The sequence below is a fragment of the Sphingopyxis sp. UBA6723 genome, assembly GCF_002454115.1.
Classification (GTDB): domain Bacteria; phylum Pseudomonadota; class Alphaproteobacteria; order Sphingomonadales; family Sphingomonadaceae; genus Sphingopyxis.
Window position 1 is genome coordinate 181,172 of sequence record NZ_DKIH01000010.1, and the last position, 54,590, is coordinate 235,761.

At 64.5% G+C, this 54,590-nt stretch carries 63 protein-coding genes (1 of these 63 cut by a window edge); 14 read left to right on the forward strand and 49 right to left on the reverse strand.

All coding sequences use genetic code 11. The features are described from left to right. Positions 1-119: 119 nt before the first annotated feature. Positions 120-557 carry a hypothetical protein gene (locus B4F07_RS09410; RefSeq protein WP_293701313.1) on the reverse strand — a complete coding sequence of 146 codons (438 nt, stop codon included), beginning with the start codon at positions 555-557 and terminating at the stop codon, positions 120-122. Between the two features lie 166 nt (positions 558-723). Here B4F07_RS09410 and B4F07_RS09415 point away from each other — a divergent pair, with 166 nt between their 5' ends. Beyond that, complete coding sequence (locus B4F07_RS09415) at positions 724-1,422, forward strand: NRDE family protein (protein WP_293701312.1); 699 nt, start codon at positions 724-726, stop codon at positions 1,420-1,422. Between the two features lie 11 nt (positions 1,423-1,433). On the opposite strand, the gene infC is transcribed toward B4F07_RS09415, so the two are convergent. Next, the gene (gene infC, locus B4F07_RS09420; protein WP_293701310.1) at positions 1,434-1,955 is read right to left on the reverse strand and encodes a translation initiation factor IF-3; all 522 of its coding nucleotides are present in this window, start codon (positions 1,953-1,955) and stop codon (positions 1,434-1,436) included. 179 nt (positions 1,956-2,134) lie between these two features. Further along, complete coding sequence (locus tag B4F07_RS09425) at positions 2,135-3,322, reverse strand: penicillin-binding protein activator (protein ID WP_293701309.1); 1,188 nt, start codon at positions 3,320-3,322, stop codon at positions 2,135-2,137. A 10-nt stretch (positions 3,323-3,332) separates the two neighbouring features. On the opposite strand from B4F07_RS09425, the gene rsmI reads away from it, so the two are divergent. Genes rsmI through B4F07_RS09445 form a run of 4 tightly spaced genes read left to right on the forward strand, consistent with a single transcriptional unit; the run spans position 3,333 to position 6,131 of the window. Beyond that, entirely contained in the window at positions 3,333-4,193 is an 861-nt protein-coding gene (gene rsmI, locus B4F07_RS09430) for a 16S rRNA (cytidine(1402)-2'-O)-methyltransferase (protein WP_293701307.1), read from the forward strand. Then, entirely contained in the window at positions 4,190-4,540 is a 351-nt protein-coding gene (locus B4F07_RS09435; RefSeq protein WP_137870044.1) for a YraN family protein, read from the forward strand. Before rsmI ends, B4F07_RS09435 begins: the two co-directional genes overlap by 4 nt. Positions 4,541-4,550: 10 nt before the next feature. After that, positions 4,551-5,501, forward strand: a complete 951-nt coding sequence (gene gshB / locus B4F07_RS09440) for a glutathione synthase (RefSeq protein ID WP_293701305.1) — start codon at positions 4,551-4,553, stop codon at positions 5,499-5,501. A 24-nt stretch (positions 5,502-5,525) separates the two neighbouring features. Then, positions 5,526-6,131, forward strand: coding sequence for a DedA family protein (locus tag B4F07_RS09445; RefSeq protein ID WP_293701304.1), 606 nt, complete (start codon positions 5,526-5,528; stop codon positions 6,129-6,131). A gap of 105 nt (positions 6,132-6,236) precedes the next feature. Here the strand turns inward: B4F07_RS09445 and B4F07_RS09450 are convergent, their stop codons facing one another. The 5 genes from B4F07_RS09450 to rph all read right to left on the reverse strand — a co-directional run bounded on the left by B4F07_RS09450 (position 6,237) and on the right by rph (position 10,312). Continuing rightward, on the reverse strand, positions 6,237-7,127 hold the full coding sequence (locus B4F07_RS09450) for a tyrosine recombinase XerC (protein ID WP_293701302.1): 891 nt from the start codon (positions 7,125-7,127) through the stop codon (positions 6,237-6,239). 100 nt (positions 7,128-7,227) lie between these two features. Further along, positions 7,228-8,373 carry a radical SAM family heme chaperone HemW gene (gene hemW, locus B4F07_RS09455; RefSeq protein WP_293701301.1) on the reverse strand — a complete coding sequence of 382 codons (1,146 nt, stop codon included), beginning with the start codon at positions 8,371-8,373 and terminating at the stop codon, positions 7,228-7,230. Positions 8,374-8,501: 128 nt separating this feature from the next. Next, a complete protein-coding gene (gene rdgB / locus B4F07_RS09460; protein WP_293701299.1) occupies positions 8,502-9,125 on the reverse strand; it encodes an RdgB/HAM1 family non-canonical purine NTP pyrophosphatase in 624 nt (207 codons plus the stop codon). Then, positions 9,122-9,523 carry an endonuclease domain-containing protein gene (locus B4F07_RS09465; RefSeq protein ID WP_293704735.1) on the reverse strand — a complete coding sequence of 134 codons (402 nt, stop codon included), beginning with the start codon at positions 9,521-9,523 and terminating at the stop codon, positions 9,122-9,124. The genes rdgB and B4F07_RS09465 overlap by 4 nt, the downstream gene beginning before the upstream one ends. A gap of 69 nt (positions 9,524-9,592) precedes the next feature. Next, positions 9,593-10,312: a ribonuclease PH gene (rph, locus tag B4F07_RS09470; RefSeq protein WP_293701298.1), complete on the reverse strand. Its 720-nt coding sequence runs from the start codon at positions 10,310-10,312 to the stop codon at positions 9,593-9,595. Positions 10,313-10,575: 263 nt separating this feature from the next. Between rph and hrcA the strand changes: the two genes are divergently transcribed. After that, positions 10,576-11,619, forward strand: coding sequence for a heat-inducible transcriptional repressor HrcA (gene hrcA / locus B4F07_RS09475; protein WP_293701296.1), 1,044 nt, complete (start codon positions 10,576-10,578; stop codon positions 11,617-11,619). Positions 11,620-11,623: 4 nt separating this feature from the next. Continuing rightward, a complete protein-coding gene (gene grpE / locus B4F07_RS09480; RefSeq protein ID WP_293701294.1) occupies positions 11,624-12,169 on the forward strand; it encodes a nucleotide exchange factor GrpE in 546 nt (181 codons plus the stop codon). Between the two features lie 206 nt (positions 12,170-12,375). Here grpE and def read toward each other — a convergent pair whose 3' ends face one another. Genes def through recR form a run of 3 tightly spaced genes read right to left on the reverse strand, consistent with a single transcriptional unit; the run spans position 12,376 to position 13,850 of the window. Continuing rightward, positions 12,376-12,909 carry a peptide deformylase gene (gene def / locus B4F07_RS09485; RefSeq protein WP_293701292.1) on the reverse strand — a complete coding sequence of 178 codons (534 nt, stop codon included), beginning with the start codon at positions 12,907-12,909 and terminating at the stop codon, positions 12,376-12,378. A 57-nt stretch (positions 12,910-12,966) separates the two neighbouring features. Beyond that, positions 12,967-13,257 carry a hypothetical protein gene (locus B4F07_RS09490; protein WP_293701290.1) on the reverse strand — a complete coding sequence of 97 codons (291 nt, stop codon included), beginning with the start codon at positions 13,255-13,257 and terminating at the stop codon, positions 12,967-12,969. Next, a complete protein-coding gene (gene recR, locus B4F07_RS09495) occupies positions 13,254-13,850 on the reverse strand; it encodes a recombination mediator RecR (RefSeq protein ID WP_039579914.1) in 597 nt (198 codons plus the stop codon). Before recR ends, B4F07_RS09490 begins: the two co-directional genes overlap by 4 nt. 228 nt (positions 13,851-14,078) lie before the next feature. Here recR and fmt point away from each other — a divergent pair, with 228 nt between their 5' ends. Both fmt and truA read left to right on the forward strand, forming a co-directional pair. Beyond that, positions 14,079-14,999 (forward strand): methionyl-tRNA formyltransferase, encoded by a 921-nt coding sequence (gene fmt, locus B4F07_RS09500; protein ID WP_293701286.1) that lies wholly within the window; start codon positions 14,079-14,081, stop codon positions 14,997-14,999. Between the two features lie 112 nt (positions 15,000-15,111). Further along, the gene (gene truA / locus B4F07_RS09505) at positions 15,112-15,852 is read left to right on the forward strand and encodes a tRNA pseudouridine(38-40) synthase TruA (RefSeq protein ID WP_293701285.1); all 741 of its coding nucleotides are present in this window, start codon (positions 15,112-15,114) and stop codon (positions 15,850-15,852) included. 100 nt (positions 15,853-15,952) lie between these two features. Here truA and B4F07_RS09510 read toward each other — a convergent pair whose 3' ends face one another. The 6 genes from B4F07_RS09510 to mutS all read right to left on the reverse strand — a co-directional run bounded on the left by B4F07_RS09510 (position 15,953) and on the right by mutS (position 28,279). Next, entirely contained in the window at positions 15,953-16,837 is an 885-nt protein-coding gene (locus tag B4F07_RS09510) for an isoaspartyl peptidase/L-asparaginase family protein (RefSeq protein ID WP_293701283.1), read from the reverse strand. Further along, positions 16,834-18,054: a cyanophycinase gene (locus B4F07_RS09515; protein WP_293701281.1), complete on the reverse strand. Its 1,221-nt coding sequence runs from the start codon at positions 18,052-18,054 to the stop codon at positions 16,834-16,836. Before B4F07_RS09515 ends, B4F07_RS09510 begins: the two co-directional genes overlap by 4 nt. Before the next feature lie 20 nt (positions 18,055-18,074). Further along, entirely contained in the window at positions 18,075-19,553 is a 1,479-nt protein-coding gene (yfcC, locus tag B4F07_RS09520; RefSeq protein ID WP_293701279.1) for a putative basic amino acid antiporter YfcC, read from the reverse strand. A 56-nt stretch (positions 19,554-19,609) separates the two neighbouring features. Further along, positions 19,610-22,432, reverse strand: a complete 2,823-nt coding sequence (locus B4F07_RS09525) for a TonB-dependent receptor plug domain-containing protein (RefSeq protein ID WP_293701277.1) — start codon at positions 22,430-22,432, stop codon at positions 19,610-19,612. Positions 22,433-22,919: 487 nt separating this feature from the next. Then, complete coding sequence (locus B4F07_RS09530) at positions 22,920-25,679, reverse strand: [protein-PII] uridylyltransferase (protein ID WP_293701275.1); 2,760 nt, start codon at positions 25,677-25,679, stop codon at positions 22,920-22,922. Continuing rightward, on the reverse strand, positions 25,676-28,279 hold the full coding sequence (mutS, locus tag B4F07_RS09535) for a DNA mismatch repair protein MutS (protein ID WP_293704772.1): 2,604 nt from the start codon (positions 28,277-28,279) through the stop codon (positions 25,676-25,678). Before mutS ends, B4F07_RS09530 begins: the two co-directional genes overlap by 4 nt. A gap of 159 nt (positions 28,280-28,438) precedes the next feature. Between mutS and B4F07_RS09540 the strand changes: the two genes are divergently transcribed. Next, the gene (locus B4F07_RS09540; protein WP_293704737.1) at positions 28,439-28,729 is read left to right on the forward strand and encodes a hypothetical protein; all 291 of its coding nucleotides are present in this window, start codon (positions 28,439-28,441) and stop codon (positions 28,727-28,729) included. A gap of 258 nt (positions 28,730-28,987) precedes the next feature. Beyond that, positions 28,988-31,252, forward strand: a complete 2,265-nt coding sequence (locus B4F07_RS09545; protein ID WP_293701804.1) for an NADP-dependent malic enzyme — start codon at positions 28,988-28,990, stop codon at positions 31,250-31,252. A 154-nt stretch (positions 31,253-31,406) separates the two neighbouring features. On the opposite strand, the gene B4F07_RS09550 is transcribed toward B4F07_RS09545, so the two are convergent. Continuing rightward, positions 31,407-31,892, reverse strand: coding sequence for an outer membrane protein assembly factor BamE (locus B4F07_RS09550; RefSeq protein ID WP_293701269.1), 486 nt, complete (start codon positions 31,890-31,892; stop codon positions 31,407-31,409). Positions 31,893-32,075: 183 nt separating this feature from the next. On the opposite strand from B4F07_RS09550, the gene B4F07_RS09555 reads away from it, so the two are divergent. Together B4F07_RS09555 and B4F07_RS09560 are read left to right on the forward strand one after the other, a co-directional pair. Next, positions 32,076-32,606, forward strand: coding sequence for a ubiquinol-cytochrome C chaperone family protein (locus tag B4F07_RS09555; protein WP_293701268.1), 531 nt, complete (start codon positions 32,076-32,078; stop codon positions 32,604-32,606). After that, on the forward strand, positions 32,603-33,133 hold the full coding sequence (locus B4F07_RS09560; RefSeq protein ID WP_293701266.1) for a YceD family protein: 531 nt from the start codon (positions 32,603-32,605) through the stop codon (positions 33,131-33,133). The genes B4F07_RS09555 and B4F07_RS09560 overlap by 4 nt, the downstream gene beginning before the upstream one ends. A gap of 108 nt (positions 33,134-33,241) precedes the next feature. On the opposite strand, the gene B4F07_RS09565 is transcribed toward B4F07_RS09560, so the two are convergent. From B4F07_RS09565 to rpsL, 29 genes are all read right to left on the reverse strand, one after another. Further along, positions 33,242-33,937 carry a hypothetical protein gene (locus tag B4F07_RS09565; protein ID WP_293704739.1) on the reverse strand — a complete coding sequence of 232 codons (696 nt, stop codon included), beginning with the start codon at positions 33,935-33,937 and terminating at the stop codon, positions 33,242-33,244. A 122-nt stretch (positions 33,938-34,059) separates the two neighbouring features. After that, positions 34,060-34,719 (reverse strand): adenylate kinase, encoded by a 660-nt coding sequence (locus B4F07_RS09570; RefSeq protein ID WP_293701264.1) that lies wholly within the window; start codon positions 34,717-34,719, stop codon positions 34,060-34,062. A gap of 48 nt (positions 34,720-34,767) precedes the next feature. Further along, a complete protein-coding gene (gene secY / locus B4F07_RS09575; RefSeq protein ID WP_293701262.1) occupies positions 34,768-36,141 on the reverse strand; it encodes a preprotein translocase subunit SecY in 1,374 nt (457 codons plus the stop codon). Positions 36,142-36,416: 275 nt separating this feature from the next. Continuing rightward, a complete protein-coding gene (gene rplO, locus B4F07_RS09580; RefSeq protein ID WP_293701260.1) occupies positions 36,417-36,938 on the reverse strand; it encodes a 50S ribosomal protein L15 in 522 nt (173 codons plus the stop codon). Positions 36,939-36,997: 59 nt separating this feature from the next. Continuing rightward, the gene (locus B4F07_RS09585; RefSeq protein WP_293701258.1) at positions 36,998-37,204 is read right to left on the reverse strand and encodes a DUF1737 domain-containing protein; all 207 of its coding nucleotides are present in this window, start codon (positions 37,202-37,204) and stop codon (positions 36,998-37,000) included. 6 nt (positions 37,205-37,210) lie between these two features. Beyond that, positions 37,211-37,396, reverse strand: coding sequence for a 50S ribosomal protein L30 (gene rpmD / locus B4F07_RS09590; RefSeq protein ID WP_293701256.1), 186 nt, complete (start codon positions 37,394-37,396; stop codon positions 37,211-37,213). Between the two features lie 4 nt (positions 37,397-37,400). Next, a complete protein-coding gene (gene rpsE, locus B4F07_RS09595) occupies positions 37,401-38,114 on the reverse strand; it encodes a 30S ribosomal protein S5 (RefSeq protein ID WP_293701254.1) in 714 nt (237 codons plus the stop codon). A gap of 1 nt (position 38,115) precedes the next feature. After that, positions 38,116-38,469, reverse strand: a complete 354-nt coding sequence (gene rplR / locus B4F07_RS09600; protein ID WP_088439820.1) for a 50S ribosomal protein L18 — start codon at positions 38,467-38,469, stop codon at positions 38,116-38,118. Positions 38,470-38,472: 3 nt separating this feature from the next. After that, entirely contained in the window at positions 38,473-39,006 is a 534-nt protein-coding gene (gene rplF, locus B4F07_RS09605) for a 50S ribosomal protein L6 (protein ID WP_293701252.1), read from the reverse strand. Continuing rightward, positions 39,006-39,410 (reverse strand): 30S ribosomal protein S8, encoded by a 405-nt coding sequence (gene rpsH / locus B4F07_RS09610; protein ID WP_137751521.1) that lies wholly within the window; start codon positions 39,408-39,410, stop codon positions 39,006-39,008. Before rpsH ends, rplF begins: the two co-directional genes overlap by 1 nt. A gap of 12 nt (positions 39,411-39,422) precedes the next feature. Continuing rightward, the gene (rpsN, locus tag B4F07_RS09615) at positions 39,423-39,728 is read right to left on the reverse strand and encodes a 30S ribosomal protein S14 (RefSeq protein WP_293701250.1); all 306 of its coding nucleotides are present in this window, start codon (positions 39,726-39,728) and stop codon (positions 39,423-39,425) included. A 50-nt stretch (positions 39,729-39,778) separates the two neighbouring features. Continuing rightward, positions 39,779-40,357 carry a 50S ribosomal protein L5 gene (rplE, locus tag B4F07_RS09620; RefSeq protein ID WP_293701249.1) on the reverse strand — a complete coding sequence of 193 codons (579 nt, stop codon included), beginning with the start codon at positions 40,355-40,357 and terminating at the stop codon, positions 39,779-39,781. Then, positions 40,350-40,670, reverse strand: a complete 321-nt coding sequence (rplX, locus tag B4F07_RS09625; protein ID WP_088439827.1) for a 50S ribosomal protein L24 — start codon at positions 40,668-40,670, stop codon at positions 40,350-40,352. Before rplX ends, rplE begins: the two co-directional genes overlap by 8 nt. 2 nt (positions 40,671-40,672) lie before the next feature. Continuing rightward, complete coding sequence (rplN, locus tag B4F07_RS09630; RefSeq protein ID WP_088439828.1) at positions 40,673-41,041, reverse strand: 50S ribosomal protein L14; 369 nt, start codon at positions 41,039-41,041, stop codon at positions 40,673-40,675. Between the two features lie 59 nt (positions 41,042-41,100). Next, on the reverse strand, positions 41,101-41,382 hold the full coding sequence (gene rpsQ, locus B4F07_RS09635) for a 30S ribosomal protein S17 (protein ID WP_088439830.1): 282 nt from the start codon (positions 41,380-41,382) through the stop codon (positions 41,101-41,103). An 11-nt stretch (positions 41,383-41,393) separates the two neighbouring features. Beyond that, positions 41,394-41,597, reverse strand: coding sequence for a 50S ribosomal protein L29 (rpmC, locus tag B4F07_RS09640; RefSeq protein WP_088439832.1), 204 nt, complete (start codon positions 41,595-41,597; stop codon positions 41,394-41,396). 5 nt (positions 41,598-41,602) lie between these two features. Beyond that, positions 41,603-42,034 carry a 50S ribosomal protein L16 gene (gene rplP, locus B4F07_RS09645; RefSeq protein ID WP_088439834.1) on the reverse strand — a complete coding sequence of 144 codons (432 nt, stop codon included), beginning with the start codon at positions 42,032-42,034 and terminating at the stop codon, positions 41,603-41,605. Positions 42,035-42,045: 11 nt separating this feature from the next. Beyond that, a complete protein-coding gene (gene rpsC, locus B4F07_RS09650; RefSeq protein ID WP_088439836.1) occupies positions 42,046-42,753 on the reverse strand; it encodes a 30S ribosomal protein S3 in 708 nt (235 codons plus the stop codon). A 1-nt stretch (position 42,754) separates the two neighbouring features. After that, positions 42,755-43,135: a 50S ribosomal protein L22 gene (gene rplV, locus B4F07_RS09655; protein ID WP_088439838.1), complete on the reverse strand. Its 381-nt coding sequence runs from the start codon at positions 43,133-43,135 to the stop codon at positions 42,755-42,757. Next, the gene (gene rpsS, locus B4F07_RS09660; RefSeq protein ID WP_039578279.1) at positions 43,135-43,410 is read right to left on the reverse strand and encodes a 30S ribosomal protein S19; all 276 of its coding nucleotides are present in this window, start codon (positions 43,408-43,410) and stop codon (positions 43,135-43,137) included. The genes rplV and rpsS overlap by 1 nt, the downstream gene beginning before the upstream one ends. A gap of 3 nt (positions 43,411-43,413) precedes the next feature. Then, positions 43,414-44,265 (reverse strand): 50S ribosomal protein L2, encoded by an 852-nt coding sequence (gene rplB / locus B4F07_RS09665; protein WP_293701248.1) that lies wholly within the window; start codon positions 44,263-44,265, stop codon positions 43,414-43,416. A gap of 21 nt (positions 44,266-44,286) precedes the next feature. Next, positions 44,287-44,595, reverse strand: coding sequence for a 50S ribosomal protein L23 (locus B4F07_RS09670; protein ID WP_293701247.1), 309 nt, complete (start codon positions 44,593-44,595; stop codon positions 44,287-44,289). Further along, positions 44,588-45,214, reverse strand: a complete 627-nt coding sequence (gene rplD / locus B4F07_RS09675; RefSeq protein WP_088439844.1) for a 50S ribosomal protein L4 — start codon at positions 45,212-45,214, stop codon at positions 44,588-44,590. Before rplD ends, B4F07_RS09670 begins: the two co-directional genes overlap by 8 nt. 2 nt (positions 45,215-45,216) lie before the next feature. After that, positions 45,217-45,993 (reverse strand): 50S ribosomal protein L3, encoded by a 777-nt coding sequence (gene rplC, locus B4F07_RS09680; protein ID WP_293701246.1) that lies wholly within the window; start codon positions 45,991-45,993, stop codon positions 45,217-45,219. A 298-nt stretch (positions 45,994-46,291) separates the two neighbouring features. Beyond that, positions 46,292-46,603, reverse strand: coding sequence for a 30S ribosomal protein S10 (rpsJ, locus tag B4F07_RS09685; RefSeq protein ID WP_011543089.1), 312 nt, complete (start codon positions 46,601-46,603; stop codon positions 46,292-46,294). A gap of 148 nt (positions 46,604-46,751) precedes the next feature. After that, entirely contained in the window at positions 46,752-47,942 is a 1,191-nt protein-coding gene (tuf, locus tag B4F07_RS09690; protein WP_088439845.1) for an elongation factor Tu, read from the reverse strand. Positions 47,943-48,104: 162 nt separating this feature from the next. After that, entirely contained in the window at positions 48,105-50,198 is a 2,094-nt protein-coding gene (fusA, locus tag B4F07_RS09695) for an elongation factor G (protein WP_293701245.1), read from the reverse strand. A gap of 105 nt (positions 50,199-50,303) precedes the next feature. After that, entirely contained in the window at positions 50,304-50,774 is a 471-nt protein-coding gene (rpsG, locus tag B4F07_RS09700; protein WP_293701244.1) for a 30S ribosomal protein S7, read from the reverse strand. Between the two features lie 77 nt (positions 50,775-50,851). After that, a complete protein-coding gene (gene rpsL / locus B4F07_RS09705; RefSeq protein WP_037515637.1) occupies positions 50,852-51,223 on the reverse strand; it encodes a 30S ribosomal protein S12 in 372 nt (123 codons plus the stop codon). 306 nt (positions 51,224-51,529) lie between these two features. On the opposite strand from rpsL, the gene B4F07_RS09710 reads away from it, so the two are divergent. Continuing rightward, a complete protein-coding gene (locus tag B4F07_RS09710) occupies positions 51,530-52,030 on the forward strand; it encodes a DNA-deoxyinosine glycosylase (RefSeq protein ID WP_293701243.1) in 501 nt (166 codons plus the stop codon). Between the two features lie 111 nt (positions 52,031-52,141). Here the strand turns inward: B4F07_RS09710 and B4F07_RS09715 are convergent, their stop codons facing one another. Both B4F07_RS09715 and B4F07_RS09720 read right to left on the reverse strand, forming a co-directional pair. Then, a complete protein-coding gene (locus B4F07_RS09715; RefSeq protein WP_293701242.1) occupies positions 52,142-53,443 on the reverse strand; it encodes a metal-dependent hydrolase family protein in 1,302 nt (433 codons plus the stop codon). Between the two features lie 42 nt (positions 53,444-53,485). Further along, a protein-coding gene (locus B4F07_RS09720) for a S8 family peptidase (protein ID WP_293704741.1) crosses the window boundary here: on the reverse strand, positions 53,486-54,590 show its 3' end. The gene runs 1,256 nt beyond the window's last position; only the last 1,105 of its 2,361 coding nucleotides appear in the window; its start codon lies off the right edge, out of view; the stop codon is at positions 53,486-53,488.

The following is a 54,590-nucleotide window of genomic DNA, read 5'->3' on the forward strand; positions in this document are numbered from 1 at the left end:
CCCATGGCTTCGCCACAGGGAGGAGTTTCATTCATCGTCATCCCGGACTTGATCCGGGATCCATAGCCGCACCGTCGTTCTGGATTCCGGATCAAGTCCGGGATGACGACGCTGGGCAGTCAGCGCAGCACGCCCTTTGCCGCCTGCGCCCGCGCATATAGGAACAGCGCGATCAGGATCACCCATATCACCGCGGTGAAGACCATCGGAAACGTCCCGAACATGCGTTCCAGATCGCCATAATGCATGCCGAACTGATAGACGCTGCTGATCGCGAGGCCGACAAGCGATAGCAGGAAGGCAGTCACCGCATGGCGGCTGCGCGCGAGCAGCAGGACGGAACCCAGCACCGATCCCCAAACGCCTAGCGCCCAGCCGACATTGGCCCACAACGGAAAGCTGTAGAAATAGGCCTGCTGTTCAGCGGTGAAGGCCGCCATGTAGTCAGGATTTTTAAGCTTGGTCATCGTGTAGTCGAACGCGCCGAACGCGTTCCAGAGCAGCGACACGATGCCGACCACCCATAGGTGCCACGGCGTTTTTCCAGTTTCGGTCATAATGATCTCCCTCCCCAGAAAGATGGCGCGAGCCTAACAGCTTTTGCCACAACCGCAATCGCGGTGCCATAATCATATAACACACCTGCGGCGCTAACGAAACAAAGATGCGCCGATGATTGCCAAAGCGCTTGGCAAGCCGGGTGGGGAACGCGATAGGCGCAGCATGTGCGTTGTCGCCCTTGCCTGGCAGGTTCATGCCGACTGGCCGCTGATCCTGATCGGCAATCGCGACGAGTTTCATGCTCGGCCCGCTGCGCCGCTAGGCGCCTGGGACGATGGCAGCGGCATCGTCGCGGGGCGCGATCTGTTGGCGGGTGGCACATGGCTCGGCGCGCATCCGGCGAGCGGACGGATCATTGTCGTGACCAACGTGCGCGGCGCACTGCCCGATCCGGCCAAGGAATCGCGCGGGGCGCTGGTCGTCGATTTGCTGCGCGGTGACGGGCGCTTCGCCGATCCGGTTGTGGCCGACCTCGACTGTTTTAACGCGTTCAACCTGTTGGCGATCGGTGATGGCAAGGTGCGGCTGTTGAGCAATCGGCCTCAGCCGCAGATCCTTTCCCTCCGTCCCGGCGTCCATGCGCTGGCCAACGAGCCGATCGACAGCCCCTGCCCGCGCGCCGAACGGTTGCGCGCCGCGCTGGCGGCGGTGGTCGATTCCCAAAGGGATCCCGATAGTCTGCTCGACATGCTGAGCGCCGAGGATGACCCGGCGCTGTTTCTGCGCGGCGATATTTATGGCACCCGCGCCTCGACGCTGGTTGCGGTCGCGGCGGACGGCAGCGCGAGGATGATCGAGCGCCGGTATGAAGCGGGCGGCCGTCCCGTTGGAACGACCGCCCTGCAATTTCGTATCGGTTAGACCGAACCGGCTTATTTCGGCGCAATCACCATCAGCATTTGGCGGCCTTCGGTGCGCGGATGCGCCTCGACCTTCGCGATTTCCGACGTCAGCTCGGCGACGCGCTGGAGAACGTTGAGGCCAAGCTGGGTGTGGCTCATTTCGCGGCCGCGGAAACGCATGGTCATCTTGACCTTGTCGCCTTCCTCGAGGAAGTCGAACACCTTGCGCATCTTCACGTCGAAATCATGATCGTCGATATTCGGACGCATCTTGATCTCTTTGATTTCCTGCGTCTTCTGGCTCTTTCGCGCCAGGTTCGCCTTTTTCTGAGCTTCGTATTTAAACTTGCCCACATCGAGGAATTTGCACACCGGCGGATCGGCGTTCGGGGATACTTCGACCAGGTCGAGGCCCACAGAAGCCGCCTGTTCAATCGCTTCAGCGGTCAGCATCACGCCCAGATTTTCGCCTTCGTCGTCGATCACGCGGACCTTCGGAGAGGCGATGAATTCATTGTATCGCGGGCCATTCTTGGGCGGCGTGCGCTCCATCGGGCGGCGGGTCGTGGGCGGTGGTATAGCTGTATCTCCTGGTCGTGGACGGGTGGCGTGCGGAATCAGCGCGATATACGCACGCTATGCTCATATAGTGAACGCGCGCGCGGCGTAAAGGCCGCGCGTGGCATGAAGGCGACGCTTTTCGACCGACTGTGGCGGTCAGGCCACGCCGATCACCATTTTGTCGGTGCGGGATCGACGACGCGGAAACCGCCCGCGCCGATCTCGCTGACCTCCAACGCGCGCTGGGCGATGCCGCGATTGTTGAAGCGGAAGATACCATCGATGCCGCCGAAACCATCCGCCGCAAGCAGCTTGTTCACCGGAAAGCTCGTTCCAGGTTTCCAGTCGCGCGAAATGCGGACGGTCAGCAGCACCGAGTCATAGCCCAAACTGGAAAGCCGATAGGGCGCCCGCCCGAACCGGGTGCGATATTTGGTCGCAAGCTGGCCATACAGTCCGTCCGATACGCTGGCGAACCACGATCCGCGCATCACCGCGCTGGTGCCGAGCGACGCATCGGTGTTCCACAATTCGGTGCCGAGGATCTGGGTTTGACCGCTACCTTTGATCACGGGTACGGCACGGATCGCATTGCCGCCGCTGTCGGCGATCAGCACCGCGTCGATCGCCCCCGCATTGGCGATCCGCCGCGCCGCGCCGGTCAGCGCCGTCGCGCTGCGGTCATAGCTTTCGACCGCGACCAGCGTTCCGCCCGCCGCTGCCACCGCGCTGCGGAAGGCGGCGACCGAGCGGTCGCCATAGATATTCTTCGGCACCAGCGCGCCGAAACGCTGATGCCCCTTGCCGCGCGCGAAGGCGACGACGCGCTCGACCGACTGGCCGGGGACAAAGCCCATGATGAAGACGCCGTTGCCCGCAACGCTGCTGTCGTTCGAGAAGCTGAGCACCGGCACCTTTGCGTCGCGCGCGATCGGCGCGACTGCCGCGACATCTTCGCTGAGCAGCGGGCCAAGAATCAGCCGGTTGCCGTCGGCGACCGCCTGCCGCGCCGCCGCCGCCGCGCCGAGCGCGGTGTCATAGGTGGTGATGCGGACCCGCTCGGTGCGCGAATCGAGCAAGGCCAGCGTCGTGGCATTGGCGATCGCGGTTCCCACGTCCGCGTTCGGGCCGGTCTGTGGCACCAGCAGTGCGACGCGGTGGCGATCGGTGTCGGTCGGCAGGCCGGGACCGACATTGTCGGTCGGGGTCTCAGGGGGCGCCGTAACGGCCGGACCAGCGGTCTTGGGTACGACCTGACACGCGGCGAGCAGCCCCGCCATCGCGACCACACCGAGCCCGCGCAGCATTTGCCGCCGCGGCGACGCATATGCTTGGCGCTCGACAGCAGTTTCTGCCATTTTCGGCGACATGCCAGATTCGACCATCTCAAATTCTCCCTTGCCCGGTCTCTATATCGTCGCGACCCCCATCGGCAACCTCGGCGACATCACCGCGCGCGCCGGGGCGATGCTGGCGCGCGCCGATGTGATTGCCGCGGAGGATACCCGCGTCACGGCGAAACTGCTTTCCCATCTTGGATTACGCGTGCCGATGATCCCCTATCACGACCACAGCGACGAGCGCACCCGCGCGGCGCTGGTTTCCAGGATGGCAGACGAAGTTGTCATTCTGGTGTCCGATGCCGGCACCCCGCTGATTTCGGATCCGGGGTACAAGCTGGTCCGCGATGCGCGCGCGGCAGGGCGGAATGTCAGCACCCTGCCCGGCCCCTGCGCCGCCATCGCCGCGATCACGCTGTCGGGATTGCCCAGCGACCGATTCCTGTTTGCCGGGTTCCTGCCGTCGAAGGCCAAGGCGCGCGCCGACACGCTGGCCGAATTGGCGGGATTGCGCGCGACGCTGGTGTTTTACGAAAGCGGGCCGCGCCTCGCCTCGGCGCTCGCCGCAATGGCCGAGGGACTGGGTAATCGCGAAGCGGCAGTGGCGCGCGAAATCAGCAAGTTGTTCGAGGAATGCGTTACCGGCACCTTGACCGAACTAGCCGCCCGCTATGCCGAAGCGCCGCCCAAGGGCGAAATCGTCGTCGTCGTCGGCCCGCCGGGCGAAGCAGTGCCCGAGCAAGCCGATGATGCGACACTCGACACCGCGCTGCGCGAGGCGATGGCCGACAAGCCCGTCGCCCAAGCCGCCAAGGCAGTCGCCAAACGCTTCGGGCTCGATCGCCACGACATCTATTCCCGCGCGCTGACGCTCAAGGACGCCGGTTGAAGCGCGCCGCCGCCGAGGCACGCGGGCGCAAGGCCGAGCGCCGCGCCGCCTGGTGGCTGCGCCTCCACGGCTGGCGCATCCTGGGCGAGCGCCTGCGCGTCGCGGCGGGCGAAGTCGATTTGGTGGCGCGGCGCGGGCGCATCGTCGCGTTCATCGAGGTGAAGTGGCGCGAGCGTCCCGAAGACCTCGACCTTGCGATCGACCAATATCGTCTGCGCCGCGTCGCGGCAGCGGCGGAAATGCTCAGCCCCCGCTTTGCCCGACCGCAGGACGACATCCGCATCGACGTGATGCTCCTTGCACCGGGGCGCCTGCCACGCCATCTGGTCCACGTCTGGCAACCCTGAGGAATATCGAATGACCCTGCGCGCAGCCGTGCAAATGGACCCGATGGACGGAATCAACATCGGGGGCGACAGCAGTTTCCACCTGATGCTGAAGGCGCTCGAACGCGGCTACACCCTCTATCATTATGACGTGCGCGGGCTGACGTGGGAGGCCGGGCGGCTGACGACGAAGGCGCACCGCGTGCTCGACGTGAAGCGCGAGGCCGGGGCGCACTATAGTTTCGGCGACGAAGTCACGCTCGACCTTGGCCGCGACATCGATGTCGTGCTGATGCGGCAGGATCCGCCCTTCGACCTCGGCTATCTCACCGGCACCTGGCTGCTCGAACGGATTGCCGATGAGACGCTGGTGGTCAACGACCCCGTCTCGGTCCGCAACGCGCCCGAAAAAGTGTTCGTCCTCGATTATGCAGAATTTATGCCGCCGACGATGGTCACCCGCGATCTCGACGCGGTGAAGGATTTTCAGGCGCGCCATGGCGCGGTGGTGATCAAGCCGCTGCACGGCAATGGCGGCAAGGCGGTGTTCCGCATCGATGCCGACGGCAGCAACCTTGGTGCATTGGTCGAACTGTTCGGACAGGTCTGGCCCGAACCCTTCATGGTCCAGCAGTTCCTGCCCAGCGTCAGCCAAGGCGACAAACGCATCGTGCTGATCGACGGCGAGGTTGCGGGCGCGATCAACCGCAAGCCCGGTGAAGGCGAATTCCGCTCGAACCTGGCGGTCGGGGGCTATGCCGAAGCCGCAACGCTGACCCCGCGCGAACAGGAAATCTGCGCCGTCCTCGGCCCGCAGCTGCGCGAGCGCGGCTTGGTCTTTGTCGGCATCGACGTGATCGGCGGCGAATGGCTGACCGAGATTAACGTTACTTCGCCCACGGGCATCGTCGCGATCGACCGGTTCAACAACAGCGATACGGCGGGCATGATCTGGGACGCGATCGTCCGGCGGATCGGTTGACGCGGCCCGCGCGTTAAGCCCGCCATGACCGATTTCATCCTGAACCTGATCCAGAGCTGGGGCTATATGGGGATTTTCATCCTCATGTTCCTCGAAAATGTGTTCCCGCCGATCCCGTCCGAAGTCATCATGGGCCTCGGCGGCATCGCCGTCGCCAAGGGCCATTTTGACTTCTGGATGCTCGTCGCGGTCGCCGTCGCAGGGACCACTGCGGGCAATTGGGTGTGGTATGGCATTGGGCGCTGGATCGGCTATGAGCGGCTGAAGCCCTTCATCGACCGCCATGGCCGCTGGCTGACGCTCGACTGGGCGGAGGTCGAAAAGCTGCACAACTGGTTCCTGAAATATGGCCCCGGCATAGTTTTCGTCGCGCGCTTCATGCCCGTCGCGCGCACGATGGTGTCGCTGCCCGCGGGGATGGTGAAGATGAACCAGGCGAAATTCCTGGCCTGGACCGCGGCAGGATCGACGATCTGGATCAGCGCGCTGGCCGGCGCGGGCAATTGGTTCGGCGGCCAGTTCGCCAATCTGGATGCGTTTGTGGGTCCGGTGGCACTGGTCGCGATTGGCTCGCTGGTGCTGCTGTATCTTTATCGCGTGGTTACGTGGAAGCCCAAGCGGGCTGACTAAACCATCCTCGTCATTGCGAGGAGCGTAGCGACGCGGCAATCCAGAGTAGGCGCAAACCCGCTCTGGATTGCTTCGCTCCGCTCGCAATGACGAGGATAGCGTGAATCACGCCCGCGGATGCGCGCTGCGATAAATATCCAGCAGATGCGCAGCATCGACCGCGGTATACACCTGCGTCGAGGCCAGGCTCGCGTGACCGAGCAATTCCTGCAAACTGCGCAAATCGGCGCCGCCCGCCAGCAGATGTGTCGCGAAACTGTGGCGCAGCGCATGCGGCGTCGTGCGTTCGGACAGCCCCAGCGCGCGCCGTGCCGTCCGCACGCTGGCGCGCACCACGCCGGGCGCCAGCGGCCCGCCGCGTGCGCCGAGGAACAGCGGTGCATCCTTCGCGATCGGATAGGGGCAGGTTTCGACATAGCGCGTTACCGCCGCCGCCACGGCGGGCAGGATCGGCACGACGCGCGTCTTGTTCCGCTTGCCGGTGACGCGCAGCGTTTCGCCCAGCGGCAGCGCCGCGCCGGTCAACCCCAAGGCCTCGCCAATGCGCAGCCCCGCGCCGTAAAGCAGCAGCAACAGCGCAAAATCGCGCGCGCCGGTCCAGCCTTGCCGCGCATTGTCCTCGACATCCTGCGCCAGCGCCATCGCTTCGGCGGGCGAAACGGGGCGCGGCAGCCCTTTCTTGACCCGCGGGCCGCGCAGCGGCGGGACGCTGGCGCCCGACCCTCCGACGAAGCGCAGGAAGCCGCGCAAGGCCGACAGCTCGCGCGCCGCCGAGGCATTGCCCAGCCCCTCGGCACGGCGGTCGGCGAGATAGGCGCGCAGGTCGTTCGGAGTCAGTTTGGTGAGCATTGTGCCATCGACGGCGCCGCCGCGATGCTGCGACAGGAAGGCGCAGAACCGCTCGGCGGTCGCGAGATAGGCGCGGCGCGTATGTTCCGACCGGCGCTTTTCATGCGCCAGATGAGCATCCCAATCGCGGATAACATCTGAAACCAAAAGCTGCCCTTCAAATCCGTTCGTGTCGAGCGAAGTCGAGACACATTGGCGCCACGCCGCGCGTCCCTCGACTTCGCTCGGGACGAACGGTGCAGATAAGCTAGTGCGTTTTGACCACCTCGGAAAGGATGCTGTCGAGCAGCAATATCCCGTCGTCGGTCACCGCCAGCCGGTCGCCGTCTTGCCGCATCAACCCCTGCCCAGCCAGCCGCGTCACCGCATCCCCGTCAACAAAAGCCTCGCGCCCCAGCCCGCTCCGTCCCTCGATCCGCGCCAGATCGACCCCTTCGGTCAGCCGCAACCCCATCAGCATCGCCTCGGTCGCGCGCTCGTGCGCGGGCAGGTCGGCTTCAACCTTCAGCCCGTGGCCGTTCCGGTCCACCGCCGCGATGAAATTCTCGGGCTTCTTGTGGCGCTCGGTCGCCTCTCCCAGCCGCCGCCCATGCGCGCCGGGGCCGACCCCGGCATAATCGGCATAGCGCCAGTAGGCGAGGTTGTGGCGGCTTTCCTGCCCGACGCGCGCATGGTTCGAAACCTCGTAGCGCGGCAGGCCCGCGGCGCTTGTCATCGCCTGCGTCGCATCGAACAGGTCGGCGGCGGCATCGCCGTCGGGAATGGCGAGGTCGCCCTTCGCCGCGAGCGTGGCAAAGCGTGTGCCGGGCTCGATCGTCAGCTGGTAAAGCGAAAGATGGTCGGTACCGAACGCCAGCGCCCCCGCCAGCTCGCTTTCCCACGCCGCCATCGTCTGGCCCGGGCGCGCATAGATCAGATCGAAACTGACCCGTGCGAAATGTTCCTGCGCCGTCGCAATCGCGCGCTGCGCCTCATCCTCGCTGTGCGCCCGGCCCAGAAATTTCAGCGCGTCGGTATCGAAGCTTTGAACGCCAATCGACACGCGGTTCACCCCGGCGGCGGCGAGATCGGCGAAATTGGCGACCTCGACGGAGTTCGGGTTCGCCTCCAGCGTAATCTCGCAATCATCCGCCAATCCCCATTCGGCCTCCGCCGCGGCGATCACCGCCGCGACGGTGGCGGGCGGCATCAGGCTGGGCGTGCCGCCGCCGAAAAAGATCGACCCGACCGTGCGATCGGGCAGCAACGCCGCCTCATATCGCAGATCAGCGAGCAGGGCGCCCTGCCACACCGCCTGATCGACGGCGTCGCGGACATGGCTGTTGAAGTCGCAATAGGGACATTTCGACACGCAAAACGGCCAGTGGACATAAAGGGCGAGCGGTTCGGCCATGGGCGAGGGTATAGGCTCAACTCGACAAGATAGCACGTCGCCCCCGCGAAGGCGGGGGCCGCTATCGGTTTAAACGGCGACGAAGGGCAAGACCTCCAGCGGCCCCCGCCTTCGCGGGGGCGACAGATTCAGAAAACACCAGACACCAGCTTCGCAAATGCGTCGGCGCGGTGGCTGATCGCATGTTTTTCTGCCGGGTCGATTTCCGCGTACGTCAGCGACTTGCCTACAGGAACAAACACCGGATCATAACCGAAACCGAGCAGCCCGCGCGGCGGCCAGGTCAGGCTGCCTTGCGCCCGCCCCTCGAACACTTCGGCATGGCCGTCGGGCCACGCCAGCGCGAGGGTGCAGACGAAGCAGGCGCTGCGGTCGACGTCCGGCCCCTGCTCGGCGAGCAGGCCTTCGACCTTGCCCATCGCCATATACCAGTCGCGGCCCGCTTCGCCCTCGAACCACTGCCGTTCGGCCCAGTCGGCGGTGTAAACGCCGGGGCGGTCGCCCAGCGCGGCGACCTCCAGCCCGCTGTCGTCAGCCAGCGCGGGCAGTCCCGCCGCCGATGCGCTGGCATGGGCTTTCAGCAACGCATTTTCGCGGAACGTCGTCCCGGTTTCCTCGGGCTCGGGCAGACCGAGGTCGCCCGCCGACACCGGTTCGATGCCGAACGGTTCGAGCAGCGCCCGAATCTCGCGCACCTTGCCCGCGTTATGGCTGGCGATGACGAGTTTCCCGGGGGTGAGTTTGCGGGTCATAAAGCCCTCTCCCCTTGGGAGAGGGTTGGGTGAGGGGGTCTTCCGTCAGAGATGGCCGCCAATCGTCCGCGCAAATCCTCCAACACGCACTCCAGATTGCTCATGATGTCATTATTCCAGTATCGGATCACATGATAACCGGCTGCCTGCAACAAGGCAGTGCGACGTTCATCGCTCGGGCTTTCCGCGTGCTGGCCGCCGTCGGCTTCGACGATGATCCGCATTTCCTCGCAGAGAAAGTCGGCTACAAATCCTGCCACCGGCGATTGGCGGCGAAATTTAAGGCCAAGGAACTGGCGGGCGCGCAGCACTCGCCAGAGCTGTTTTTCGGCCTCGGTTTCATTGCGCCGCAATTTGCGGGCAATGCCCGTTGACGGTTTGTGCTGCTTCGGCGTCACATCCCCTCACCTGCTGCGACTAGCCAGCAAGCTGGCAAGTCTCGCTTCCTCTCCCGCCGGGAGAGGAAATTATGACCGCCCCGTCGCCTTGTCCTGCGCCGCGAAAATCTCTCCGCAGCCGATGCGCGCGAGGCGCAGGAGGCGAAGCAGGCCTTCCTCGTCATAGGTCGCGCCCTCGGCGCTTGCCTGCACTTCGACAATCTGGCCGAGGCCGGTCAGCACGAAATTGCCATCGGCCTCCGCCACCGAATCCTCGTCATAATCGAGGTCGAGCACCGGGGTGCCGTTGTAGATGCCGCACGAGATCGCGCCGACCTTGTCGACGATCGGATCCTCGGCGATCGTCTTGGCTTCGAGCAGCTTGTCGACCGCGATGCGCAGCGCGACCCATGCGCCCGAAATTGACGCGGTGCGGGTGCCGCCATCGGCCTGGATGACATCACAATCGATGATGATCTGGCGCTCGCCGAGCTTTTTCATGTCAACAACGGCGCGCAAGCTGCGCCCGATCAGCCGTTGAATTTCCTGCGTCCGGCCCGACTGCTTGCCCTTGGCCGCTTCGCGGCTGCCGCGGGTGTGCGTGGCGCGGGGCAGCATGCCATATTCGGCGGTGACCCACCCCTGCCCCTTGCCGCGCAGGAACGGCGGCACCTTTTCATCGACGCTGGCGGTCACCAGCACCTTCGTATTGCCAAAGCTGACGAGAACGCTGCCCTCGGCATGGATGGTGAAGGCGGTTTCGATCGCGATGGGGCGCATCTGATCAGGGGCGCGGCCGGATGGGCGCATGGGGGATTCTCCTGTGATTGTGTGCGGCGCGCTTAGCGGCGAAGCGAGGCGAGCGCAAATCCCCTCTCCCGTCGGGAGAGGGCAGCGAGACTTGCGAACTTGTTCGCTAGTCGCAGCGGGTGAGGGGTTGTGTGCTGTCGTAACGGCACAACCCCTCACCCAGCTTCAGCTAAGCAGCAAGCTGCCAAGCTTGCGCAACCCTCTCCCCATGGGAGAGGGGGACTGCGCTTGCCCCGACGCCCCCGCGTCCCTAAATCCTCCCCATGACCACCGCGCCGATCACCGAACTCACCACGCGCGCCCGCGACGTGTTCCGGCTGGTCGTCGACGCCTATCTCGAAACCGGCCAGCCGGTCGGGTCGCGCACCTTGTCAAAGCTCGCGGCGCTCAACCTGTCGCCCGCGTCGATCCGCAACGTCATGCAGGATCTGGAAGAATTCGGCCTGCTCGCCAGCCCGCACACCAGCGCGGGGCGCCTGCCGACCGAGCAAGGGCTGCGCCTGTTCGTCGACGGCATGATGCAGGTCGCCGAACCCAGCGCCGAGGACCGCGCCCAGATCGAGGCGAGCCTGTCCGACCCCGGCCCGATCGAAAGCGCGCTGGCGCAGGCGACATCGGCGCTGTCGGGCCTGTCGGCGTGCGCCGGGCTGGTCCTCGTCCCCAAGCATGAGCGTATCCTGAAACAGGTCGCGTTCGTGCCGCTGTCGGATGCGCAGGCGCTCGTCGTTCTGGTCGCGGGCGACGGCGCGGTCGAGAACCGCGTCATCGACACCCCGCCCGGGCTCGACCCATCGGCGCTGGTCGAGGCGGGCAATTATATCAGCGCGATGCTGGCGGGGCTGACGCTGACCGAAGCGATGGCGCGGGTGCGCCACGAGATCGAGGCCGAGCGCATCGCGATCGACCGCGCCGCGCAGGATCTGGTCAGCCGCGGGCTCGCGATCTGGTCGTCCGACGGCGCCGACCGCCCGGTGCTGATCGTGCGCGGCCAGGCCAATCTGCTCGACGACAGCGCGGTCGGCGACCTCGACCGCGTCCGCCAATTGCTCGACGAACTCGAAACCAAGCAGGAGATCGCAGGGCTGCTCGACAGCGCCCGCGACGGCAGCGCGACCCGCATTTTCATCGGGTCGGAAAATAAATTATTCTCGCTTTCGGGCTCTTCCGTGATAGCGGCGCCCTATCGCGGATCGGACGGGCGCGTGGTCGGTGTGGTCGGGGTTATCGGCCCCACCCGCTTGAACTATGCCCGCATCGTTCCCATGGTGGATTTCACCGCACAATCGCTCTCCAGACTGATACGATAGGTTTATGACAAACATCGAAAACGACACGCCCGTCGATGACGGACAGGAAACCGAAACCGACGCGCCCGCAGAGGGTGCGAATGACGAGTTGGCCCAGCTGACCGAACAGGTCGCCGCGCTGCAACAGGATTTGCTCTATGCGCGCGCCGAGACGCAGAATGTCACGCGCCGCAAGGACAAGGAAATCGCCGACGCGCACGCCTATGCCGCGACCAAATTTGCGCGCGACATATTGTCGGTCGCCGACAACCTCGGTCGCGCGCTTGCCGCGCTTAGCGAAGAACAGCGCGCGTCGGACGCGATCAAACCGCTGATCACCGGCCTCGAAGCGACCGAGCGCGAATTGCTCAGCGTCTTCGAACGCAACGGCATCACTCGCATCGCCGCCATCGGCCTGCCGCTCGACCCCAACCAGCACCAGGCGATGCTGGAAATCCCGAGCAGCGATGCCGAACCCGGCACGATCGTGCAGGAAATGCAGGCGGGCTATATGATGAAAGACCGCCTGCTGCGCCCCGCGATGGTTGCGGTGGCGAAGAAAGCGGAGTAGCCAAACCCTCCCCTCCCCTCCCTTTACGGGAGGGGATACAGGGGTGGGTGCCGCGGCGCGTCTGCGCCGCATAAGAACTTGCGACATAGAGGTTGGCGAGAGAGTCTCTTGGCGCACAAGTGCGCCAGCCCCCTCACCCGCTGCGACTAGCCAGCAAGCTGGCAAGTCTCGCCGCCCTCTCCCGCAAGGGGAGAGGGACGAGCTAATCACGCCGCCTTGCGCATCTTCATCAGCTTCTTCAGCACCATTTCGCGCTTCAACCGCGACAGATGGTCGATGAACAAAATGCCCTCCAGATGGTCGTGCTCGTGCTGGATGCACGTCGCCATCAGCCCGGTCATGCGTTCCTGATGATGTTTGCCGTCCTCGTCCTGCCAGTCGACGGTGACCTCGGCGGGGCGCGTCACATCGGCATATTGTTCGGGGACCGACAGGCACCCTTCCGAATAGACGCTATGCTCCTCGCTCTCGTCTGAAAAGACGGGGTTGATGAACACGCGCGGCTCGCGGATCACCTTCTTGCCCTCTTCATCCTCGGGATCGGGTTCCTGCAGGTCGATCACCAGGATGCGCTTCGGCACCCCGACCTGAATCGCCGCCAGCCCGATGCCGGGCGCGTCGTACATCGTCTCGAACATGTCGGCGACAAGCTGCTTCAGCTCGGCATCGAAGGTCTCGACGGGCTTCGAAATGACGCGCAGCCGGGGATCCGGGGTCTCTATGATGGGTAGGATGGCCATGGGGTGCAGGTATGGTCGGAGCGGCGCGGGGTCAAGGGGGCGCAATTCCGATCCCGATTACAAATCGGGATACGGGCCACAACTAAGATCAAACTCGACGTCTGAATTTAGAGCCAGCGCCACTAACGCTTCCGGCATTACGTCGATGGCCGCTTTCGTTTCCTCAACGGATTGATAGATGCCCGACGGCGGATAGAGGTTACGCCAGAACGAGTATTGCTGCCCATCTTCGTTGCGCGAACACCACTCCTCTGTCGCGATCTGAAAGAAACCGTCCGGCCGTATACAAATTCGAAAACGGCGGGTTCCTTCACCATCGGTATAAGCTGCGACCGCACGGACTTTCACCCCACCGGCCTCCGCGCCCTGAGCGCCTGCGCCAACGTCCCCTCATCCAGATAATCCAGCTCACCGCCCACTGGCAAACCATGCGCCAGCTGCGTCAGCCGCACCGGATAGCCCTCCAGCCGCTCGGCGAGATAATGCGCCGTCGTCTGGCCCTCCAGCGTCGCGTTCATCGCCAGCACGACCTCGTCGATGCCGCCCGCCGCGACGCGCGCGACGAGGGCGTCGATCGCCAGATCCTGCGGGCGGATGCCCTCCAGCGCCGAGAGTCTCCCGCCCAGCACATGATATTTGCCGGGAAACAGCCGCGACTTGTCGAGCGCCCACAGGTCGGACACCTCCTCAACGACGCACAGCGACCGCGCATCGCGGCGCGGGTCGGCGCAGATCGCGCAGGGATCGTGGGTGTCGACATTGCCGCAGATGGTGCAGGTGACGAGCCGTTCGGACACGGTTTGCAGCGCCGCGAGCAGCGGCACGAACGCGGACTCCCGCTTCTTCATCAAATGCAGCACCGCGCGCCGCGCCGACCGCGGGCCGAGGCCGGGGAGACGGGCGAGTTGCTGGACGAGGGCTTCGATTTCGGTGGAGGCCATGCACAGCACCTATCGCGGCCCGCGCAGACGCACAACAATCCTCTCCCCTTGCGGGAGAGGATGCCGCAGCTTGGCGCAAGGCGCCTAGCGAAGGCTGGAGAGGGGGTGCGACGGTGCAGCCCCCTCTCCCGCTGCGACTAGCCAGCAAGCTGGCAAGTCTCGCTCCCTCTCCCGCAAGGAGAGAGGGACACTTGCGCCATTCCGAAACCTCCGCCAAAGCCCGCACCCATGCGTATGGCCTTCATGGGAACGCCGCCCTTTGCGGTGCCGACGCTCGCTGCGCTGCATGCGGCGGGGCATGATATTGCCGCGGTCTATACCCAGCCGCCGCGCCCGGCGCAGCGCGGCAAGAAACTGCAGAAAAGCCCGGTGCAGGTGTGGGCCGAAGAACACGCCCTGCCCGTCCGCACCCCGAAAAGCCTGAAAGGCGCCGACGAACAGGCCGACTTCGCCGCACTGAACCTCGATATTGCGGTCGTCGCCGCCTATGGCCTGATCCTGCCGCCCGCGATCCTCGATGCCCCGCGCGAAGGGTGCCTCAACGTCCATGGCTCGATCCTGCCGCGTTGGCGCGGCGCAGCGCCCGTGCAGCGCGCCATATTGGCGGGCGATGCCGAAACGGGCGTGACCATCATGCAGATGGACGTCGGGCTCGACACAGGCGCGATGCGGCTGGTCGAACCGACCCCGATCGGGCGCAAGACCGCCGGGGTGCTGACCCACGAGCTCGCCGAAATGGGCGCGCTGATGATGCGGCGGGTGCTGAGCGACCTGCACGCCTTTCCGCCGGTGCCGCAGCCCGACGACGGCGTCACTTACGCCGCCAAGATCGACAAGAGCGAAGCGCGGCTCGAATTTCTGGTCAGCGCGGTGCAGGTCGAGCGGCAGATCCGCGCGTTCAATCCGGTGCCGGGCGCGTTTTTCGAACTGGAGGGTGAGCGGTACAAGATATTGGCGGCCGAGGTTGTGCATCCGGGCGAGACGGTTGCGGGCGTTACCCCCGGCACGACGCTCGACGATGGGCTGACGATCGCCTGCAACCCCGGCGCGATCCGCGCGGTGCGGGTGCAGCGGGCGGGCAAGCCCGCGATGGAGGCGGGCGAACTTCTGCGCGGGCGGGGCATTCCGGCAGGGACGCGGCTCGCATGAAGGAGTCTCTTATCCTTCGTCACCCCGGACTTGATCCGGGGTCCAGGACGTCAGCGCCGCAGTGGACCCCGGATCAAGTCCGGGGTGACGAGAATGAGGGTAAGGGGCGGCGATGACCCGCTTTGCCCTCACCATCGAATATGACGGCCGCCCATACATGGGCTGGCAGCGGCAGGCGCATGGCCCCAGCGTCCAGCAGGCGATCGAGGAGGCGATCCATCGTTTCACCGGCGAAACAGTGCAGGTGTTCAGCGCCGGGCGCACCGACGCCGGGGTCCATGCCATCGCGATGCGCGCGCATGTCGACATCGCAAAGCCGCTGACCCCGTTCAAGCTGACCGAGGCGCTCAACGCCCAGCTGCGCCCCGCACCGATCGCGGTGCTCGCGGCCGAAGTCGTCCCCGACGACTGGCACGCGCGCTTTGCCTGTATCGGGCGCGCTTACGAATATCGCATCGTCAACCGCCGCGCGCCGCTAACGTGGGACAAGGGGCTGTCGTGGCAGGTTGCGCGGCCCTTGGAAGCCGAGGCGATGCACGCGGCGGCGCAGGCGCTGGTCGGCCTCCATGATTTCACCACCTTCCGCTCGGCGCATTGCCAGTCGCAAAGCCCGGTCAAAACGCTCGACAAGCTGACCGTCAGCCGCCACGGCGACGAGCTGATCATCGAGGCCGCGGCGCGCAGCTTCCTGCATCATCAGGTGCGCTCGATGGTCGGGTGTCTGGTGCTCGTCGGTTATGGCAAATGGTCGGCGGGCGAACTGAAAGCCGCGCTGGAGGCGGCGGATCGGGATGCGCTGGGGCTGAACGCGCCGCCCGACGGACTGTATTTTGTCGGCGCAACATATCCCTGATCTGTCGAACCAGCCCGCGCCGTTGCCGCTGACCGCCCTTGTCGGCCAAAATGTCGCACCGGAAAATCAATCTGGCGTGTGCCCCGATCGATCGGGCCGCTCATTCGATGGCGACGACAACCGGTCGATCGGCGCCGGCGATCGCCCGCTTCATGCCACCCGAATTAAACGGCGTCGCGATGGCGCCGGAGCGATCGACCGCGATCAAACCGCCGTCACCGCCCAGCACCTTCACCCGGTCGATCATCCTTTGTGCGGCGACCGACAGCGGTACGCCGCCATAGCGCATCCGGGCCGCGACATCGCCCGCACCGCCGGCCAGCATGAAGGCCTCGCCGATGCCGGTGCAACTGATGGCGACTTCGTCATCGGCCCATGTCCCGATACCCGGTACCCCCGTGTCGCCCACGCGACCGGCCAGCTTGCCGAACAAACCCCCGGTCGATGTCGCGGCGGCGAGCCGTCCTGTCGAATCGAGCGCCACCGCGCCGACCGTCCCATGGGTGAGCGACCATTCGCTTTGCGTCATTTCCGCCGCCTCGACGCCAATCGGTACCACATAATGCGTCGCCGGATCGGCGATGCCCGGGTCGCCATGCGTCCGGGAAAAAATCGTCGCCCCCTCGCCCGCCAGCAATATGTGCGGCGTTTGTTCGAGCACCTGGCGTGCCGCGCCGACCGGGCTGGCAATGCCGCTGGCCGCGCAGATGGCCCCGGCACGATGGCGGGCGCCGTCCATGATCGAGGCATCCATCTCGACGACACCCGCACTGTTGGGCGCCGATCCGCGTCCCGCCACATAAAGGCCGCTCGCTTCCATATCGGCGACCGCCCATTCCACCAGGTCGATCGCCGCCATCCCTTCGGCCAGCCGCGCCGCAGCCGCACGAACGAGCGCGCCGAGATGCGCCTCGACCGCGCTATAGTCGCGGCCGCGGGTTACCCCTGCCCCCCCATGCAGAACAATTTGCCACGCTATGCTCACTCGCCGATTTCCTCCACCTTGACATTGATCGAACGGATCGAGAATTGGACGCCGCTCACGCTATAGCGGGCGTTGCCATCGTCATCGCGCCCCCACCACCCCTGAGTGCGATCATCTTCCTCGAACCGGTAAATCACGCCGGTGTCGCCCGCAAAGGAAAGCCGCTCGACGCGGCGCGCCGCGCTATTGTCGATCAGCGCTTCGCCCACCACCGCGGCCGTGCTCTGTCCCGCCATCGCCATGCCGCCGCCATCGACCACCGCTGTCTTGTGATATTCGCGCCCCATGGTCGCGCGTTTCCAAGGCGCGGGACGAATGGTCAGACTGGCAAGATCAATCTCGTCGCCCGACGCCGCAAGACCCAATCGGATCGCGTCGATAGCGATCCGCTGCCGCGGGGCATAGGTCGCATCCCGCGCGTCGAGCAGGGTGACATATCCGGTGCCGACCACGGCGGCACGCTGCGCCTTCTGATCCACGATCAGCGCCGTATCTTCGTCGATGCCGAATCCGATGCGTGCGGCCGCGGGGCGCCGACCCAAGGCCACTGCCAGGCGGCCGAGCCGGGCGCGGGTGTCAAAATGCTGATCGACCAGTGGCCCGTCCCAAAAACCGATGCCGCGCCCCATCGCCAGCGCCTCACCGTCGGCACGGCCCAACAAGGCGCCCAGGCTGTCGCCGCCCATGATCATCGGATCGCTCATGATCGCGGCGCCCGCGCTGGAACCGCCAATCACGGCGCCCGCGGCCAGTCGGCTCCGGATCGCGGCCAGCATGGGCGTGTCGCGCCCGTCATCCTGCACTAAGACGGCGGTGGTGCGGGCCTGATCGCCGCCGGTGAACCAGATTGCGCCAGCGCGGGCGATTTTGGCGATTTCGTCGGGGTTATTGGCGTTGGTGCGCCACGCCGCTTCGTCTTCGGTGGTGTCCGGATCGTCTTGGGTCGCGATCCGCACTGTGGCGATTCGCGCAGGATCGACGCCGTGGCGAACGAGATCGCCCGCGAACAGCCGCGCCGACGTTGCCGGGCTGTCCGACGCGCTGGGGATGATCACAATCCCCGGCGCATCGGTGGGAATACGCGCGATGAACGCGCCGAAAACCTGATCATTCGCGGGGTCAAGACCGCCGCCGACGATCACCAGCGAACCCTGCGCCGCGGCGGGCGACGACAGGATGAAAGCGGCGGCCAGCGCCGCCAGGACCGGACGGGGCATATCGATTGTCCTTTTACCGTTCATGTATAGCCGATCGCGTGCGCCGCGATCACAAACACCGACGACAGCGCCATCAGCGCCCCCATCGGACGCCAGAAGAAACGGAGCCAGGCGACAAAATCGACCCGGGCGGCGGCAAGGCACCCCATCAGCGCGGCCGAGGTCGGCACGACAAGGTTCGTCAACCCGTCTCCGAGCTGAAACGCCAGGATCGCGGTTTGGCGACTGACACCCGACAGATCGGCAAGCGGCGCCATCAAGGGCATGGTGACGCTGGCCTGCCCCGACCCCGAAACGATGAACAGGTTGATGAGGCTTTGGACAAGATACATGCCCCACGCGGTCAGCCAGTCGGGGAGCGCACCCGTTACCCCGGCAAGCCCCGCGAGCAGACTGTTGAGCAGACTGTCCGCCGCGGGGTCGTCCCCGCCCATGACGAGGACGATGCCTTTAGCCGCCGCGATCACCAGAACGGCTGGGGCCAGCGCCACGGCGCCGTCGCGAAACGCCTCCATCAAGCTGTTGCCGCTGATGCCGGGTAGTCGTGCGACACGCGCTACCACCCCGATCACCATCCCGATGCCGACAAATTGTGCGGCAATCTCGCCCAGATAATAACCGCGGGCCGACACGCCCCACGCCACCCAGATGATGCCAAGCCCCAGCACCGCGAGGATGGTCGCATGCGGCCAGCGGAAGCCGTGGTCCGCCGCCGCCAGGGGCGCGGATCGCCAATGCTGGTCGGTATCGAAAACGGGCGACCGCGCGGGATCGAGCCTGACCATGCGCGCATGTCGCCACAGCCAAACCGCCCCGATCAGGGTGAACAATATCCATGCCAGTACGCGCAGGCCCATGCCCGACATCGGCGGCACCCCGGCGATGCTTTGCGCCACGATGACGCTGAACGGATTCATCCAGCTCGTCGCAAAGCCGATCTGGGTTGCAACATAACAGACAATCAGCCCGGTCAGGCTGTCATAACCGGCGCGAACCAGCGCCGGGATCAGGATCAGGCTGACGGCAATCGCTTCCTCGCCCATGCCGAACACCGCCCCGGCCAACGAAAACAGGACGAACAAGATGATGACCAGCGTTTCATTTTTCACTCGCCCGTCCGGCAAAGCGGCAGCGATCGCCGCTTCCACCGCGCCGGTCTTCAGAATGACGCCGAACACACCCCCGACAACCAGAATGAAAGCCAACAGGCCGACCGCCGCGCTGTCGCGATCACCCGACACCAGGCCGGCGAACAGCAAGTCGAGCAGACCCGTCCGTTGCGCATCGCCGAACAGGGGCGCGGGCTGCGCCTCTCCGGCACTGGTGAAACTGCCGGCTACGATCCGGGCCGGATCGCCTGTCATCGCAAACTGGCCCGGGACAAAAACATATGTCGCCGCCCACGCGGCCACCGCCAGCACGAGCAGGATCAGCAGTGTGTCGGGAACGCGCATCGTCCGCGCGGGACGCGCCGGTGATTCCAAAGGTTCGGCAGTCATCGAATTTCCTCCCCAAACCGGGCGCGCCTGTCAGCGCGCCCGGCGGTTCAGCGCGATCAGAATCGGCGCGTCAAGCGAAGCGTGACGAAACGGCCGATCAGGTCATGATTGTAAAGATCGACGTTGGTACCCGAGCCCAGAACGCGCGGCGGATCGCGATCGAACAGATTGCGGATGTTCAGCTGGACATAGCTGTCGCGACCAAAATCATAGCTGAGATTGAGATCGAACGTGACATAGTCATCGACGCGATATTTGGCATCGAGCGGCAGCCCGAGTGCCTCAAGCGTCCGATCGGCCGGATCGTCGCGATAGCCTGTCACATAACGCCCGCCGAACGTCGCGCCGAAATCGCCGCTGCGCCAGCGAATCTTGCCGGTGGCATAGAGCCGCGGGTAGAGATAATCGCCCGCCAGCTGTTCCTCTGGGCTGGCGAGTGACGCCTTGCGCTTGAAGTTGAGATAATAGGTCGCATCAAGCAGCAGCGAAAAGCGGCCGATCGACGTCTCCTTCAGATTGTGGGTGTAGGAAAAGTCCAACCCGTCGGTCTGCTGATAGCCAAGGTTGGTGATCTGAAAATGCGCGTCAGTGACAAAATTATTGGTGACTTCGACCCCCGGCGTACCGGTCGGCAGCAGGCCCGGGCCCGCCACCGCAAACTCCCCGGCGAGCGCCCGGCGGATGAAATCATCCTGATCGATCCCGACCAGATTGCGGTGCCGGATATTCCAGTAATCGACCCGCAGATTGATATCGCGGGTCGGCGTCAGCACGACGCCGCCGCCAAAACTGCGCGCATTTTCGGCACCGAGACCCGGGTTGCCGACGTCTTCCGACAACAAGGATTCGCCATCGGCGTCGGGATCGTTGCCGCACGCCGCGGGCGTCGCCGAACAATCCACGGTGTAGGACGACAGCAGCACCCCGGCGCCGCTTTGCGCCAGCGATGGGGCGCGGAACGACGTGGCATAATTGCCCCGCAAGGTCAGCCAGTCGGCGGCCTCCCAGCGCGCCGCAATCTTGGGATTAAAGTCGCCGCCAAAGCCCTGATAATGATCGTAGCGGCCCGCGACCTGGACGTCGAAACGGTCGGCGACTGGAATATAAACTTCACCATAGAGCGCCCAGCTGTTGCGTTTGGCGCGCGCGCTGGTCGACGAAAAGCCAAGGATCGGTTCCGGGTTGTCCTCGGTCGCGACCGCCAGGCCCGAGGGTGTATCGCGCAGGGTTTCGCGGCGGAATTCGCCGCCGAAGGCGCCCTTTACCGCCCCGGCCGGCATGTCAAAGAGCGTTCCGGTCACGCTGCCATCGAACGCGTAGAGGCGCGAGCGCCCACGTCGCTCCGCCGTCGTCCCCAACAGTTCGGCGATTCCCGCCGCCTGATCGGTCTGCCCGCCAAACGGATTATACCATAAAGTCGTTTTGCCGATGTCTTCGCACGTATCGCCGACGAAGCTCGCATCCGGACGCCCCAGATCGACATCCCACCGCTCGACCCGCGAACCGTCGCTGCACAAATTGCCCAAATTGGCGTCGTAGAAGTTCTTCGACACGACAAGTCCCGACAGTCCGCGCTGGACGCGGTCGTTGCCGCCGAACAGCACGGCGGTATCAAACGTCCAGTCGCCACCGAGCGCCCCTTTCAGTCCGCTGGTGACGCGGTAACTGTCGGACTTGACCGAGACCGCTCGCGGCGCCGGTATTTTACCCCAGGCGTAGATGGGAAAGCCGAAATAATCGCTGAAATCGCCCGCGCCGCCCTCGGCGATGATGTCGGCCTGAAGCGCCGCGGGCCAGTTCGGATTTTCCGGATCGATCGGCGCGCGCGAGAAATTGGCGGGTGAGCCGACGCCGCGTGAACTGACATGCTGATAGAGTATGTCATTATACCAGGTCAGCCAGTCGCTGATTTCAAACTGGTGGGTAAACAGGCCGCCGATCGTTTCCAGGCGGTCGCTCGCCGACACAAAGGCGTTGGTGTTGACCGCGCAATACTCGCCGAGATTGCCAACATCGAAATCATCGGCGGCGCAACCACCGTCCTGCGGCTCTTCGGTTTGGTCGAAAAATTGCAGGAAAAGATCGTTGAAACTGGGATAGAAACCTTGTTGGCTGGGCCGGAAGCTGTTGCGGCTGATCGCGCGGTCTTTCAGGAAAAACGGGTTCCGCTGAAAATAATCGACCACCAGCATGACGTGATTGCGGTCGCCAATTTTGGTCCCGAGCACCGCGGTCAGGTTCAACCTGCCCTCATTGGTTCCCGCCGTCGAATCGCCATAGCTGGCGGACAGCTCGGCGCCCTTGAAATCGTTGCGCAGCACATAGTTGACGACACCGGCCACCGCATCGGCGCCATAAATGGCCGAGGCGCCAGACGGAAGCACTTCGACCCGCTCGATCGCCGCCAGCGGAATCGAGCTTGCGTCGATGAAGCTTTCGGTGCCGCGCGCGAAGGCGCTGATCTGCGCGCGGCGACCATTGATCAGCGTCAAGGTCGAGGATGCACCCAGACCGCGCAGGGACACCGCCGATGCGCCCACCGGCGTGTCGGACGACAAGGGGCCGGCCGTGGCGGTCGAAAACGTTGCCCCGCCGCCGCCAGCGGCAGGCAGGTCTTTCAAAACGTCGATCAACGTCGATCCGCCCGATTCCAAAATATCCTCGCGCGTGACCGATATGGTCTGGACCGGGCCAATGGCATCCACGCCCTTGATCCGCGTCCCGGTAACGACGATCGCGTCTTGGTCCGTAGTCGCTGGCGACACAATGTCGCTGCCATCCTCCTGGCTTTGCGCTTGCGCCATTGCAGATAAGGAACTGCTGCCGATCAGCAGCATCAGGGCGCCGAGACGGGCGCGCCGGTTATGAGAAAAAAACATGCCAAACCCCTTTTGCAGAGAAAGGACAGGCGTCAGCCTGCCGCGATCAGATGACATACGGGGAATGAGGACGCCGCCACCCAGCGGGTGGCGATGCCGTGCGGCTATGGTGCCGCGATTTTCGTCGACAACGACAGTCCGATCCCCCGACGGGGATAGGCTATTCGTCGAACCAGTCGGTCAGGTGGAATTCGACCGAACGGCGGACGTGGACCAAACCACGAAACAAAATGGCGCGCCGAGCGATCATTTTCATATTAATGCATCAAATATCGTCGATTGCAACATGTTTAGCATAGGCGGCAGCCATCCCCGATCCACCGCCCGTTTCGGGCGGGCCTTCGCCACGCAGAACTGCAGAAAAGCGGGGCGTAGACGGCAATAGCGTTGGTATGAACCGTTGACGCCGACTGTCACCGGCGTGGCATTGCGGCCAGGCGCACCGCGCAGGCCGCCGTCGCCTTGGGGTAACGCAAAGCGGCGTTCCCTACGCCGCCACCGCGTCCTCACTCGCGCTCGTCGCCGCTTCGAGCAGCCGTTTCTCCAGAGATTTTACCCGCGCCGCACTGTCGATCTTGTCGCCGATCAGGTCGGTGACATAGAAGGTGTCGACCGCGCGTTCGCCATAGGTGGCGACATGAGCGCTGTGGACGGTCACTTTCGACTGGAAGAGCGCATAGGCGAGCTGGTTGAGTAGCGCCGGGCGGTCCTGTGCGTTGACTTCGATTACGGTAAAGCGATTCGATGCCTTGTTGTCGATGAAGACATTGGGCGCGATGCGGAAGGCTTCGGCGCGCGTGCGCGGGAGGGCGCGGGCTTCGAGTTTGGGGAGGAGTTTATGGCGGTTGGCGAGCGCGTCCTCGATCGCGCGCGTCAGTCGGCCAATCTGGCCCGGTTCGTCGAACGGGCGGCCAATCGGATCCTGGACGAGGAAATTGTCGAGTGCGAGGCCGTCGCGGGTGGTGTGGATACGCGCGTCGATGATGTTGCCGCCCGCGAGATGAATGCCCCCGGCGATGCGGTAAAACAGCCCCGGATGGTCGGCCGCGAGCACCATCACCAGGGTCGCGCCGCGATCGTCGTCGGGGACCGCGGCGATGTGCAGCGGCGCATCGCCCGCCTGCCGGATATGGACGAGGTTGGCGGCGATGACCTCGACCGGTTCGGCGATCCAATAGCTTTCGGGCAGGCGCTTGGCGACCTTGTCGAAGGTCTTCTGGTCGAAGCCGAATTGCGCCGCGACCGCCTCTTTCTTGCTCGCGATCCGCTGTTCACGGCCCTTTTGCTTATGGCCGAGGCGCAGCACTTCTTCGGCGGCGTCGTAAAGTTCGGTGAGCAATTGCCGTTTCCAGCTGTTCCACACCCCAGGGCCGACGGCGCGGATATCGACGACGGTGAGGACGAGCAGCAGGCGGAGGCGTTCGGGGCTTTGTACCTGCCCCGCGAAATCGAGGATCGTCTTGAAATCGGCGAGGTCGCGTTTGAACGCCGTCGCCGACATGAGGAGGTGATAGCGCACCAGCCACGACACCGTCTCGGTCTCGGCGTCGCTGAGCCCGAGCCGCGGGCAGACGCGTAAAGCCAGCTCGGCGCCGAGCACGCTATGGTCCCCGCCGCGCCCCTTGGCGATATCGTGCAGCAACACCGCGACATAGACGACACGTCGGGAGTGGATCTGGCCCATGATCGCGGTCGACAGCGGATGGTCTTCGATCAGCCGCCCCTGCTCGATATCGGCAAGCAGGCCGATGGCGCGGATCGTATGTTCGTCGACGGTGTAGTGATGATACATGTCGAACTGCATCTGCGCGACGACGCGGCCGAAATCGGGCACGAAGCGGCCGAACACCCCCGCCTCGTTCATCCAGCGCAGCACCGTTTCGGGATCGCGCGGGCTGGTCAGCACGTCAAGGAACAGCGCGTTGGCGCGGGCATTGCGGCGCACCCCCTGCGTCTCGATCAGCTTCGCCTCGTGCCGCGCCTGCCGCATCGCCTGCGGGTGGATTTCGAGGCCGTGCTTGTCGGCGAGGGCGAAGATTTCGATCAGGCGCACCGGGTCAGCCGCAAAGAAATCGTCCGATGGCAGCGCGAGGCGGCCGCGGTCGAGGACGAAACCGTTGAGCTTGCCGGGGCGCCGCCGGAGCGTCGGCAGGAAACGCCGCCCGCGCGCCGCCATCTGATCGTCAAGGTGGGCGAGGAAGGTGCCGGTGACGTCGCCAACACTCTTCGCATGAAGGAAATAGAGCTGCATGAAGCGCTCGACCGCGCTTTTGCCGGGACGCTCGGCGAATTGCATCCGCGCCGCAATCTCGCGCTGGACGTCGAAGGTCAGCCGGTCCTCGGCGCGGCCCGTGATCGTGTGGAGGTGGCAGCGGACGGCGAGGAGGAAATTTTCGGCGCGGGCGAATTGGCGCAGCTCCCGCACCGAGAGCAATCCTGCGTCGACCAGCTCGGGAACGGTGCGCACGCGGTGGATGAACTTGCCGATCCAGAACAAGGTGTGCAGGTCGCGCAGCCCACCCTTGCCCTCCTTCACATTGGGTTCGACGACGTAGCGCGAATCGCCCATGCGCTTGTGGCGCTCGTCGCGCTCGGCGAGCTTGTCGGCGACGAAGGCGCGCGCATTGCCCGCAACCACTTCGGCATCGAAGCGCGCCGATGCCTGATCATAAAGTTCCCGGTCGCCCCAGATGAAGCGGCCCTCGAGAAGCGCTGTGCGGATCGTCAGGTCGTCCTTCGCCGCGCGGACCATTTCGTCGATCGAACGGCTGCTATGACCGACCTTCAGCCCCAGATCCCACAGCGTGTACAGCTGCGCCTCGATCACGCTTTCAGTCCAGCTCGTCTGCTTGAACGGGGTGAGGAAGCCGATATCGATGTCGCTGTACGGCGCCATTTCGCCGCGGCCATAGCCGCCGACCGCGATCAGGGTGATCCGCTCGCCCGAAGATTTATTGCCCGAAGGATAAAGGTGGCCGACGGTGAAATCGTGGCTGAGGCGGACGATCTGGTCGATCAGGAAGGCGGTGGCGCTGGCGGCGAGGCGGCCCGACGAGGGGTGCGCGAGCAGACGGCGCTCAATCTCGGCGCGCCCGTCATCAAGCGCCGCCTTGAGCAGCGCAACCATGGCGCGGCGGCGCGCGCCCGCGTCCTGGCTTTCGGCGGCGATGGCGTCGAGCCGGTCGGCAAGGGCGCGGCGGTTGATGATCGCGCGGCGATTGTCGAGTTTGTCGAAGATGTCGCTCATGTCTCGTCCGCCAGCAGGCGCTTGAGCGCATAGAGCGCGTCGAGCGCCTCGCGCGGGGCGAGCGCGTCGGGGTCGATCCGGGCGATCGCCTCGCGCAACGCATCCTGCTTTTCGGCGGGCGCGGCGGCGAGGGTCGCGGCGAACAGCGGCAGGTCGTCGAGCCCCGCGGCGAGGCCGCCGGTTTTCGCGCGCCCGGCCTCGAGCTTGGCCAGCACCGCCTCGGCGCGCTTGACGACCGCCGCAGGAACCCCGGCCAGCCGCGCCACCGCGAGGCCGTAGCTGCGGTCGGCAGGGCCGTCGGCGAGTTCGTGGAGCAGCACGAGATCACCCTGCCATTCGCGCGCCCGGACATGGTGGAGCGAGAGCGCGTCCAGCGTTTCGGAGAGCCGCGTCAGTTCGTGATAATGCGTCGCGAACAGGCAACGGCACTTGTTCACTTCGTGCACCGCCTCGACCACCGACCAGGCGAGCGCGAGCCCGTCGTAGGTCGAGGTGCCGCGCCCGACCTCGTCAAGGATGACGAAACTTTGGGGGGTCGCCTGCGCCAGGATCGCGGCGGTTTCGACCATTTCGACCATGAAGGTCGAGCGGCCGCGCGCTAGATTATCGCTGGCGCCGACACGGCTGAACAATTTGTCGACCAGGCCGAGCTTCGCCGACGCGGCAGGGACGAAGCCGCCCGCCTGCGCGAGCACGACAATCAGCGCGTTCTGGCGCAGGAAGGTCGACTTGCCGCCCATGTTCGGGCCAGTGACGAGCCACAGGCGGTCGGCCTCGGAGAGCGACAGATCATTGGGGACAAAACGCTCGCCCGCTTTCGCCAGCGCCGCCTCGACCACCGGGTGGCGCCCGCCGACGACGTCGAGGCACGGCGTGTCGGCCAGGTCGGGGCGGCACCAATTGTGGCTCATCGCATGGTCGGCGAGCGCTGCGGCGACATCGATGCGGGCGAGGACGTCGCAGCTCGCCGCGATCGCTTCGCGCCGCGCGGTAGCGGCTTCGGTGAGCGATTCGAGATGCGCGGCTTCGGCGGCGACGGCGTGAACGCCCGCCTGCGTCACGCGGCTCGCCGCTTCGTGGAGATCGGCCGAGTTGAAGCGCACGACGCCCGCAAGGGTCTGACGGTGGGTGAAGCCTGAGTCGGGCAGCATCAGCGCGTCGGCGTGTTTGGCGGGGACCTCGACATGATAGCCAAGCACGCCGTTGTGGCGGATCTTGAGCGAGGCAATGCCGGTGCGATCGCGATACCCGGCTTCGAGCTGAGCGATCGCCTTGCGTCCATCGCGCGCCGTTTCGCGCAAGGCGTCGAGCGCATGGTCATAGCCCTCGGCGATATAGCCGCCCTGGGCGGCATCGACCGGCGGGGTTTCGATCAACGCACGCGACAGTTCGTCGACGAGCGCGCCATGACCGTCGAGCGCCGGGAGCAGGCGCGCAAGCAGCGGTGGCAGGTCGGCGCGGCGCGCGAGGCGTTCGCGCAAGAGCCGCGCGCCGCCAAGCGCATCACGCAGCTGCGCAAGATCACGCGGGCCGCCGCGCCCTGCGACCAAACGTCCGAGCGCGCGTCCCGCGTCGGGAAGCGCCCGCAGCGCCGCCCGCAATTCGCCGCGCCACAACGCATCGCGCGCGAGACCATCGACAAGGTCAAGCCGGTCGAGGATCGCGGCCTTGTCGGTGAGCGGGCTCGCCAGATCGTCAGCGAGCAGGCGCGCGCCCGCCGCGGTGACGGTGCGGTCGATCGTGCCGAGCAGGCTGCCATCACGCGACCCGGCCATCGTCCGAACGAGTTCGAGGCTTTCGCGCGTTGCCGCGTCGATCGCCATCCGCCCCGACGCCAGATGGCGCACCGGCGGCTGGAGGAAAGTCGGCGCGCCGGTGCCGACATGGTCGAGATAGGCGACGAGTGCGCCCATCGCCGCAATTTCGCCGCGCGAAAAGGCGCCGAAGCCGTCGAGCGTCTGAACGCCAAAAAAGGATTCGAGCCGCTTTTGCGCCGCTGTGCTGGCAAACTCAGGGGCGGGTCGGCGCACGATCTGGCGCGCCGACGACATCGGCAGCTCGCCCGCGCTCTCGCTGACCAGCAGTTCGGACGGCCCCAGCCGCGCCAGTTCGGCATCGACCGCCTCGGGCCGCACCGCGACAACCTCGAAGCGTCCGGTCGAAATATCGGCGGCGGCGATGGCGACTTCACCCTCGCTGCCGACTTCGGCCAGTGCGGCGAGGCGGTTGGCGCTGCGCCCTTCGAGCAGACTTTCCTCGGTCAGTGTCCCCGCGGTGACGAAGCGGACGATCGCGCGCGCCACCAGCGCCTTCGACCCGCCGCGCGCCTTGGCTTCGGCGGGCGTTTCGACCTGTTCGGCGATGGCGACGCGGTGCCCGGCGCGGATCAGCCGCGCGAGATAGGATTCGGCGGCATGGACCGGCACCCCGCACATCGCCACCGGTTGCCCCTCATGCTCGCCGCGCGAGGTCAGCGCGATATCGAGCGTTGCCGCCGCGGCCTTGGCATCGTCGAAGAACAGTTCGAAGAAGTCGCCCATGCGGTAGAAGAGCAGGCAGTCGCCCGCCTGTTCCTTCAGCGCCCCATATTGCGCCATCATTGGCGTCGCGGCGGGGGCGGCGCTGTTGCTGTTGGCGGGTTTGGGAGCGGCGGCGAGCATCGCACCCTGCTTAGTGATTGGGGGCGGCATGGCAAGGTGGGGTTGAGCGATGTGGGCTTTGGGGTGGAAAGCAGGCTTTGGCCTGTCTATCGTGCCCGCATGACGTTTGCCCGCAAGATTATTTTGCACGTTCCGGTATCGGATGAAGCGCTACTAGACGGCTTCGTCGAACAGTGCCTCATCGACGACGTTTCACTCGTGGCTGTCGTTGGTCCGGGTTGTGAGAGGATTGAGGAAATTATCGACGAAATCGTAGTGGGCGAAGGCAATGATGAGAATCGCTTTATATGCACGACCTCGCATCCGAACGAACCATTCGATGACGTGTTGAATATGGCAGAAACTTGGGAGTTTGAGCGGGGCGATCCTGTGCAACAGGTCCGACTGTAGGCGTCTGCTACTGGTCAATTCCATACCCTCGTCATCCCGGACTTGATCCGGGATCCACCGCCGCGCGCGACCGCATGGACCCCGGATCAAGTCCGGGGTGACGAAGATAGGCGGCTTCGTCCGTTACCGCGCTCGCCGCGCAGAGTAGGCGAAACCCGTCATCCTTCTCCAGCCACATTGCCGGGGTTACAATCGCCGCCTGTGACGTTAGGGAATGGGTTCGGGCGCGCGTCGGACGATTTGGATAGGGGATGGATGATGGACAGCGGCAGCAAGGTGCAGTTTTCGGACCGCGAGGCCCTGCTTTATCATGAACATGGGCGGCCCGGGAAAATCGAGATCGTCGCGTCGAAACCGATGGCGACGCAGCGCGACCTGTCGCTTGCCTATTCGCCCGGCGTCGCCGTCCCGGTGCTGGCGATCGCCGAAGATCCCGCCAAGGCCTATGACTATACGATCAAGGGCAATCTGGTCGCGGTGATTTCGAACGGCACCGCAATCCTGGGCCTTGGCAACCTCGGCGCGCTCGCCTCGAAGCCGGTGATGGAAGGCAAGGCGGTGCTGTTCAAGCGCTTTGCCGACGTCGATTCGATCGATCTGGAAGTCGATACCGAAGACCCGCAGCGCTTCATCGAAGCGGTCGAACTGCTCGCGCCCAGCTTTGGCGGCATCAACCTGGAAGACATCGCGGCACCCAACTGCTTCATCATCGAGCAGGCGCTGAAGGAAAAAATGAACATCCCGGTGTTCCATGACGATCAGCATGGCACCGCGATCATTACTGCCGCCGGTCTGATCAACGCCTGTTACCTGACCGGGCGCGATCTCGCGACGGTGAAGGTCGTCGTCAACGGCGCCGGTGCCGCCGCAATCGCCTGTACGTCGCTGATCAAGTCGATGGGGGTGCGGCACGAAAATGTCATCATGTGCGACCGCAAGGGCACCATCTATCAGGGTCGTCTGGAAGGCATGGACCAGTGGAAGTCGGCGCATGCGGTGCCGACCGAAGCGCGCGACCTGACCGAAGCGCTGGTTGGTGCCGATGTGTTCCTCGGGCTGTCGGCCGCAGGCGCACTGAAGCCCGAGATGGTCAAGGACATGGCGCCCGCGCCGATCATCTTTGCGATGGCGAACCCCGATCCCGAAATTTCGCCGCCCGATGCGCGCGCCGCGCGGCCGGATGCAATCATCGCGACCGGGCGCTCGGACTTCCCGAACCAGGTCAACAATGTCCTGTGCTTCCCCTTCATCTTTCGCGGCGCGCTCGACGTGCGCGCGACAGCGATCAACGAAGAGATGAAGATCGCCGCCGCCTATGCCATTGCCGACCTCGCGCGCCAGCAGGTGCCCGAGGAAGTCGCCGCCGCCTATGGCGGGCGGGCGTCGAGCTTTGGCCCCGAATATATCATCCCCTCCCCCTTCGACCCGCGACTGATGGAAATCGTCCCCGCCGCGGTGGCGAAGGCGGCGATGGAAACGGGGGTCGCGCAGAAACCGATCGCCGATCTGGATGCCTATCGCACCTCGCTGCGCGCGCGGCTGAACCCGACGACGTCGGTGCTGACGCTCGCTTATGAAGCGGCGCGCGCCAACCCCAAGCGGGTGGTGTTTGCCGAGGGCGAGGAAGAGGTGGTGCTGCGCGCTGCGATCCAGTTCCGCGACGGCGGCTATGGAACCCCGGTGCTGGTCGGCCGCGAGGGGCTGCGTGACAAGCTGAAGGAAATGGGGGTCGCCGATCCCGACAGCTATGAAGTCCACAATAGCGTCAATTCGCCGCATGTGCCGCAGATGGTCGAAATTCTGTACGAGCGGTTGCAACGGCGCGGGTACCTGCGCCGCGATGTCGAACGGATGGTCAACCGCGACCGCAACATCTTCGGTTCGCTGCTGCTCAAGCTCGGACTGGGCGATGCGATGATCACCGGGGTTACCCGCACCTATTCGCAGACGATGCGCGAAGTGCGCCGGGTGATCGACCATGCGGAGGGCAAGACGCCGTTCGGCATCCATGTTTTGGTGGGCCAGCATCAGACGATCTTCATGTCCGACACCACGGTCAACGAGCGGCCGAGCGCCGAAATGCTGGCCGACATTGCCGAGCGCACCGCGCAGGTGGCGCGGCGGATGGGGCATGAGCCGCGCGTCGCCTTCCTGTCCTATTCGACCTTTGGCAATCCGCCGGGCAGCTGGCTCGACAATATCCGCGACGCGGTGGCGATCCTCGATCAGCGCAAGCCGGGGTTCGAATATGAAGGCGAAATGGCGCCCGACGTCGCGCTGAATGAAAAGGTGATGGCAAAATATCCGTTCTGCCGCCTGTCGGGACCGGCGAATGTGCTGGTCATGCCCGGGCTGCAATCGGCGAACCTGTCAGCAAAGCTGATGCGCGAGCTGGGCGGCGGCGCCGTCATCGGCCCGATGCTGGTCGGCATGGAGCATCCGGTGCAGGTCGCGACGATGGCGTCGCCGGCGTCGGATCTGGTGACGCTGGCGGTGCTGGCGGCGGGCGGGATCGCGCAGTAATTTCTATTGATCCTCCCTGTGGCGCAGCCATGGGGAGGGGGACCGCTCGCGAAGCGAGTGGTGGAGGGGCCGCGACCTTTGCGCCATCGCCCCTCCGTCAGCGCTTCGCGCTGCCACCTCCTCATAGCTACGCCACAGGGAGGATCAAAACGCCTTACTGCCCGCTCGGTGCGCCTGCACCCGGCGCACCAACCGCGCCGATGTTGCCGAAGATGTCCTCAAAGAAGCTGCGCTCGCGGCCCAGCGTCGGGGTCTTGTCGCCTTCGGGGCTGATCTTGCTCACCAGTTCCAGCCCGGTGCGATCGACCGCCGCCACATTGCCCGCGGCATCGAAGCGGACGCGCAGCACCTGCTGGTCGACCGGGCGCGGCTTGGCAAAGGCGAGCTGGCGCGTTTCGCGCGAGACATAATAATATTCATTGTCGCTGAACTGGCCGACAAAGGTCGGACGGCCGAGCGTCTTTTCCACCGATTCGCGATTGTCGACGCCCGGGGTGATCGCGCTGGTCAGCAACGGATCGACGACATAACCTTGCCGACCCTTGAGCTGCGAACAACCGCTGGCGGTAAGCGCGACGGCAAGCCCGAGCACGATCAGGCGCGCGCGCGGAGCGGCAGACGAAAGCTTGAAATTCGGCATCTATAATCTCCGTTGCGCCTGTCGCGGCCTTTGCCAGCGGTCGGCGCTCGCTCCCGCGCCTCTTAACCGCAAGCGGATAGGACGCACAAGCCGCTTGTGGCGCGGTGAAGCTTGCCACAAGCTGACCGGCGCGGCGCGTTCCCACCCCTTTTCCAAGGCGCCAATTGCGCCTAAGCGGAACGCATGTTCTCACTCCGCAATCTTTTCCGCACGCAGCCCGACCCGCGCGAGGCGCGCCGTCCGCTGTGGAACGCCGTTGTCGCGACCGCGCGCGCGCCGCATTGGTATGCATCAGGCGGTGTCCCCGACACGCTCGATGGCCGCTTCGACATGGTCAGCCTGGTGCTGGCGCTCGTGCTCCACCGCATCGACGAAGATCCGGCACAGGGGCGCGCCGGGGTCGAACTGACCGAATTGTTCGTGACCGACATGGACGGCCAGATGCGCCAGATCGGCTTTGGCGACATGGTCGTCGGAAAGCAGATCGGGCGGATGGTCGGCGCGCTCGGTGGGCGGCTGGGCGTCTATCGCGCCGCCGACGGGTCGGAGGAGCTGCGCGCCGCGCTGGTCCGCAACCTGTGGCGCGGTCATGAGCCCGATGCGGCGGGGCTGGCGCATGTCATGGCCGAGGTAGCAAAGCTGCGCGCAGCGCTGGCGGCGACGCCGGTGGCCGAGCTGATCGTCACGGATCGGCTGGGCGGCGCCGAGGCATGAGCGCGGCGCCCGAATTTTCGCTGATCCTGACGCTGGCCGATGCCGCGCAAGGACGATCCGTGGCGGTCGAGGCGGATGCCGAAGCGCGCGACCGGATCGCGCAGCGGCTGGCGCTGATCGCGGTCGATCGCTTTGCCGTGACTGCCGAGATTCGCGCCGTCGCTGGCGGCATCGGTGCCAAGGGCGCGGTCGATGCCAGCATCGTCCAGCCGTGCGCGGCGACCGGGCTGCCAGTGCCGGCGACGCTGAACGAGCCGTTCGACCTGCGCTTCCTGCGCGATATCGACGCGCCGGTCGATGCCGACGAAGAGATCGAGATCAGCAGCGAGGATTGTGACCTGCTGCCGCTCGAAGGCGACCGGATCGATCTGGGCGAAGCGGCGGTCCAGACGCTATCGCTCGCACTCGACCCCTTCCCGCGCCACCCCGACGCCGATCGTGTGCTGGCGGAAAAAGGCGTGCTGAGCGAGGAGGCGGCGGGGCCGTTCGCGGCGCTGGCGAAGCTGCGCGGGACGCCGAAGGCGTAACCGCCATCGTCATCCCGGCGAAGGCCGGGATCTCACCGGTGCCGAAGGACGTGAGGGCGCGATCCCGGCCTTCGCCGGGATGACGACTCAACTACAGGCGATCTAACGTCAACGGCTCTCAGGCTCGGCCTTCGGCGCGTCCTCGACCAGATCGGCGACCGCGGCGTCAAGCCCCGGCTCATCCTCGGCGGGCGGCGTTTCGGCGGCGGGCTTGGCCGCCGCTTCGGCCGCCGCCGCCTTCTCTTCACGCGACGGCGGCAGCGCACCACCAAGCGCATTGGCCAGCCCCAGCAATTGTTCGCCAATCACCTTGTCGACCGCAGGGGCAATGTCGGCGGTCTTGAAGCGCATATAGCCTCCCACGACATAATCGAAGCGCAGCGCGCTGCCGGTCGGGGTCGCCTTGATCTGGATTGTCAGCGTGCCGCCGACCGCCTCGCCCTGTAACGGGCCAAAGGCGCCCGACAGACGGAGCATCTGGCCTGGTTTTGAGAACAGCACGCGCGCGTGTTGCACGCTGCCGACCCCCGCGCCAGTGTCGGGCAGTTTCTCACAGAAACAGCCGCCGGCCTGCGAATCGAGCCAGAAATTCGCGGCGTCGCCCGACCAGCTATGATCCTTTGACCACCAGTTTTGCGGCATCCGCAGCATTTTCCACACATCAGCGGGGGTCGCGGCGACCTGCGCGGTGTGCGCGACGGTGAAACCGGCGTCGCTTTGGTCGACGACCTTGGCTTGCGCCGGAACGGCAAAAGATGCCGCGGCAAACAACGCGACCTTCACGAGACAAGATTTCAGGCGCATCGTCATCCCCCCTTACCGCCACTCCACTTCGTCAATGCGAGCGTAGCGAAGCAATCCAGAGCGGTTTACGCTACTCTGGATTGCTTCGCTACGCTCGCAATGACGTTATAAAAGATGTTGCCCTAAGCCTCAGGCGTCAGGACGGCTTCGATCGCGTCGTTGACCTGATCGATCGGCGCCATGCCATCGACCCGCGTCACGATGCCGCGCGCGTCATAAATCGGCAGGATCGGTGCGGTCTTGGCGCGATATTCGGCCATGCGGGTGCGCACCGTTTCTTCATTATCGTCGGGACGACGCTTGAAGTCGTGGCTGCCGCACTGATCGCAGGTGTCGGCGACCTTGGGCAGCTTGTAGCGGTCGTGATAGCCCGCGCCGCAATTCCCGCACGAGAAACGCCCCGTGATGCGGTCAACGAGCGCATCTTCCTCGACCAGCAATTCGATGACATGGTCGAGCTTGCGGCCGCGGTCCGACAGGATCGTGTCGAGCGCATCGGCCTGCGCTGCAGTACGCGGGTAGCCGTCGAAGATCACCGAGGTTTCGCCGCCCAACTGATCGAGCCGTTCGCCGATCAGGCCCGACACAATGTCGTCTGACACCAGTTCGCCCGCATCCATCACCGCTTTGGCCTGGACCCCGATCGGGGTTCCCGCCTTGACCGCGGCGCGCAGCATGTCGCCGGTCGACAGCTGGACCATGCCATGCTCGTCTTCCAGGCGCACCGCCTGCGTCCCCTTGCCCGCCCCCGGCGGACCCAGCAAAATGATGTTCAGCGTCATGGAAGCCCCTGTTGCCTCTGCCCGGTCGCAATTGCCGTAGCTTGGCGTTTAGCGCCGCGCAACGCCGCCTTTCAATTTCGCCTTTTTGATCAGGTCGCCATATTGATGCGCCAGCATGTGGCTCTGGATCTGGCTGATCGTGTCGATCGTGACGTTGACGATGATCAGCAGGCTGGTACCGCCAAGCGCAAAGGGCAGCCCGGACTGGGCAATGAAATACTCGGGGATCAGACAGATCGCAGCCAGATAGGCCGCACCCAGCACGGTGATGCGCGTCAGCACATGATCGAGATAGGCGGCGGTGTTCTTGCCGGGACGGATGCCCGGAATGAAGCCATTCTGGCGCTTCAGATTGTCGGCGGTTTCTTCTGGGTTGAAGACGACGGCGACATAGAAGAAGCAGAAGAAGATGATGCCCGCAGCATAGAGCGCCATGTACAGCGGCTGGCCATGCGCCAGATACTGGTTCAGCGAGATCAGGAAATCGCCGGTTGCGGTATCGCCCTGAACATTATTGCCCATCATCTGGGTGATCGTCAGCGGCATCAGCAGCAGCGACGAGGCAAAGATCGGCGGAATCACGCCGGCGGTGTTGACCTTGAGCGGCAGATGGCTGCGGTCGGCCTGCATCCCGCCGCGCTGCGTCGCGCGCTTGGGATATTGCACCAGCACGCGGCGCTGGGCGCGCTCCATGAACGCGATAAAGGCGATGATCAGGATCGCACCGGCAAACACCGCAACCACGGTGCCGCCGCCCATCGACCCTTCGCGCACCTGGGTGAACATCTGGGCGAAGCTGCGCGGCAGCTGCGCCAGGATGCCCGCCATGATGATCAGCGACACGCCGTTGCCGATCCCGCGCGCGGTGATCTGTTCGCCGAGCCACATGAGGAACAGGGTGCCGCCGACGATGCTGATCACCGCGCCGATGCGGAACATCATGCCCGGATCGACGACCGCGGCAATCCCCTGGCTCGCGCCGAGCGTTTCGAGCCCGACGGCAACGAAATAGCCCTGAATCGCGGTCAGGAACACCGTGCCATAGCGCGTATATTGGTTGAGCTTCTTGCGCCCGCTCTCACCCTCTTTCTTGAGCGCAGCGAGGCTGGGCGACAGCGCCGCCGCCAGCTGCACGACGATCGAGGCGGTGATATAGGGCATGACGCCAAGCGCGATGATGCTCATGCGCTCCAGGCTGCCGCCCGAAAAAGTGTTGAAAATGTCGAGGACGCCGCCCGACGCGGCCTGGCTGTAGAGCGTCGACAGCGCGACCGGATCGACACCGGGCAGAGGGACGAACGACAGGAAGCGAAAGACGATCAGCGCGCCGATCGTGAACCAGATGCGGTTCTTCAGTTCGGTCGCCTGCCCGAATTTCGAAAAGTTCAGGTTGGAAGCAAGCTGGTCGGCGCGAGAGGCCATGGTATTATCCTCGGATAGTCCGGACCGCGCCCCCGCGACCCGGCGCCTATGTGCGTTCGCCGGTCACGAAGCGCAAGGGGAAGAAAGCCTATTTCGCAACGCAGCGCGTCGCCAACGGGCATCCCATCTGCCAGTTCGTATCAAGCGAAGTCGAGATACCGCTCGATCTTGCGCCGACCCGAAGGGTGTCTCGACTTCGCTCGACACGAACGGGAAATAAAAGTTTGTCAAACCGCAAAGGGCGGCCCGTATTCTGAGCCGCCCCTTGTCGTCGATTATTCGGCCCTGGCTTTGGCGCGGCGCTGCGCCTTCTTGCCGTCGCCTTCGGGCTTGGCTTCGGGCAGTTCGACCTTGCCGCCGGCCTTTTCGACCGCTTCGATCGCGCCCTTCGACGCGCCGGCCACGGCGAAGTTGAGCTTGGCGGTAAATTCACCCTTGGCGAGGAGGCGGACGCCGTCCTTGCCGCCGCGAGCCACACCAGCCGCCTTGAGCGCGGCGTGATCGATCACCGCCTTGGCATCGAGCTTCTTGGCGTCGATCAGCTTCTGGATCATGCCCAGATTGACGATCGCAAAGTCCTTGCCAAAGATGTTGTTGAAGCCGCGCTTCGGGATACGCATGTGAAGCGGCATCTGACCGCCTTCAAAGCCGTTGATCGCGACGCCGCTGCGGGCCTTCTGACCCTTCTGGCCGCGGCCGGCGGTCTTGCCCTTGCCCGAGCCGATGCCGCGTCCGACGCGCATCCGGCCCTTGCGGGCGCCCTTGTTGTCGCTGAGTTCGTTCAGTTTGATCGTCATGGTTGCACTCGCTTTCGCTGTGGTCGCGCTATGGACTGCCGCTTTCCGGGGAAAGGCGTTCAGTCCGGTTCAATTTCACTCGATGGCTGAAAACCGGGGTACGCCCCGGCCTTTTCCATCACGATGGCCTGGGCGACATAGCCGCGGCCATCGACACTGGTGATCGACGGGCTGCCGTGGAGCTGCCACCCCCGGTTGAGCAATCCTTCGACGCGGGCGCAGAATGCGCTGTCGTCGGGACCGGTCAACAGGCGGTAGAGCTTCACCGCGCTTTAGCCCTCGACGACTTCCACCATGTGCGGCAGCTTGCGAATCATGCCGCGCACTTCGGGGGTGTCGATCAGCTCGACCTCGCGGTGCATCTTGCCCAGGCCGAGGCCGGTCAGGATGGCACGCTGGCTGCTCGGCCGACGGATCGGCGAGCCGATCTGGCGAATCTTGATCTTCTTGTCAGCCATGATCTTACTCCGTCACCGCCGCGGCTTCGGCTTCGGCTGCACGGTCGGAAGCACCGCCGCGCTTGATCAGATCCGACACCTTCTTGCCGCGACGCTGCGCGACCGACTTGGGGCTGGTCTGTTCGCCGAGCGCCTCAAAGGTCGCGCGGATCATGTTATAGGGGTTCGAGGTACCGTTCGACTTGGTCACCACGTCGGCCACGCCGAGCGATTCGAACACGGCGCGCATCGGGCCACCGGCGATGATGCCGGTACCGGCAGGCGCCGAGCGAACGGTGACAAGGCCAGCCCCGAAATGGCCACGGCCATCATGGTGCAGCGTGCGGCCATCGCGCAGCGGAACGCGGATCATCGACTTTTTCGCAGCAGCGGTCGCCTTCGAAATGGCTTCCGGCACTTCGCGGGCCTTGCCATGACCGAAACCGGCGCGGCCCTTGCCGTCGCCAACGACGACGAGCGCAGCGAAACCGAAACGCTTGCCGCCCTTCACTGTCTTTGACACGCGGTTGATGTGGACGAGCTTTTCGATCAGCTCTTCGCCGCCGTCATCGTCACGCGGACGACGATCGTCGCGGCGACCACGGCCACCGCCATCACGGCCACCCCGGTTGCCGCCAGGGCCACCGGCACCGCCGCCACGGCCGCGGCGCGGAGCCTGACCTTCGGGCGCGGGTGCAGCTTCGGGAGCGCCTTCGACGTTCTGTACTTCGTCTGCCATATTAGAACTCCAATCCGCCTTCGCGAGCCGCGTCGGCCAGCGCCTTGATGCGCCCGTGGAACAGGAAACCGCCGCGGTCGAACACGACCTGCGTCACACCCGCCTTTTTGGCGGCAGCGGCGAGGCGCTTGCCAACGTCGGCAGCCGCCGCGGTGGTCGCGCCGGTCTTGCCGCGGACATCCTTGTCCAGCGTCGAAGCCGCAGCCAGCGTCTGGCCGGCGGCATCATCGATAAGCTGGGCATAGATATGCCGGCCCGAACGGTGCACCGACAGGCGCGCACGCCCACCAGCCCGCTTGCGGAGGGCGGTACGAACGCGCTGACGGCGTTTTTCGAATTGGGTAAGATGTGCCATGGCTTACTTCTTCTTGCCTTCTTTGCGGAAGATGTACTCGCCGCGATATTTGATGCCCTTGCCCTTATAGGGTTCGGGCTTACGCCAGCGGCGGATTTCCGCTGCAACCTGACCAACCTGCTGCTTGTCGATGCCGCTGATCTCGATCGTGGTGTTGTCGGGCGTCTTGATCTCGATGCCTTCGGGCACCGCGAAATCGACATCATGGCTGTAGCCGAGCTGCAGCTTCAGATTTTTGCCCTGCGAGTTGGCGCGATAGCCGACACCGGTGATTTCGAGAACCTTGGTGAAGCCCTCGGTCACGCCGGTGACCAGGTTCTGCACCAAAGTCCGCTGCATGCCCCAAAAGGCGCGCGCTTCGCGGGTACCGTTCGCCGGCTGCACCGAAATGCTGCCATCGCCAACTTCATATTTGATGTTGTCGGACAGCGGCATCGCAAGGGTGCCCTTCGGACCCTTGACCGACAGCTGGCCGCCGTCGATCGCAGCGGTAACACCGCTGGGCATCGGGACTGCTTTTTTACCAATGCGTGACATCAGAACACCTCCGCCAGCACTTCGCCGCCGACATTATGCTCGCGAGCCTCGGCGTCCGATAGGACGCCGCGCGGGGTCGACACGATGGTGATGCCCAGGCCGTTGCGCACGATCGGCAGGTCTTTCGACCCCGAATAGATGCGGCGACCCGGCTTCGAAACGCGCGCCACATGGCGGATCGCCGGCTGCCCTTCGAAATATTTCAGCTCGATGCGGATGCCCTTGTGCTCGCCCTTGGCGCCCAGCGCTTCTTCGCTGTAGCCGCGGATATAGCCTTCGCGCTGGAGGACATCGAGAACGCGGACGCGCAGCGTCGAGGCCGGCGTCAGGACGCTGTCCTTCTTCGCCGTCTGGCCGTTGCGGATGCGGGTGAGCATATCACCCAAAGGATCGGTCATTGCCATCTTGTCAGTCCCTTACCAGCTCGACTTAACAACACCGGGGATCAGGCCTTTGTTGGCCAGATCGCGGAGCTGAATACGGCACAGCCGGAATTTGCGATAATAAGCGCGCGGGCGCCCCGTCATCTCGCACCGGTTACGGATGCGGGTCGGGTTACCATTGCGCGGGATTTCCGCCATCTTGAGGCGCGCGATCAGACGCTCGCCTTCGTCGAGCGAGGTGTCCGCTGCCATCGCCTTCAGCTTCGCGTAGCGACCGGCATATTTCTTCACCAGCTGCTTGCGACGCTCATTTTTGTTCGTCGAACTCAGTTTCGCCATGACTTAAGTTCTCTTTCCTTTTGAGAGAGAGCCAGCCTGATCCGAAAGGATCAAGCGGCTGCCTTTTCTTCGGCTGCGATCGGGAAGGGGAAGCCGAACAGCTTGAGCAGTTCGCGGGCTTCGTCATCCGTGCGCGCCGTGGTGGTCACGATCACATCCATGCCGCGCACCTGGTCGATGCGGTCATAGTTGATTTCGGGGAAGATGATCTGCTCTTTCAGGCCCATGGCATAATTGCCACGACCGTCGAAGCTCGTCGCCGACACGCCGCGAAAATCGCGGATGCGCGGCATTGCGATGGTGATCAGGCGGTCAAGAAATTCGTACATGCGTTCGCGGCGCAAGGTGACCTTGCAACCGATCGGCATGCCTTCGCGCAGCTTGAACTGAGCGATCGACTTCTTGGCCTTGGTCACGACAGGCTTCTGGCCCGCGATCAGCTCCATTTCAGCAGCTGCCGCTTCGACCTTCTTCTTGTCCTGCGTGGCTTCACCGACGCCCATGTTGAGCACGATCTTTTCGATCTTCGGCACTTCCATCGCGTTCTTGTACCCGAACTTCTCGGTCATCGCCTTGACGATCACTTCGTCATAGCGGGTCCGCATGCGGGGGGTGTAATTATCAGCCACTGATGGTCTCCCCGGACTTCACGGCGACACGCACCTTTTTGCCGTCCTTGGTTTCGAAACGCACGCGCGTCGGCTTGCCGCTCTTGGGATCGGCAATCGCAACCTTGCTCGCGTGCAGCGGCGCTTCCTTGCGTTCCAGACCACCCTGCGGGTTGGTCTGGCTCGGCTTGCGGTGCCGCGTGATGACATTGACGCCCGCGACCACAACCTTGCCGTCTTTCGGCAGGCTCTGCGTCACTTCGCCGGTCTTGCCCTTGTCCTTGCCGGACAGGATGACAACCGTGTCGCCCTTTTTGATCTTGGCCATACCCATGGTCAGAGAACCTCCGGTGCCAGGCTGATGATCTTCATATAGCCACGGCCGCGCAGCTCGCGGACGACGGGGCCAAAGATACGGGTGCCGATCGGCTCCTCGTTCTTGTTGACGAGCACGGCAGCGTTGGTGTCGAAGCGGATCACCGAGCCATCGGCGCGGCGCACATCCTTGCGGGTGCGGACGATGACGGCGCGATGCACGTCACCTTTCTTCACCTTGCCGCGCGGCTGAGCTTCCTTGATCGACACGACGATGACATCGCCGACGCCGGCAACACGGCGCTTCGACCCGCCCAGCACCTTGATGCACTGGACGCGCTTGGCACCGCTGTTGTCAGCGACTTCCAATTGTGACTGCATCTGAATCATCGATGCATTTCCTTCTATTGTGGCCTACCGGGCTACCCCGGCGGTTCCGTGAACTGGTGTCAGCCTTCGGCCGCGGCGGGAGCAGCCGTTGCCGGCTTGCTGTGGGTGTCGACCTTGTCGAGCACCTTCCACGTCTTGAGCTTCGAAATCGGCTTCGTTTCCTCGATGCGGACGGTTTCGCCGGCCTTGATGGCGTTGTCCTCATCGTGGGCGTGATACTTCTTCGAACGGCGGATGATCTTGCCGTACAGAGGGTGCTTCACCTTCCGCTCGACTTTCACCACGACGGTCTTGTCGCCCTTGTCGGACACCACCGTACCGGTCAGAATGCGCTTCGGCATCGATAGTCTCCTTACTTCGCGGCCGAGCGCGTGCGCTCGGTCTGCTGCGTCTTGATGCGGGCGATCGAACGCCGGACTTCCTTGACGCGCGATGCTTTTTCAAGCTGGCCGGTGGCCGCCTGGAAGCGGAGGTTGAACGCCTCGCGCTTCAGTTCGCCAAGCTGTTCCGACAGCTGATCGTCGGTCTTGGCCTTGAAATCTTCGGTCTTGGACATGGCCCTTAACCCTCCAGGTGCGAGGTGTCGCCGAGACGGGCAATCACCTTGGTCTTGATCGGCAGCTTCATCGCCGCACGTTCGAATGCCAGCGCGGCCACGGGGCCGGGAACGCCGTCGAGTTCGAACAGGATGCGGCCCGGCTTGACGCGCGCGGCCCAGAATTCCGGCGAACCCTTGCCCTTACCCATGCGGACTTCGGCCGGCTTCGACGACACTGGGACGTCGGGGAAGATGCGGATCCACAAACGGCCCTGACGCTTGATCGCGCGGCTGATCGCACGACGCGCCGCTTCGATCTGGCGCGCGGTGATCCGCTCGGGTTCGAGTGCCTTCAGCCCATAGGAGCCGAAGTTCAGGCTGGTTCCACCCTTGGCATTGCCATGGATACGGCCCTTGAAAGCCTTGCGGAACTTGGTTTTTTTCGGTTGCAACATGTCAGTTGTCCTTAGCGGCGATCTTCACGAGCCGGACGGACGCCGGTCGTCTGTGCATCGAGCATCAGACGGTCGGTCGCCATCGGGTCGTGGCCGAGAATCTCGCCCTTGAAGATCCACACCTTGATCCCGCACACGCCATAGGCGGTATGAGCGGTCGATTCGGCATAGTCGACATTGGCACGCAGCGTGTGCAGCGGCACCCGGCCCTCGCGGTACCATTCGGTACGTGCGATTTCCGCGCCGCCGAGACGGCCGGCGCAGTTGATGCGGATGCCTTCAGCGCCCAGACGCATCGCCGACTGCACCGCACGCTTCATGGCGCGGCGGAACGCGACGCGGCGTTCGAGCTGGTCGGCAATGCCCTGGCCGACGAGCTTGGCGTCGACTTCGGGCTTGCGGATTTCGACGATGTTCAGTGACACGTCGCTGCCCGTCAGTTCGCCGAGCTTCTTGCGAAGCTTTTCGATGTCGGCGCCCTTCTTGCCGATGATGACACCCGGACGGGCGGCATAGATCGACACGCGGCACAGCTTGGCGGGACGCTCGATCACGACCTTCGAGATCGCGGCCTGCGGCAGGGTCTTGAACACAAACTGGCGGATCTTCAGATCCTCGACCAGCATGCGGCCATAGTCCTGACCTTCGGCGAACCAGCGGCTGTCCCAAGTGCGGTTGACCTGCAGGCGCAGGCCGATCGGATTGCTCTTCTGGCCCATATTACGCCTCTTCTTCCTGTTCGCGCACAACGATGCGGATGCGGCTGAACGGCTTGACGATCCGGGTCGACTTGCCGCGACCGCGCGCATGCCACCGCTTCATCGAGATCGACTTGCCGACGCTTGCTTCCTGGATAACCAGCGCATCAACGTCGAGGTTGTGGTTGTTTTCCGCGTTGGCGACGGCGCTGGCGAGAACCTTGCGCACGTCGACAGCCATCGCCTTCTTCGAAAAGGTGAGGATGTTCATCGCGTCTTCGACCTTGCGGCCGCGGATCAGCGCAGCGACGAGGTTCAGCTTCTGCGCCGAACCGCGAATCTGCGTGCCGACTGACAGCGCCTCGTTATCCGCAACGCGGCGGGGGGACTTTTCCTTGCCCATTAGCGTTTGCCCTTCTTGTCAGCAGCGTGACCGGGGAAGAAGCGCGTCGGCGCAAATTCACCCAGCTTCATGCCGACCATGTCTTCGTTGACCGATACCGGCACGAACTTGCGGCCGTTATAGACGTTGAAGGTCAGCCCCACGAACTGCGGCAGGATGGTGGACCGGCGTGACCAGGTTTTGATAGGCGCATTGCTGCTGCCTTCCTGGGCCGTTTCGGCTTTCTTGAGCAGATGGAGGTCCACGAAAGGACCCTTCCAGACCGAGCGAGCCATGGCTTACCTCTTCTTCTTCGCGTGACGCGACCGGATGATCATCTTATCGGTCGATTTGTTGTGGCGCGTGCGCGCACCCTTGGTCGGCTTGCCCCACGGGGTAACCGGATGACGGCCGCCCGAGGTACGGCCTTCGCCGCCGCCATGCGGGTGATCGACCGGGTTCTTAGCAACACCGCGGGTCAGCGGGCGCTTGCCGAGCCAGCGGCTGCGACCGGCCTTGCCGAGGTTGGTGTTCTGGTTGTCGGGGTTCGAAACCGCGCCAACCGTACCCATGCAATCGCCGCGAATGTAGCGCTGTTCGCCCGAACCGAGACGCACGATGACAAGACCGCGGTCACGACCGACGACCTGCGCATAGGTGCCAGCCGAACGAGCGATCTGGCCGCCCTTGCCCGGCTTCATTTCGATGTTGTGGACGATCGTGCCGACCGGCATCTGCGACAATTCCATCGCATTGCCCGGCTTCACATCGGTCTTTTTGCCCGCGATCACCTTGTCGCCAACCGCCAGACGCTGCGGCGCCAGGATGTAAGCGACGCGGTCCTTGCCAGCATCGTCCTTGCCATAGTTGACGAGGGCGATGAACGCGGTGCGGTTGGGGTCATATTCCAGACGCTCGACCGTGCCTTCGACGTCCCACAGGCGGCGCTTGAAATCGACGATGCGATAACGCTGCTTGTGACCGCCGGCGATGCCACGCGAGGTGACATGGCCCTTGTTGTTGCGGCCACCGGTCTTGTTCTTGCCTTCGGTCAGCGCCTTGACGGGCTTGCCCTTCCACAGCGACGATTTGTCGACGAGAATCAGGCCGCGCTGCGCGGGGCTGGTCGGATTATAGGACTTAAGTGCCATTTTCTTTGCCTCTTCCTACAATCAGACGCCGGTGGTGACGTCGATCGACTGGCCTTCGGCCAGACGAACGATCGCCTTCTTCACGTCGCTGCGGGTGTAGGGCTTGCCCTTCCAGCGCTTGGTCTTGCCCTTGGTGATGAGCGTGTTCACGCCGATCACCTTGACATCGAACAGCGCCTCGACGGCGGCCTTGATGGCGGGCTTGGTCGCATCGCCTGCGACCTTGAACACCACCGCGTTGTTTTCGCTGAGCATCGTCGATTTTTCGGTGATCACTGGAGCCAGGATCACGTCATAATGACGAGCGTCGACAGTTTTTGCCTTAGCCATTGAAGCGTGCCTCCAGCTTTTCGAGGCCGGCGCGGGTCAGGACCAGCGTATCGGCGCGCAAAATGTCATAGACGTTGGCACCCATCGCCGGCATCGAGTTGATACCGATCAGGTTGGCCGACGCCATGGCGAAGCTTTCGTGCACCGCATCACCATCGATGAAGAGTGCGCGATTGCCGAGTTCGAGCTTGCCGAGCTGGCCGGCGAGCGCCTTGGTCTTGGCATCCTTGAGCTCGAGCGTGTCGAGAACGAGGATTTTGCCGCCCTTCGCCTTGTCGCTCAGCGCCATTTTCAGGCCGAGCGTGCGGATCTTCTTGTTCAGCGAGTGGCCGAAGGTGCGGGCACGCGGGCCATGCGCCTTGCCGCCGCCGATGAAGATCGGAGCTGCGCGATCGCCGTGACGGGCGGTACCGCCGCCCTTCTGGTTGCCGAACTTCTTGCCGGTGCGCGACACATCGCTGCGTTCGCGAGCGGCACGCGCCGGACCGCGGCGCTTTTCGAGCTGCCAGCTGACAACGCGGTGAAGGATGTCGGCGCGCGGGTCGACGCCGAACACATCGTCATTGAGATCGATGTCTGCGCCGGCCTTGCCGTCAATGGTGTGAACCTTGACCTTCATGATCAGGACTCCTGTGCGCCGTCGGTGGTGGCAGTGTCGACCACGGTGTCTTCGACCGGGGTTTCCACAGGCGCATCAGCCGGGGCTTCTTGATTGGCGTTCGCCGCGCTCTTGATGCCCGCCGGATAGGGGGCTTCGGGATGACGCGGCAGCTTGACGGCGTCGCGGACCATCAGCCAGCCACCCTTCGAGCCAGGGACCGAGCCCTTGACGAAGAGAAGGCCGCGCTCGACGTCGGTGCGGACGATTTCGAGATTCTGCTGGGTGCGATTGCGCGCGCCCATGTGACCGGCCATCTTCTTGTTCTTGAAGACGCGGCCCGGATCCTGACGGTTACCGGTCGAACCATGCGCACGGTGGCTGATCGAAACGCCGTGGGTGGCGCGCATACCGCCGAAACCCCAACGCTTCATCGCACCGGCAAAGCCCTTACCCTGGGTCACGCCCTGGATGTCGACGATCTGGCCAGCGACGAAATGGTCGGCCGACAGTTCGGCACCGACGTCGAGCGTCGCGTCGTCAGCGACGCGGAATTCGACGACCTTTGCCTTGGGCTCGACTTCGGCCTTGCCGAAGGCGCCGCGCTGCGGCTTGGCGACGTTCTTCGCCTTGGCCGATCCGGCACCGAGTTGGACGGCCACATAGCCGTCGCGTTCTTGTTCGCGCACAGAGATAACCTGACAGCCTTCGAGGCTCAGGACGGTGACGGGCACATGGCGGCCGTCGTCCTGAAACAGGCGGGTCATCCCCATTTTCTTCGCGATCACGCCAGTCCGCATGATCATACTCCTCAACAGAGGCCGGGCGGACCATTCCGCACGGCGTGTGGGCCTCCGTCGGGGCGAACCCCGGTGGAAACCCTCCCAGCCCAGAATTTCGATGGTCGCCCCGTCCGGGCTGAGGTGCCGCCTTCCCGAGGGAGAAGCGGCGAGACGGGGGACGCAGCCCGGACCATGTTGCTTCCAGGGAAGCGGTCCGGCGGTATCCACCCTATCGTCGGTCCGGATCGCTCCGAACAATGCAGTCACCGAAGTGTCTGCCGATAGAGACCCCGGCCTGCGCCGGGGCGTCGCTAGCTTAAGCCAGCTTGATTTCTACGTTCACGCCCGCGGCAAGGTCGAGCTTCATCAGCGCATCGACCGTCTGCGGGGTGGGCTGCACGATGTCGAGCAGCCGCTTGTGGGTACGCACCTCGAACTGCTCGCGCGACTTTTTGTCGATGTGCGGGCCGCGGTTCACGGTGAATTTTTCAATGCGCGTCGGCAGCGGGATCGGGCCGCGAATAAGCGCTCCGGTACGACGCGCCGTGTCGGCGATGTCGGTGGTAGCCTGATCGAGCACGCGGTGATCAAAGGCCTTGAGGCGAATGCGAATATTCTGCGTTTCCATGACTATTCCAGTCGAATCCCGTCTGACGATGCGAAAGAGCCGAAATGGCCTGTTCCGGCCCCCTACTGGAAGCCGGCCCGGCCATCAAAAATCTTTAAGCTACGAGCCGCCCGAATCGCTTCCGAATCAGGCGGCTCGCGGCCCTATATTACTTTGTGATCGTCGCCACAACCCCTGCGCCGACGGTACGACCGCCTTCGCGGATTGCAAAGCGCAGACCCGGGTCCATGGCGATCGGTGCGATCAGCTTGACGGCCAGCTGGACGTTGTCGCCCGGCATCACCATTTCGGTGCCCTCGGGGAGGATGACCTCGCCGGTGACGTCGGTGGTGCGGAAGTAGAACTGCGGACGATAGTTGGCGAAGAATGGCGTGTGACGGCCGCCTTCGTCCTTCGACAGCACATAAACTTCCGAAGTGAATTCGGTGTGCGGCTTGATCGTGCCGGGCTTGCAAAGAACCTGGCCACGCTCGACTTCTTCACGGCCGACGCCGCGGATCAGCGCGCCGACGTTGTCGCCAGCCTGGCCCTGGTCGAGCAGCTTGCGGAACATTTCGACGCCGGTCACGACGGTCTTCTTGGTGTCCTTGATGCCGACGATTTCGACTTCTTCACCAACCTTGACGATGCCGGTTTCGATACGACCGGTCACAACCGTACCGCGACCCGAAATCGAGAACACGTCTTCGATCGGCATCAGGAAGGGCTTGTCGAGCGGACGTTCCGGCTGCGGGATCCACGCGTCGACGGCTTCCATCAACTTCAGGATCGCGTCCTTGCCGATGGCGTCGTCGCGGCCTTCCAGAGCGGCAAGCGCCGAACCCGGGATGATGGGGATATTGTCGCCGTCGAAGTCGCGCTTCGACAGTTCTTCGCGGATTTCGAGCTCTACGAGTTCGAGCAGTTCGGGATCGTCCAGCTGGTCGACCTTGTTCAGGAAGACGACCATGGTCGGCACGCCGACCTGCTTGGCGAGCAGGATGTGCTCCTTGGTCTGCGGCATCGGGCCGTCAGCGGCCGACACCACCAGGATTGCGCCGTCCATCTGGGCAGCACCGGTGATCATGTTCTTCACATAGTCGGCGTGGCCCGGGCAGTCGACGTGTGCATAGTGACGCGCGCCGGTTTCATATTCGACGTGGGCGGTCGAAATGGTGATGCCGCGCTCGCGCTCTTCGGGCGCCTTGTCGATGTTCGCGAAGTCGACGGCGACGCCGCCCGACGTTTCGGCGAGCACCTTGGTGATCGCTGCGGTCAGCGAGGTCTTGCCATGGTCGACGTGACCGATGGTGCCGATGTTGCAGTGCGGCTTGTTCCGCTCAAATTTTGCCTTGGCCATGATCTTACCCTTGTCCTTAGTCTGGCGTGTCTAAATGCTCAGAAAATTGTTCGTTCGGCGGAACCGCCTGATGAAACAGGCGCCGCCATTAGTCGGCTTTGCAGAAGAGGGCAAGCCCTGCGGGGTGAAAGCGGCCCGAAAGCCGTTCACCCCGCAAAAAGCTTACGCCATTTTGGCTTTCACCTCTTCGGCGACGTTCGTCGGCACTTCTTCATAATGCGAGAATTGCATCGAGTAGCTGGCGCGACCCTGGCTGAAGCTGCGCAGCTGATTCACATAGCCGAACATGTTCGCTAGCGGCACGATCGCCTCGACGACCTGGGCGATACCCCGGCTGTCCGTGCCCTGAATCTGGCCGCGACGGCTGTTGAGATCGCCGATCACGTCACCCATGAATTCCTCAGGGGTCACAACCTCGACCTTCATCACCGGCTCGAGCAGCTTGATGCCGGCCTTCGCCGCCACTTCGCGCATCGCCGCACGGCCTGCGATTTCGAACGCCAGCGCCGACGAGTCGACGTCGTGATAGGCGCCGTCCGTCAGACGGATTTCGAAGTCGATGATCGGGAAGCCGATCATGTGACCATTTTCAGCCGACTCGCGCATGCCCTTTTCGACCGACGGGATATATTCGCGCGGAATGTTGCCGCCCTTGATCTCGTCGATGAAGGTGATGCCCGCGCCGCGCTCGCCGGGAGCAACGGTCACCTTGACGCGGCCGAACTGGCCCGAGCCACCCGATTGCTTCTTGTGGGTATAGTCGACGTCGACCGCTTTCGCGAGCGATTCGCGGTACGCCACCTGTGGCGCGCCGACGTTCGCTTCGACCTTGAACTCGCGCTTCATTCGATCGACGAGGATGTCGAGGTGAAGCTCGCCCATGCCCTTGATGATCGTCTGGCCCGATTCATGGTCGGTCGACACGCGGAACGACGGATCCTCAGCAGCCAGACGGTTGAGCGCGATGCCCATGCGTTCCTGGTCGGCCTTGGTCTTCGGTTCCACCGACAGCTCGATGACCGGCTCGGGGAATTCCATCCGCTCGAGGATGATCGGCGCATTGGTGGCGCAGAGCGTGTCCCCGGTGGTGGTTTCCTTGAGGCCGGCAAGCGCCACAATGTCGCCCGCATAGGCTTCCTCGATGTCTTCGCGGCTGTTCGCATGCATCAGCAGCATGCGGCCAACCTTTTCCTTCTTGTCCTTCACCGAGTTCAGGTACGTGCCCTTGTTCAGGGTACCCGAATAGATGCGGGCGAAGGTGAGCGAGCCGACGAACGGGTCGTTCATGATCTTGAAGGCGAGCAGCGACAGCGGCGCATCATCGGCGGGCGGACGCGAATCGGGCGTTTCGCCGTCGAGCTTGAGGCCCTGCACGTCCGGAATGTCGAGCGGCGAAGGCAGATAGTCGACAACCGCGTCGAGCAGCGTCTGCACACCCTTGTTCTTGAACGCCGAGCCGCAGAGGACCGGAACGAACGCCTGCGCCAGCGTCCCCTTGCGGATCAGCTTCTTGAGCGTGGCGACGTCGGGAACGGTGCCTTCGAGATAGGCTTCCATCGCGTCGTCGTCCTGTTCGACGGCGAGCTCGACGAGCTTTTCGCGATATTCGGCAGCCTTGTCGACGAGGTCGGCGGGGATCGCTTCATAGAAGAATTCGGCGCCGAGGCTTTCGTCCTTCCAGATGATCGCGCGCTCGTTGACGAGGTCGACGAGTCCCTTGAAGTCGCCTTCGGCGCCGATCGGCAGATACAGCACAGCGGGCGTCGCACCCAGGCGATCGATGATCGTCTGGACGCAATAATAGAAATCGGCGCCGGTGCGGTCGAGCTTGTTGACGAAGCACATCCGCGGCACTTTGTACTTGTCGGCCTGACGCCACACGGTTTCCGACTGCGGCTCAACGCCGGCAACGCCGTCGAAGGCGGTGATCGCACCGTCGAGGACGCGCAAGCTGCGCTCGACTTCGATGGTGAAGTCGACGTGGCCGGGGGTGTCGATGATGTTCAGGCGATGCTCGGGACCCTGGCCTTCTTCGGCCTTCCACAGGCAGGTCGTGGCAGCCGACGTGATCGTGATGCCGCGTTCCTGTTCCTGTTCCATCCAGTCCATCGTCGCGGCGCCGTCATGGACTTCGCCGATCTTGTAGGACTTGCCGGTGTAGTAAAGGATACGCTCGGTCGTCGTGGTCTTGCCGGCGTCGATGTGCGCCATGATCCCAAAGTTGCGATAATTTTGGAGCGGATGGCTGCGTGCCATGGTCTTTTCCTTGGATGTGGGGGGCGGCCTGTTGAGCCGCCCCCGATATAGGAAGAATTGTTGCGATTGCGAGACGCCCCCAGAACACGGGGAGCGTCCCGGCAATTACCAGCGGTAGTGGCTGAAAGCGCGGTTCGCTTCGGCCATACGGTGGGTATCTTCGCGCTTCTTCACCGCGTTGCCGCGGTTGTTCGACGCGTCGAGCAGCTCACCCGACAGGCGCGCGGCCATCGTCGTTTCGCTGCGGTTGCGCGCCGCGGTGATCAGCCAGCGGATCGCCAGCGCCTGCGCGCGGTCGGGGCGGACTTCGACCGGAACCTGATAGGTCGCACCGCCGACGCGGCGGCTGCGGACCTCGATGTTCGGGCGGATATTCGCCAGCGCTTCGTGGAACACGGCGAGCGGTTCCTTCTTGGCGCGGGCTTCGACCGATTCGAGCGCACCGTAAACGATGTTTTCGGCGACCGACTTTTTCCCGTCCAGCATGACGCTGTTCATGAATTTCGACAGCACCGTATCACCGAAACGGGGATCGGGCAGGATTTCGCGGCGTTCAGGACGACGACGACGAGCCATAGGATATTCCTTTACCAACAGCGTCCCGGCGCAGGTGCGACATCGGGACGATCAATTCACCAGAAAAAGCGGCGCCCTTACTTCGGACGCTTCGCGCCGTACTTCGAACGGCTCTGCTTGCGGTCCTTCACACCCTGCGTATCGAGCACGCCGCGCAGGACGTGGTAACGCACACCGGGAAGATCGCGGACACGGCCGCCGCGGATCAGCACAACGCTGTGTTCCTGAAGGTTGTGGCCTTCGCCGGGGATGTAGGTGATGACTTCGCGCTGGTTGGTCAGGCGGACCTTCGCAACCTTACGGAGCGCCGAGTTCGGCTTTTTCGGGGTCGTCGTATAGACTCGGGTGCAAACGCCGCGCTTTTGCGGGTTTGCGTCCATCGCCGGGACCTTGGACTTCACCTTCTGGGGAGTCCGGCCCTTGCGGACCAGCTGGTTGATCGTGGGCATGAATGCTTCACCTTTAAATGTTCGCCCATCGGAGCGAACGGTTACTGTACCGCGGTGGATGAAGCATTGGTCCAAAGTCCCGCAGAAATCCGCGGAAAACGGGCAACCTTGTAACAGCAAAAGACCCCGGCTGATCATCTCGATCGTCCGGAGGCTTCATCCGCGCCAGCAATGTTCAGCGCTGTTGTAACCGAAAAAGGCGGTTAAGCGCCGCTTTCGATCGACGCGGCCCCTAGCGGTGATTCCCTTGAGGGTCAAGGGGCGAGCAAGATTGTTGCGCCACGCCCGCCGGGCTATCGGTGGCCGATGCCCGCGATCCGCCACGCCAGCTTTGCACCCCAGGTCGCCCCCGACACCCGGCTGCTGATCCTCGGCAGCCTGCCCGGTGCGCGGTCGCTCGCCGAGCGGCAATATTATGCGCATCCGACGAACCAGTTCTGGCGGCTGGTCGGTGCGGTGATCGGCGAACCGCTTGCAATGATGCCCTACGACGACCGACTGGCCCGGCTGCGCGCCGCGAAGATCGGCCTGTGGGACGTGATCCGCACCGCCGAACGACGGTCGAGCAGTGACAGCGAGATTCGCGCGTTTGAAGCGCAGGATCTAGCGTCGCTGGTGGCTACCTTGCCCAAGCTGAGCATGATCGCATTTAACGGTGGTACGGCGGCGGCCATCGGACGGCGGCAATTGCCGCCCCTGCAAAGCATCGCCGTCATTGATCTGCCATCAAGTAGCGCCGCCAACACCAGCGGCTACGCTGCCAAACTGGAGGAGTGGCTACGGCTGCGCGACGCGCCAGCGCAATAACCCATCGTCATTGCGACCCCGGCGAAAGCCGGGGGAAGCAATCCATAGCGGTTACCGCCTACTCTGGATTGCCGCGTCGCTTCGCTCCTTGCAATGACGAGGAAGGTGAGATCAGTCGATCACCCTGCCCCGCGCCATCACGAAATCGACCTTTTTCAGCGCCCGCACATCGGCGATCGGGTCGCTGGCGACCGCGATGATGTCGGCGCTCTTACCCGGCGCGATGGTGCCGATTTCATTCGACAGGCCGAGCAGGTCGGCGGCGTTCACCGTTGCGGCCTTCAGCGCCGCGACCGGGGTCATGCCGTGCTGCACCATCAGTTCGAACTCGTCGCCGTTGCGGCCGTGCTTCGATACGCCGGCGTCGGTGCCGAAGGCGATCTTGACTCCGCGCGGGACGAGCTGTTCCAGGCTCTTGCCGGTGATTTCGATCCGCCATTTGATCTTGGCCAGCACATCGGGTTCATAGGCGCCCGGATTAGCCGCGATGCGTTCCTTATAGCCATTCACCGTCGACAGCGTCGGGACATAATAGGTTTTCGATTTCGCCCATTGGGCCATCGTCGCTTCGTCGAGGATCGTGCCATGCTCGATCGAATCGGCGCCTGCGGTCAGCGCAAGGCGGATGCCATCGGCGCCATGGGCATGGACCGCGACTTTTTTGCCGAACAACTGGGCGGTTTCGACGATCGCCTTGGCCTCGTCGTCAAACATCTGTTTGCCCAGCCCGGCGCCAATGCGGCTGTTGACCCCGCCGGTCGAGGCGAATTTGATCACATCAGCGCCGCGCCCGACCTGGAGCCGCACCGCGCGGCGACAATCGTCGGCGCCGTTGCACGTATTGCCCGCCCCTGCAAAAAAGGGCCGCAGCTCGTCGCGATAGCCGAGCGAGCCGTCCATATGCCCGGCGCTGCCCGAAATGCTGGCCCCCGCATCGACGATGCGCGGCCCCTGTACCTTGCCCGCGAGGATCGCGTCGCGCAGCGCCAGCGTCGCGCCGTCGCCATCGCCGAGGTTGCGGACCGTGGTAAAACCCGCGCGCAGCGTCTTCATCCCGTTGACCTCGGCATTGAAGGCCTGCGCTGCGGGGCTGAGCGTGACATCCTCCAACTGCCCCGCGATGCCGCCCGCGTCGCTGGTCAGATGGACATGGCTGTCGATCAGGCCGGGGAGGACATATTTGTCCTTGACGTCGATCAGCGTCGCGCCGGGTTCGGCGGACTGATAACCGTCGGCGACACTGACGATGCGCCCGTTTTCGACGACGATCGTCGACGCGCCACGCACCGGCTTGCCGGGTTCGGCGAGCAATTGCCCGGCGTGGATTACGGTGCGCGCGGGCGCCTGCGCAGCAAGCGGGGTTACGAGCGCCGCGCCGAGCAGCGCGAGCGGAAGGCAATGGATCGGTTTCATGCTGGCATCCCCTGATTTGAGTATGGGGTCCGTTAAAGCCGATCAGAAGCCGAGCGTAAAGCGCAGCGCCGCGCCCTTGTCGTCGGACAGCGCGGCGATATGGCCGGGATCGCGGCGGACCCAGCTGTTGGCGATCAGGTCGCCGCCAAGCAGGGACAAGGCATAGCTCGCCTCGATCACCAGTTCGCGCCCCGTCGGCGCAAGACTGTAGGTGCGGCGGCCGAAATCGGTTCGGCCGCTGGCATAGTCATGCGCGACGGGCAGCAAGAGGTCGATGCCGCCCCGCGCGACGCGCATGGGCTGGGCAAAGCGGAGCGCCGCGCGGTCGCCGGGACGGAGCAACCCCGCCTTGGCGACGTCGAACGAGAAAGCCGACGACCATAGCGTGCCGCCCGCGACCAGCCCGCCGCCAGCGGGGCGAGTCCACATCTGGCGCCACGCACCCGACAGGCTCCACCCGTTCGCGAGGTCGACGCCGAGGCTGGCGTCACCGACCAGGCTGGTTGCCCCAGCCGACCCGAAAACCGGACCGAGCCGCGCGCCAAGCAGGCTGTCCGATTCGCGCAGCCAGCTGCCCCCGAGCGCGGCGCGGGCGGGTCCGAACCGGGCATCCCACGATGCGCCAAGCCGCTGGTAGCGACTGTCGCGGCCCGAGCGATAACGAAGCAGCGGATCGTCCTGCCAGCGCGAGCCCGCCACCCAGCCATCGTCCATCATGATGCTGACATAGTGATTGGCCGCGACGTTGTGACGCAGCACCAATCCGATCCCGGGGGTCGCGGCGAAGCCCAGCCCGTCGTGCGCGCCATCACCGATCAGCATCGCGTGGCCGCGCTCGCCGCGTTCGCCCGCGAGCAGGCCGCTGATTCCCCGGCCAGCGGCAAAGCCGATCCGCGTCCGGGCATCGAGGCGCGTCATCACCGACGCCGCAAGGGTACGCGCCATGCGCGCGTCGTGGAACGACAACCCGGCCAGCGCATCGCCCCCGCTTGCACCCGTCGCAGTGACGAGCGACAGCGCGGTTATATGGTTGCCGGCGCTTTGCTGGCGCACAAGACCGCCGAGCACGCCCGACAATTTGAAGTCGGGGCGGCGCGGCGCCAGCGACTGCCCGAAGTCGACGCTGAACGCGCGGCCAAAGCCATCG

What these genes read in the sequence shown, in the direction of transcription:
- yfcC (WP_293701279.1), bottom strand. Translation starts at nt 19,553, where the DNA reads ATGACTGCCGAACCTTTGGAATCACCGGCGCGTCCCGCGCGGACGATG.
- grpE (WP_293701294.1), top strand. Translation starts at nt 11,624, where the DNA reads ATGACAAACATCGAAAACGACACGCCCGTCGATGACGGACAGGAAACC.
- B4F07_RS09410 (WP_293701313.1), bottom strand. Translation starts at nt 557, where the DNA reads ATGACCGAAACTGGAAAAACGCCGTGGCACCTATGGGTGGTCGGCATC.
- rplC (WP_293701246.1), bottom strand. Translation starts at nt 45,993, where the DNA reads ATGCGGACTGGCGTGATCGCGAAGAAAATGGGGATGACCCGCCTGTTT.
- rpsJ (WP_011543089.1), bottom strand. Translation starts at nt 46,603, where the DNA reads ATGGAAACGCAGAATATTCGCATTCGCCTCAAGGCCTTTGATCACCGC.
- B4F07_RS09525 (WP_293701277.1), bottom strand. Translation starts at nt 22,432, where the DNA reads ATGTTTTTTTCTCATAACCGGCGCGCCCGTCTCGGCGCCCTGATGCTG.
- B4F07_RS09530 (WP_293701275.1), bottom strand. Translation starts at nt 25,679, where the DNA reads ATGAGCGACATCTTCGACAAACTCGACAATCGCCGCGCGATCATCAAC.
- rpsG (WP_293701244.1), bottom strand. Translation starts at nt 50,774, where the DNA reads ATGGCTCGTCGTCGTCGTCCTGAACGCCGCGAAATCCTGCCCGATCCC.
- tuf (WP_088439845.1), bottom strand. Translation starts at nt 47,942, where the DNA reads ATGGCCAAGGCAAAATTTGAGCGGAACAAGCCGCACTGCAACATCGGC.
- rpsN (WP_293701250.1), bottom strand. Translation starts at nt 39,728, where the DNA reads ATGGCGAAACTGAGTTCGACGAACAAAAATGAGCGTCGCAAGCAGCTG.
- B4F07_RS09545 (WP_293701804.1), top strand. Translation starts at nt 28,988, where the DNA reads ATGGACAGCGGCAGCAAGGTGCAGTTTTCGGACCGCGAGGCCCTGCTT.
- rplP (WP_088439834.1), bottom strand. Translation starts at nt 42,034, where the DNA reads ATGTTGCAACCGAAAAAAACCAAGTTCCGCAAGGCTTTCAAGGGCCGT.
- gshB (WP_293701305.1), top strand. Translation starts at nt 4,551, where the DNA reads ATGACCCTGCGCGCAGCCGTGCAAATGGACCCGATGGACGGAATCAAC.
- B4F07_RS09560 (WP_293701266.1), top strand. Translation starts at nt 32,603, where the DNA reads ATGAGCGCGGCGCCCGAATTTTCGCTGATCCTGACGCTGGCCGATGCC.
- rpsS (WP_039578279.1), bottom strand. Translation starts at nt 43,410, where the DNA reads ATGGCTCGCTCGGTCTGGAAGGGTCCTTTCGTGGACCTCCATCTGCTC.
- rpmD (WP_293701256.1), bottom strand. Translation starts at nt 37,396, where the DNA reads ATGGCTGACAAGAAGATCAAGATTCGCCAGATCGGCTCGCCGATCCGT.
- rpsH (WP_137751521.1), bottom strand. Translation starts at nt 39,410, where the DNA reads ATGGCAATGACCGATCCTTTGGGTGATATGCTCACCCGCATCCGCAAC.
- B4F07_RS09445 (WP_293701304.1), top strand. Translation starts at nt 5,526, where the DNA reads ATGACCGATTTCATCCTGAACCTGATCCAGAGCTGGGGCTATATGGGG.
- rdgB (WP_293701299.1), bottom strand. Translation starts at nt 9,125, where the DNA reads ATGACCCGCAAACTCACCCCCGGGAAACTCGTCATCGCCAGCCATAAC.
- rplO (WP_293701260.1), bottom strand. Translation starts at nt 36,938, where the DNA reads ATGACGATCAAACTGAACGAACTCAGCGACAACAAGGGCGCCCGCAAG.
- def (WP_293701292.1), bottom strand. Translation starts at nt 12,909, where the DNA reads ATGGCCATCCTACCCATCATAGAGACCCCGGATCCCCGGCTGCGCGTC.
- rplB (WP_293701248.1), bottom strand. Translation starts at nt 44,265, where the DNA reads ATGGCACTTAAGTCCTATAATCCGACCAGCCCCGCGCAGCGCGGCCTG.
- hrcA (WP_293701296.1), top strand. Translation starts at nt 10,576, where the DNA reads ATGACCACCGCGCCGATCACCGAACTCACCACGCGCGCCCGCGACGTG.
- B4F07_RS09715 (WP_293701242.1), bottom strand. Translation starts at nt 53,443, where the DNA reads ATGAAACCGATCCATTGCCTTCCGCTCGCGCTGCTCGGCGCGGCGCTC.
- rplF (WP_293701252.1), bottom strand. Translation starts at nt 39,006, where the DNA reads ATGTCACGCATTGGTAAAAAAGCAGTCCCGATGCCCAGCGGTGTTACC.
- B4F07_RS09540 (WP_293704737.1), top strand. Translation starts at nt 28,439, where the DNA reads ATGACGTTTGCCCGCAAGATTATTTTGCACGTTCCGGTATCGGATGAA.
- secY (WP_293701262.1), bottom strand. Translation starts at nt 36,141, where the DNA reads ATGGCCTCTCGCGCCGACCAGCTTGCTTCCAACCTGAACTTTTCGAAA.
- B4F07_RS09555 (WP_293701268.1), top strand. Translation starts at nt 32,076, where the DNA reads ATGTTCTCACTCCGCAATCTTTTCCGCACGCAGCCCGACCCGCGCGAG.
- B4F07_RS09570 (WP_293701264.1), bottom strand. Translation starts at nt 34,719, where the DNA reads ATGACGCTGAACATCATTTTGCTGGGTCCGCCGGGGGCGGGCAAGGGG.
- B4F07_RS09550 (WP_293701269.1), bottom strand. Translation starts at nt 31,892, where the DNA reads ATGCCGAATTTCAAGCTTTCGTCTGCCGCTCCGCGCGCGCGCCTGATC.
- rplN (WP_088439828.1), bottom strand. Translation starts at nt 41,041, where the DNA reads ATGATTCAGATGCAGTCACAATTGGAAGTCGCTGACAACAGCGGTGCC.
- B4F07_RS09415 (WP_293701312.1), top strand. Translation starts at nt 724, where the DNA reads ATGTGCGTTGTCGCCCTTGCCTGGCAGGTTCATGCCGACTGGCCGCTG.
- B4F07_RS09425 (WP_293701309.1), bottom strand. Translation starts at nt 3,322, where the DNA reads ATGGCAGAAACTGCTGTCGAGCGCCAAGCATATGCGTCGCCGCGGCGG.
- fusA (WP_293701245.1), bottom strand. Translation starts at nt 50,198, where the DNA reads ATGGCACGCAGCCATCCGCTCCAAAATTATCGCAACTTTGGGATCATG.
- B4F07_RS09670 (WP_293701247.1), bottom strand. Translation starts at nt 44,595, where the DNA reads ATGGCTAAGGCAAAAACTGTCGACGCTCGTCATTATGACGTGATCCTG.
- rsmI (WP_293701307.1), top strand. Translation starts at nt 3,333, where the DNA reads ATGCCAGATTCGACCATCTCAAATTCTCCCTTGCCCGGTCTCTATATC.
- rplD (WP_088439844.1), bottom strand. Translation starts at nt 45,214, where the DNA reads ATGAAGGTCAAGGTTCACACCATTGACGGCAAGGCCGGCGCAGACATC.
- rph (WP_293701298.1), bottom strand. Translation starts at nt 10,312, where the DNA reads ATGCGCCCATCCGGCCGCGCCCCTGATCAGATGCGCCCCATCGCGATC.
- rpmC (WP_088439832.1), bottom strand. Translation starts at nt 41,597, where the DNA reads ATGTCCAAGACCGAAGATTTCAAGGCCAAGACCGACGATCAGCTGTCG.
- fmt (WP_293701286.1), top strand. Translation starts at nt 14,079, where the DNA reads ATGCGTATGGCCTTCATGGGAACGCCGCCCTTTGCGGTGCCGACGCTC.
- rpsE (WP_293701254.1), bottom strand. Translation starts at nt 38,114, where the DNA reads ATGGCAGACGAAGTACAGAACGTCGAAGGCGCTCCCGAAGCTGCACCC.
- rplR (WP_088439820.1), bottom strand. Translation starts at nt 38,469, where the DNA reads ATGGCACATCTTACCCAATTCGAAAAACGCCGTCAGCGCGTTCGTACC.
- infC (WP_293701310.1), bottom strand. Translation starts at nt 1,955, where the DNA reads ATGGAGCGCACGCCGCCCAAGAATGGCCCGCGATACAATGAATTCATC.
- hemW (WP_293701301.1), bottom strand. Translation starts at nt 8,373, where the DNA reads ATGGCCGAACCGCTCGCCCTTTATGTCCACTGGCCGTTTTGCGTGTCG.
- rplV (WP_088439838.1), bottom strand. Translation starts at nt 43,135, where the DNA reads ATGGGCAAGGAAAAGTCCCCCCGCCGCGTTGCGGATAACGAGGCGCTG.
- truA (WP_293701285.1), top strand. Translation starts at nt 15,112, where the DNA reads ATGACCCGCTTTGCCCTCACCATCGAATATGACGGCCGCCCATACATG.
- rpsC (WP_088439836.1), bottom strand. Translation starts at nt 42,753, where the DNA reads ATGGGCCAGAAGAGCAATCCGATCGGCCTGCGCCTGCAGGTCAACCGC.
- recR (WP_039579914.1), bottom strand. Translation starts at nt 13,850, where the DNA reads ATGGCCTCCACCGAAATCGAAGCCCTCGTCCAGCAACTCGCCCGTCTC.
- mutS (WP_293704772.1), bottom strand. Translation starts at nt 28,279, where the DNA reads ATGATGGCGCAATATGGGGCGCTGAAGGAACAGGCGGGCGACTGCCTG.
- rpsQ (WP_088439830.1), bottom strand. Translation starts at nt 41,382, where the DNA reads ATGCCGAAGCGCATTCTGACCGGTACGGTGGTGTCCGACAAGGGCGAC.
- rplX (WP_088439827.1), bottom strand. Translation starts at nt 40,670, where the DNA reads ATGGGTATGGCCAAGATCAAAAAGGGCGACACGGTTGTCATCCTGTCC.
- B4F07_RS09565 (WP_293704739.1), bottom strand. Translation starts at nt 33,937, where the DNA reads ATGCGCCTGAAATCTTGTCTCGTGAAGGTCGCGTTGTTTGCCGCGGCA.
- rpsL (WP_037515637.1), bottom strand. Translation starts at nt 51,223, where the DNA reads ATGCCCACGATCAACCAGCTGGTCCGCAAGGGCCGGACTCCCCAGAAG.
- B4F07_RS09515 (WP_293701281.1), bottom strand. Translation starts at nt 18,054, where the DNA reads ATGCCCCGTCCGGTCCTGGCGGCGCTGGCCGCCGCTTTCATCCTGTCG.
- B4F07_RS09710 (WP_293701243.1), top strand. Translation starts at nt 51,530, where the DNA reads ATGCCCGCGATCCGCCACGCCAGCTTTGCACCCCAGGTCGCCCCCGAC.